Origin of the sequence: Geomonas diazotrophica, from assembly GCF_019063885.1 — a bacterium.
Taxonomy (GTDB): domain Bacteria; phylum Desulfobacterota; class Desulfuromonadia; order Geobacterales; family Geobacteraceae; genus Geomonas; species Geomonas diazotrophica.
Map to the genome: position 1 here is coordinate 4665047 of NZ_CP077684.1, position 57671 is coordinate 4722717.

The 57671-nt window shown below is 64.8% G+C and carries 41 protein-coding genes (1 of these 41 cut by a window edge); 34 read left to right on the forward strand and 7 right to left on the reverse strand.

Features of this window, described 5'->3' with window-relative positions:
• The first annotated feature begins 363 nt into the window (after positions 1 to 363).
• From KP003_RS20665 to priA, 5 genes are all read left to right on the forward strand, one after another.
• Positions 364 to 2853 (forward strand): penicillin-binding protein 1A, encoded by a 2490-nt coding sequence (locus KP003_RS20665; protein ID WP_216497017.1) that lies wholly within the window; start codon positions 364 to 366, stop codon positions 2851 to 2853.
• A gap of 218 nt (positions 2854 to 3071) precedes the next feature.
• On the forward strand, positions 3072 to 3356 hold the full coding sequence (locus KP003_RS20670; protein WP_015718556.1) for an HU family DNA-binding protein: 285 nt from the start codon (positions 3072 to 3074) through the stop codon (positions 3354 to 3356).
• 451 nt (positions 3357 to 3807) lie between these two features.
• Positions 3808 to 5130 (forward strand): DEAD/DEAH box helicase, encoded by a 1323-nt coding sequence (locus KP003_RS20675; protein WP_216497016.1) that lies wholly within the window; start codon positions 3808 to 3810, stop codon positions 5128 to 5130.
• Between the two features lie 140 nt (positions 5131 to 5270).
• Positions 5271 to 6458 carry an FprA family A-type flavoprotein gene (locus tag KP003_RS20680; protein ID WP_216497015.1) on the forward strand — a complete coding sequence of 396 codons (1188 nt, stop codon included), beginning with the start codon at positions 5271 to 5273 and terminating at the stop codon, positions 6456 to 6458.
• A gap of 130 nt (positions 6459 to 6588) precedes the next feature.
• The gene (gene priA / locus KP003_RS20685; RefSeq protein ID WP_216497014.1) at positions 6589 to 8847 is read left to right on the forward strand and encodes a replication restart helicase PriA; all 2259 of its coding nucleotides are present in this window, start codon (positions 6589 to 6591) and stop codon (positions 8845 to 8847) included.
• A gap of 213 nt (positions 8848 to 9060) precedes the next feature.
• Here priA and KP003_RS20690 read toward each other — a convergent pair whose 3' ends face one another.
• From KP003_RS20690 to KP003_RS20700, 3 genes are all read right to left on the reverse strand, one after another.
• Complete coding sequence (locus tag KP003_RS20690) at positions 9061 to 10911, reverse strand: cytochrome c3 family protein (protein ID WP_216497013.1); 1851 nt, start codon at positions 10909 to 10911, stop codon at positions 9061 to 9063.
• 393 nt (positions 10912 to 11304) lie between these two features.
• Positions 11305 to 13164 (reverse strand): B12-binding domain-containing radical SAM protein, encoded by a 1860-nt coding sequence (locus KP003_RS20695; protein WP_216497012.1) that lies wholly within the window; start codon positions 13162 to 13164, stop codon positions 11305 to 11307.
• Entirely contained in the window at positions 13161 to 13718 is a 558-nt protein-coding gene (locus KP003_RS20700) for an MXAN_5187 C-terminal domain-containing protein (protein WP_216497011.1), read from the reverse strand. The genes KP003_RS20695 and KP003_RS20700 overlap by 4 nt, the downstream gene beginning before the upstream one ends.
• A gap of 154 nt (positions 13719 to 13872) precedes the next feature.
• On the opposite strand from KP003_RS20700, the gene glmU reads away from it, so the two are divergent.
• The 3 genes from glmU (at position 13873) to dcd (ending at position 17907) form a co-directional block, all read left to right on the forward strand.
• Entirely contained in the window at positions 13873 to 15246 is a 1374-nt protein-coding gene (gene glmU, locus KP003_RS20705; RefSeq protein WP_216497010.1) for a bifunctional UDP-N-acetylglucosamine diphosphorylase/glucosamine-1-phosphate N-acetyltransferase GlmU, read from the forward strand.
• Between the two features lie 86 nt (positions 15247 to 15332).
• Entirely contained in the window at positions 15333 to 17162 is a 1830-nt protein-coding gene (gene glmS, locus KP003_RS20710) for a glutamine--fructose-6-phosphate transaminase (isomerizing) (RefSeq protein ID WP_216497009.1), read from the forward strand.
• Between the two features lie 226 nt (positions 17163 to 17388).
• Positions 17389 to 17907, forward strand: coding sequence for a dCTP deaminase (gene dcd, locus KP003_RS20715; RefSeq protein WP_216497008.1), 519 nt, complete (start codon positions 17389 to 17391; stop codon positions 17905 to 17907).
• A gap of 137 nt (positions 17908 to 18044) precedes the next feature.
• Here dcd and KP003_RS20720 read toward each other — a convergent pair whose 3' ends face one another.
• Positions 18045 to 18668 (reverse strand): efflux RND transporter periplasmic adaptor subunit, encoded by a 624-nt coding sequence (locus KP003_RS20720; RefSeq protein ID WP_217300197.1) that lies wholly within the window; start codon positions 18666 to 18668, stop codon positions 18045 to 18047.
• A 386-nt stretch (positions 18669 to 19054) separates the two neighbouring features.
• Here KP003_RS20720 and KP003_RS20725 point away from each other — a divergent pair, with 386 nt between their 5' ends.
• The 5 genes from KP003_RS20725 to KP003_RS20745 all read left to right on the forward strand — a co-directional run bounded on the left by KP003_RS20725 (position 19055) and on the right by KP003_RS20745 (position 27577).
• The gene (locus tag KP003_RS20725) at positions 19055 to 21055 is read left to right on the forward strand and encodes a matrixin family metalloprotease (protein ID WP_239027676.1); all 2001 of its coding nucleotides are present in this window, start codon (positions 19055 to 19057) and stop codon (positions 21053 to 21055) included.
• A 155-nt stretch (positions 21056 to 21210) separates the two neighbouring features.
• Positions 21211 to 21537 (forward strand): DUF3467 domain-containing protein, encoded by a 327-nt coding sequence (locus KP003_RS20730; RefSeq protein WP_216497005.1) that lies wholly within the window; start codon positions 21211 to 21213, stop codon positions 21535 to 21537.
• 4 nt (positions 21538 to 21541) lie between these two features.
• The gene (locus KP003_RS20735) at positions 21542 to 23440 is read left to right on the forward strand and encodes a GAF domain-containing protein (protein WP_216497004.1); all 1899 of its coding nucleotides are present in this window, start codon (positions 21542 to 21544) and stop codon (positions 23438 to 23440) included.
• Positions 23441 to 23448: 8 nt separating this feature from the next.
• Positions 23449 to 25596, forward strand: coding sequence for a peptidase M50 (locus KP003_RS20740; RefSeq protein ID WP_216497003.1), 2148 nt, complete (start codon positions 23449 to 23451; stop codon positions 25594 to 25596).
• Positions 25589 to 27577 carry a preprotein translocase subunit SecA gene (locus KP003_RS20745; RefSeq protein WP_216497002.1) on the forward strand — a complete coding sequence of 663 codons (1989 nt, stop codon included), beginning with the start codon at positions 25589 to 25591 and terminating at the stop codon, positions 27575 to 27577. Before KP003_RS20740 ends, KP003_RS20745 begins: the two co-directional genes overlap by 8 nt.
• Before the next feature lie 93 nt (positions 27578 to 27670).
• On the opposite strand, the gene KP003_RS20750 is transcribed toward KP003_RS20745, so the two are convergent.
• Complete coding sequence (locus KP003_RS20750) at positions 27671 to 29152, reverse strand: TolC family protein (RefSeq protein ID WP_216497001.1); 1482 nt, start codon at positions 29150 to 29152, stop codon at positions 27671 to 27673.
• 337 nt (positions 29153 to 29489) lie between these two features.
• Positions 29490 to 31217 (reverse strand): response regulator, encoded by a 1728-nt coding sequence (locus KP003_RS20755; protein WP_216497000.1) that lies wholly within the window; start codon positions 31215 to 31217, stop codon positions 29490 to 29492.
• A 343-nt stretch (positions 31218 to 31560) separates the two neighbouring features.
• Here KP003_RS20755 and KP003_RS20760 point away from each other — a divergent pair, with 343 nt between their 5' ends.
• From KP003_RS20760 to KP003_RS20850, 19 genes are all read left to right on the forward strand, one after another.
• Positions 31561 to 32241, forward strand: coding sequence for a response regulator transcription factor (locus KP003_RS20760; protein WP_216496999.1), 681 nt, complete (start codon positions 31561 to 31563; stop codon positions 32239 to 32241).
• Positions 32238 to 33596 (forward strand): sensor histidine kinase, encoded by a 1359-nt coding sequence (locus tag KP003_RS20765; RefSeq protein WP_216496998.1) that lies wholly within the window; start codon positions 32238 to 32240, stop codon positions 33594 to 33596. Before KP003_RS20760 ends, KP003_RS20765 begins: the two co-directional genes overlap by 4 nt.
• Positions 33597 to 33645: 49 nt before the next feature.
• Positions 33646 to 34878 (forward strand): hypothetical protein, encoded by a 1233-nt coding sequence (locus KP003_RS20770; RefSeq protein ID WP_216496997.1) that lies wholly within the window; start codon positions 33646 to 33648, stop codon positions 34876 to 34878.
• A gap of 158 nt (positions 34879 to 35036) precedes the next feature.
• The gene (locus tag KP003_RS20775; protein ID WP_216496996.1) at positions 35037 to 35771 is read left to right on the forward strand and encodes a LamG domain-containing protein; all 735 of its coding nucleotides are present in this window, start codon (positions 35037 to 35039) and stop codon (positions 35769 to 35771) included.
• Positions 35772 to 35900: 129 nt separating this feature from the next.
• Positions 35901 to 36560, forward strand: coding sequence for a Crp/Fnr family transcriptional regulator (locus KP003_RS20780; RefSeq protein WP_216496995.1), 660 nt, complete (start codon positions 35901 to 35903; stop codon positions 36558 to 36560).
• A 321-nt stretch (positions 36561 to 36881) separates the two neighbouring features.
• On the forward strand, positions 36882 to 37784 hold the full coding sequence (locus KP003_RS21745; protein ID WP_216496994.1) for an NADH-quinone oxidoreductase subunit B family protein: 903 nt from the start codon (positions 36882 to 36884) through the stop codon (positions 37782 to 37784).
• Positions 37781 to 38311 (forward strand): NADH-quinone oxidoreductase subunit C, encoded by a 531-nt coding sequence (locus KP003_RS20790; protein WP_216496993.1) that lies wholly within the window; start codon positions 37781 to 37783, stop codon positions 38309 to 38311. The genes KP003_RS21745 and KP003_RS20790 overlap by 4 nt, the downstream gene beginning before the upstream one ends.
• Positions 38308 to 39390, forward strand: coding sequence for a hydrogenase large subunit (locus KP003_RS20795; protein WP_216496992.1), 1083 nt, complete (start codon positions 38308 to 38310; stop codon positions 39388 to 39390). Before KP003_RS20790 ends, KP003_RS20795 begins: the two co-directional genes overlap by 4 nt.
• An 8-nt stretch (positions 39391 to 39398) precedes the next feature.
• Positions 39399 to 39803 (forward strand): hydrogenase maturation nickel metallochaperone HypA, encoded by a 405-nt coding sequence (gene hypA, locus KP003_RS20800; protein WP_216496991.1) that lies wholly within the window; start codon positions 39399 to 39401, stop codon positions 39801 to 39803.
• Positions 39804 to 39934: 131 nt separating this feature from the next.
• Entirely contained in the window at positions 39935 to 40501 is a 567-nt protein-coding gene (locus KP003_RS20805) for a 4Fe-4S dicluster domain-containing protein (RefSeq protein WP_216496990.1), read from the forward strand.
• Positions 40498 to 42405 carry an anaerobic carbon-monoxide dehydrogenase catalytic subunit gene (gene cooS, locus KP003_RS20810; RefSeq protein ID WP_216496989.1) on the forward strand — a complete coding sequence of 636 codons (1908 nt, stop codon included), beginning with the start codon at positions 40498 to 40500 and terminating at the stop codon, positions 42403 to 42405. Before KP003_RS20805 ends, cooS begins: the two co-directional genes overlap by 4 nt.
• Before the next feature lie 122 nt (positions 42406 to 42527).
• On the forward strand, positions 42528 to 43439 hold the full coding sequence (locus KP003_RS20815; protein ID WP_236026669.1) for an ATP-binding protein: 912 nt from the start codon (positions 42528 to 42530) through the stop codon (positions 43437 to 43439).
• Positions 43440 to 43669: 230 nt separating this feature from the next.
• A complete protein-coding gene (locus tag KP003_RS20820; RefSeq protein ID WP_216496988.1) occupies positions 43670 to 44347 on the forward strand; it encodes a response regulator in 678 nt (225 codons plus the stop codon).
• Between the two features lie 94 nt (positions 44348 to 44441).
• Complete coding sequence (locus KP003_RS20825; protein ID WP_216496987.1) at positions 44442 to 46649, forward strand: ATP-dependent helicase; 2208 nt, start codon at positions 44442 to 44444, stop codon at positions 46647 to 46649.
• A gap of 55 nt (positions 46650 to 46704) precedes the next feature.
• Entirely contained in the window at positions 46705 to 47439 is a 735-nt protein-coding gene (locus tag KP003_RS20830) for a glycine zipper family protein (protein ID WP_216496986.1), read from the forward strand.
• A gap of 306 nt (positions 47440 to 47745) precedes the next feature.
• Positions 47746 to 48726, forward strand: a complete 981-nt coding sequence (gene pdxA, locus KP003_RS20835) for a 4-hydroxythreonine-4-phosphate dehydrogenase PdxA (protein WP_216497195.1) — start codon at positions 47746 to 47748, stop codon at positions 48724 to 48726.
• A gap of 13 nt (positions 48727 to 48739) precedes the next feature.
• On the forward strand, positions 48740 to 49708 hold the full coding sequence (locus tag KP003_RS20840; protein WP_216496985.1) for a transglycosylase domain-containing protein: 969 nt from the start codon (positions 48740 to 48742) through the stop codon (positions 49706 to 49708).
• A gap of 419 nt (positions 49709 to 50127) precedes the next feature.
• Entirely contained in the window at positions 50128 to 51201 is a 1074-nt protein-coding gene (locus KP003_RS20845; protein ID WP_216496984.1) for a response regulator, read from the forward strand.
• A 13-nt stretch (positions 51202 to 51214) separates the two neighbouring features.
• Positions 51215 to 53650 carry a sensor domain-containing diguanylate cyclase gene (locus KP003_RS20850; RefSeq protein WP_217300198.1) on the forward strand — a complete coding sequence of 812 codons (2436 nt, stop codon included), beginning with the start codon at positions 51215 to 51217 and terminating at the stop codon, positions 53648 to 53650.
• Here the strand turns inward: KP003_RS20850 and KP003_RS20855 are convergent.
• Positions 53647 to 54651 carry a hypothetical protein gene (locus KP003_RS20855; RefSeq protein WP_216496982.1) on the reverse strand — a complete coding sequence of 335 codons (1005 nt, stop codon included), beginning with the start codon at positions 54649 to 54651 and terminating at the stop codon, positions 53647 to 53649. The genes KP003_RS20850 and KP003_RS20855 overlap by 4 nt on opposite strands.
• Positions 54652 to 55021: 370 nt before the next feature.
• Between KP003_RS20855 and KP003_RS20860 the strand changes: the two genes are divergently transcribed.
• Both KP003_RS20860 and KP003_RS20865 read left to right on the forward strand, forming a co-directional pair.
• A complete protein-coding gene (locus KP003_RS20860) occupies positions 55022 to 56680 on the forward strand; it encodes an ATPase, T2SS/T4P/T4SS family (protein ID WP_216496981.1) in 1659 nt (552 codons plus the stop codon).
• 12 nt (positions 56681 to 56692) lie between these two features.
• Positions 56693 to 57671 carry the 5' portion of a type IV pilus twitching motility protein PilT gene (locus KP003_RS20865; RefSeq protein WP_216496980.1) on the forward strand. The gene runs 95 nt beyond the window's last position, so the window shows 979 of its 1074 coding nt (coding positions 1-979); its start codon is at positions 56693 to 56695; its stop codon lies beyond the right edge, outside the window.

Consider the following 57671-nt stretch of genomic DNA (forward strand, 5'->3'; position numbering starts at 1 on the left):
TAATAGCATTTTTTCGCCGCAGAAGAGAATGTGTATACATTATAAAGGGATAAGGGCTCCGACCGGCGCGCCTCGAGGGGCACGGGCGACGCGGCGAAGGGTGGACGATGTCGGTCCTCGGGATGGCGCGCGACGGGCGGGCGAAGCATAATAACCTTGAATTACTGCGGCAATCTGGGATACTCTTCGTCTTGGCGCCCGGCTCCGGGTTCGGCATAACCAAGGTGCACCCGCAGATTCCCGACCAGCTCTACCCTTGCCGCAGGGGGGCAAGGAGCTTCCCGCCTCCCCGAACATCGGCCTTCCGGGTACGCCAGGCCATGATCCAGCGCACGCATCAACCCGATTGGAGACCCTCTCGACATGGAAATCTACAAGGCGCAGCCGCGACAGCAGCAGCGCAGGTTGAAAAAAGCACCCACGCCCACCCTGAAGTACCTGCTCTGGGTCGCCGCCGGCGGCTCCACCCTCATGCTGCTCGCCTTCCTGGGATATTTCTTCTACCTCCTGGGGGCGCTCCCCAAGGTCGATCGTCTGGCCGACTACCGCCCCCCCATCCTCTCGCAGGTCTACGGCCAGGACGGCACGCTCGTCGGCGAGTTCTACCTGGAGCGACGCACCGTGGTGCCGGTGGACAAGATGCCCAAACGGCTGATCCAGGCCTTCGTGTCCGCCGAGGACTCCAACTTCTACCAGCACAAGGGGATCGACTACGTGGGCGTCGCCCGCGCCGCCTTCAAGAACCTGATCTCCATGCGCAAGAAGGAAGGGGCCTCCACCATCACCCAGCAGGTGGCGAAGTCCATGCTGCTCACGCCGGAAAAAAAGTTCTCCAGGAAGCTCAAGGAGGCGATCCTCGCCACGAGGATGGAGGAGCGGCTCACCAAGGACGAGATCCTCTACATCTACCTGAACCAGATCTACCTCGGTGCGGGGGCCTACGGCGTGCAGCTCGCGGCCGAGACCTACTTCGGCAAAGAGGTGGACAAGCTGAACCTGGCCGAGATGGCGATGCTCGCGGGGCTCCCCAAGGCGCCCAACAGCTACTCACCCATCAAGCACCTGGAAAGGGCCAAGGAGCGCCAGGGGTACGTCCTGGAGCGGATGGTGAAGGAAGGGTACATCACCCAGGCCGAGGCGGAGTACGCCAAGGCGACCCCGATCGTGATCCAGCCCCTCAAGAAGGTGAACGCCGAGCAGTCGGCCTACTTCCTCGAGCAGGTCAGGCAGCAGCTGGTCGAGAAGTACGGTGAGGAACGCATCTACAAGGACGGCTTGAAGATCTACACCACCATGAACGCCGAGATGCAGAAGGCCGCCTACGATTCCGTGGTGAACGGCCTCAAGGCGGTCGACAAGCGCCAGGGTTTCCGCGGCGCGGCCAAATACCTCTCCGAGGCCGAGGTGGAGCCTTTCTGCAAGAAGGTCGAGGACGACATCGACGAGCTCTCCCTGAAGCAGGGGGCGGTCTACCAGGGGGTGGTGACCGGGGTCGACCCGGCGAAACACGAACTGACGGTCCGGGTGGGCGACCGCACCGGCACGCTCCCTAAAAAGAACATGGACTGGGCCGGCCGCGTCGAGCTGGTCAACAGCTACGGGAAGCCGCAGGCCAAGCGGGCCATCGGCCTCGGCGCGGTGCTCGAGCTGCAGGTGAAGGAGCCGGACAAGAACCGCTCCGGCGCCGTGTTCGCCCTGGACCAGTCCCCCGAGGCGCAGGCGGCGCTGATCGCCATCGACCCCATGACCGGCGGCGTGCGCGCCATGGTCGGCGGGTACGACTACAAGAAGAGCCAGTTCAACCGCGCCATGCAGGCCAAGAGGAACCCCGGCTCCGCCTTCAAGCCGGTCATCTACGCCGCGGCCCTCGAGCACGGCATGACCACCGCGAGCATCATCGACGACTCCCAGGTGGAGTACGAAAGCGGCGGCGACAAGGCCTGGAAACCAAAGAACCACGACAACGTCTACCGCGGCCCGGTCACCATGCGCGAGGCCCTCACCAACTCCATCAACGTGGTCAGCGTGAAGATCCTGGAGCAGATCGGGGTCGGTAGCGCCATCGATTACGCGAAGAAGCTGGGGATCACCTCGCCCCTGGCCAGCAACCTCACCCTCGCCCTGGGGTCGTCCAGCGTCACGCCGATGGAGCTCACCAGCGCCTACGCGGTGTTCGCCTCCGGCGGCTACCGCACCACCCCCTACTTCGTCACCAAGGTGCTGGACCGCGACGGCAACGTGCTGGAAGAGGTGCAGGAGCCGAAGGTCCCCGTGTTCGGCCAGATGTCGAGTGTACCGGCCGATGGACCGGCGGAAGGGGAGGAGGGGAAGGCCCCGCCGGCCGTGCCGCAGCCGGGGCAGCCGGTGCTCTCCGAGGCGACCGGCGGCGTAATCCCGGCGATCCCGCCCGAGACCGCCTTCATCATGACCAACCTCATGCAAAGCGTCGTCTCCAGCGGTACCGGCGGGCGCGCGCGCGCCCTGGGGCGCCCGGTGGCGGGAAAGACCGGTACCACCAACGACATGAAGGACGCCTGGTTCGTGGGGTACGTGCCGCAACTGGTGGCGGGGGTCTGGGTCGGCTATGATCAGGAGAGGAGTCTTGGAGCCGGCGGCTCGGGCGGCCAGGCTGCGGCGCCGATCTGGACCGAGTTCATGCAGCGGGCCCTGGCCGGGATGCCGGTGAAGTCCTTCCCGACCCCGGGCAACGTCACCTTCGCGCTCATCGACCCGCGCAACGGCCGCCTGGCCAAGGAGGGAACCCCGGGAGCGGTGCAGGAGTGCTTCGTCTCGGGGACGGAGCCTACCAGCTACAGTGCCGAACCCGCAGTTGACGCGGTTTCAGCGCCGTAAATGACCGGTATTACAGGGTTTATCGGTGTCGGGGGCGGTTGTTTCGCCGCCCCAAACGGGTTCCCGTAAACCCTTGCCAGGAGCGGATCGAGGGGTCAAAATCGGGCTAGAACCGCTCCTGTCGCGGATAAAATGGAAGCCGGCACAAGAAAACCCTTGCAAATTACGAATATATGATTATAGTGGCGTTAATTTAATCCAGCCAAGGAGGGTCTCACATGACTAAAGCAGAACTGGTCGAAGCAGTGGCGAAGTCCGCAAACATCCCCAAGGCCGCAGCCGAGAAGGCCGTCGGTGCATTCATCTCCACCGTGAGCGGTGCGCTGAAGAAGGGCGACAGGGTAACCCTGGTAGGTTTCGGCAGCTTTGAAGTCGCGAGCCGTCAGGCCCGTACCGGCAGGAACCCGCAGACCGGCAAGGAGATCAAGATCGCCGAAGCCAAGGTGCCCAAGTTCCGCCCGGGCAAGGCCCTGAAGGATGCCATCGCTGCCAAGAAGAAGTAGTCTCTGACCAGCCAGCGACGTGCCCCTCCACGACTGTTGCTACGTCTCCGGCACGCACAGGGAACCCCGCCTCCAAAGCGGGGTTTTTTCGTGTAAACGTATACGTTGAAAAGAAAACTTGCCTTTACTGGGTTACTGTAGTAAAGCTGTTCGTCTGACTGACATCAGTTCCACCGGGGTAATACCCCTCCCATCGATCCAACCCCTCGCATTCAGGTTAATCCCCACGAGAAATGCGGCAGCAGCTAATTGGTTGGCAACGATGTATGGTTTGCCGGTCATATGGCGTGTTGCCGATAATATTCAGCTAAGCCTGCGACAATCGTTGTCGCGGCAGGTTTGGCACGCCCCACATTTCACCGCCTTCCGGCGCAGCAGCCACCTTTTCCCGTGGGGATTCCCGGGATACAGCGTGGCCCGGCTTTGTCGCGAGGGTACGTAAAGGAAACACATGTCTTTTGAATCACTGAATCTCTCCGCCCCTCTCCTCAAAGCAATCAGCGCCTGCGGCTACACCGAGCCGACCCCGATCCAGGCCGAGTCGATCCCGCTGGCGCTCTCCGGCCGCGACCTGATCGGCAGCGCCCAGACCGGCACCGGCAAGACCGCGTCGTTCGTCCTGCCTGCGCTGGAGCGCCTGCTGGTCCCGTCGCCGCTGCGCGGCAAGGGTCCGCGCATCCTCGTGCTCACACCGACCCGCGAACTCGCCATCCAGGTGGTGGACGCGGTCAGGACCTACGGCAAGTTCATGCGGGTGCGCTGCGGCTCCATCCTCGGGGGGATGCCCTACCGCGACCAGATGATGCTCCTGTCCAGCCCGGTCGACATCATCGTGGCCACCCCGGGGCGCCTGATCGACCACCTGGACCGCCGTTCCATCAACTTCTCCCGCCTGGAGATGCTGGTCCTGGACGAGGCGGACCGCATGCTGGACATGGGCTTCTCCGAGGACGTGGACCGCATCGCGGCCGCGGCCCCGACCGAGCGCCAGACCCTGCTCTTCACCGCCACCATGGATGACGCCATGGCGAAGCTCGCCCAGCGCCTGCTGAAGGACCCGGTCCGCGTCGCGGTAGACGTCAAGCAGATCACGAGCCTCCAGATCGAGCAGCGCCTGCACGTCGCCGACGACATGCGCCACAAGAACCGCCTGCTGCAGCACCTGGTCTCCGACGCCAGCGTCACCAAGGCGATCATCTTCTCGGCCACCAAGAGGGATGCCGACCAGCTCGCCTTCGAGCTCTACTCGCAGGGGCACGCCGCCGCCGCGCTGCACGGCGACATGTCGCAGGGGGCCCGCAACAAGACCATCACCAACATGCGCCGCGGCAAGGTGCGCCTTCTGGTCGCCACCGACGTCGCCGCCCGCGGCCTCGACGTCTCCGGTATCAGCCACGTCATCAACTACGACCTCCCGAAGTTCGCCGAGGACTACGTGCACCGTATCGGCAGGACCGGCCGCGCCGGCGCCACCGGCATCGCCATCTCCTTCTGCTCCATGAACGAGGTCGCCTACCTGGACCGCATCGAGCGCCTGACCGGCAAGCCGCTGCCCCAGCACGTCATCGAAGGGCTGGAACCGACCCGTCCGCTCAGAAGGAGCAGCTCCGGCCCCGGCGCCCGCAAGGGGCGTCCTGGCTTCGACCCGCGCAAGAAAGGTTTCGCACCCAAGGGACGTCCTGCCCAGGGGGCGCGTCCGGGACAAGGGAACAGCCGGCGCGATCCCCAGCCGTTGGTGGAATACCGCCGCGGCAGGGGCGGGGCAGGAAACTAGCCTTTTCCTTGCTTTAAGTCGTTGGTTTTGGTATCGTTTGCATCTGTGTATACGGCCCCCCGGCATCCTGCCGCGGGGGCCGCTTGCGAATGAGCGCCGCCGGCTTCCGGCAGCCATGAGAGATACGAAGGGGGTAGCAGATGTCAGCAGCAGTCGAACTTGGAAAGGGTCTCCACTGGATCGGGGTCAAGGATCCCAGCCTCACCGTCTTCGACGACCTCTTTCCCACCCAGTACGGTACCACCTACAACTCCTACCTGGTGCAGGGGGAGTCCCATATCGCCATCATCGATACGGTGAAGGCCAAGCGCTTCGACGAGTACCTGGAGAAGATCCGCTCCATCATCGATCCGGCCGACGTCGACTACATCGTCGTGAACCATTCCGAGCCGGACCACTCCGGTTCCCTGTCGCAGCTTCTGAAGCACTGCCCCAAGGCGACCGTGGTCTCCAGCCAGGCCGCGCGCACCTTCCTCGGGAACCAGATCCACCTTCCTTTCGAGTCCCGCATCGTCAAGGACAACGACCAGATCGACCTGGGGGGGCGCACCCTGCGCTTCATCGCCGCCCCCTTCCTGCACTGGCCTGATACCATGTTCACCCTGCTGGAAGAGGACCAGGTGCTCTTCTCCTGCGACGCCTTCGGCTCGCACTTCTCCCCGGACGGGCTTTTCGCCGACGAGTGCCCCGACTTCTCGGGCGAGACCCGCTTCTACTTCGACTGCATCATGCGCCCGTTCAAGGAGCGCATCCTGCAGGCGGTGGCGAAGCTGGACGGGGTCGAGTTGAAGATGCTCTGCCCGAGCCACGGCCCGGTGTACCGAAGCGACGCCAGGAAGGCGGTGGAACTGTACCAGAAGTGGTCCCAGCCCAAGGCGGCCGGGCGCCGCGTTGCCATCTTCTACATCTCCCCGCACGGCAATACCGAGCAGATGGCCGAGGCCGTGGCCAAGGGGGCCGGCGATGCCGGCGTCCACGTTACCCTGTGCCATATCAACCACGCCTCCGTCGCCGACATCCGCGACCTCATGGAGGAGTGCGACGGGCTCATCTTCGGCACCCCGACCATCAACCGCGACATCCCCAAGCCGATGTGGGACGTGCTCGCCTACCTCTCCACGGTGAGCCTGAAGGGGAACGTCGGCGGCGTCTTCGGCAGCTACGGCTGGTCCGGCGAGGCCTGCCGCATGGCCGAGGAGAGGCTGAAGAGCATGAACTTCAAGCTCCCCGCCCCCTTCGTGCGCACCCCCTTCATGCCCAAGCCCGAGGCGATCGCCGACTGCGAGGCCCTGGGACGTGCCGTCGCCGAAGAGGTCCTGAAAAAGTAACACCCGCCTCAACCCCTCTCCCCCCCCCGGGGAGAGGGTGCCCGCAGGGCGGGCGAGGGCAGGGCGCAGCGTCCCGATTTCCCTTCTTCTCCCTCTCCCGACCTCTTACCGCAAGACCCATCTCTACCCCATGCAGACAGACCACCCCCACATCGTAGAGGTCGCCATCCCGCTCCCACTGGAGGGAAGCTTCCACTACCTGGTGCCCGAGCGTCTGTCCCCAGCGGTATCCCCCGGCAAGCGTGTCCTGGTCCCCTTCGGGAGGCGCAAGGTCACCGGGTACCTGCTCGGCGACGCCGATGCGCCGGCTGCCGGTGAGCTCAAGGAAGTGCTCGAGGTCCTCGACGAGGAGCCGCTGTTCACCGCGGCCGAACTCGATTTCTACCGCTGGATCGCCGGCTATTACCTGCACCCCTTGGGCGAGGTGATCAAGATGGCGCTCCCGGCGGGCATCAATCTGGTGAGCCGCTACCGCTGCGAACAATCCGAGGACGGCACCCCGGTGCTCAAGGAGTACCTGGCCGGTGGGAAGAGCGTGCGCACCGAGCGGGTCTACACCGCGGTCCCGGACTGCACGCTCCGCCCGCGGGGCAAGGGGCTGGAGATCCTGGAATACCTGCTGGAGGTCGGCGAATGTTCCGGCCCTCAGCTCAGGGAGCGCTTCGGCCCCTGCACTTCCCAACTGGGGCGCCTGGTGGAGCTGGGGGCGGCGCACCTTTCCCAGCGCGAGGTGTACCGCGACCCGTTCAAGGCGAAGGAGTATGGCCACGACGGCCCCCTCCCCTTGAATCCGGCCCAGGCCGAGGCCCTGGCCAAGGTCGCCGCGGCGCTGGAAACGGGCGAGTTCTCTCCGTTTCTCTTGCACGGCGTCACCGGCAGCGGCAAGACCGAGGTCTACCTGCAGTCCATCGCGGTGGCGCTCGCCGCCGGCAGGAGTGCGCTGGTGCTGGTGCCCGAGATCGCCCTCACCCCGCAGCTGGTCGGGCGCTTCAAGCGCCGCTTCGACTGCGGCATCGCGGTGCTGCACTCCGGGCTTTCCGACGGGGAGCGCTTCGACGAGTGGCGCCGCATCCGGCGCGGCGAGGCATCCATCGTGATCGGTGCCCGCTCCGCCCTGTTCGCGCCGCTTGAGCGGATCGGGGTGATCGTGGTCGACGAAGAGCACGAGGGAAGCTACAAGCAGTCCGAGGGGGTGCGCTACAACGCGCGGGACCTCGCCCTGGTGCGGGGTAAGCTTGCCAAGGCCGTGGTGGTCCTCGGCTCGGCGACGCCGCTGGTGACCAGCTACCACGCCGCCCAGACCGGTCGTCTCGGCTACCTGCAGCTCCCGGACCGCGTGCGCGATCTCCCCATGCCGGAGACGAGGATGCTGGACGCGCGCAACCACAGGGGGGAGATCTTCCTCCCCGAGCTCATCGAGGCCATGGGGGAGAACCTTGACGCCGGCGGCCAGACCCTGCTCTTTTTGAACCGGCGCGGCTTCGCCACCTACCTTGTCTGCGAGACCTGCGGCCACGTGCTGCGCTGCCCCAACTGCGCGGTGACCCTCACCTACCACCGCATCAAGGGAAAGCACGTCTGCCACTACTGCGACTTCACCATGCTCCCCCCGAGCACCTGCCCCGACTGCCAAAGCGGCGCCATCACGTTGCTCGGGCGCGGCACCGAGCGGGTCGAGGACGAGGTGCAGAAGCTCCTTCCCGACGCGCGGGTCTCCCGCATGGACCGGGACTCCACCCGGGGCAAGGGAGGGCACGCACGGGTCCTTAAGGAGCTGGAGGAAGGGACGGTGGATATCCTGATCGGCACCCAGATGATCGCCAAGGGGCATGACTTCCCCGGGGTGACCCTGGTGGGGGTACTCTCCGCCGATGCATCCCTGAACCTCCCCGATTTTCGCAGCGCCGAGCGCACCTTCCAGCTGGTGACCCAGGTGATGGGGCGGGCGGGGCGCGGCGACAAGCCGGGACGGGTGCTGGTGCAGACGCTGGCGCCCGAACATTACGCGCTCACCCACGCGGTGGCGCACGACTATCTCGGCTTTTACCGGGAGGAGATCGCGTTTCGCGAGGAGGTGGGGTACCCTCCCTTCGCGCACCTGGCGGCGCTGACCTTTTCAGCGGTGGCGGCGGGGCAGGGGGAGAGCGCTGCCGCAGAGGCCGCGGCGCTTCTGCGCCGTATCAAGCGCGAGGCACGGCTCAGGGTGGAGGTGCTCGGGCCGGTCACGGCGCCGCTGGGGAAGGTGCGGGGGCGGTTTCGCTGGCAGATACTGTTGAAGGGGGTGGAGCGGGCCGACCTGCACCGGCTCCTCTTCCACTTCCGGGGCGGCTTCAGCCACCCCTCCACGGTGCGCCTCACCATCGACGTCGACCCGGTGGACATGCTGTAACGCCTGGCGCCTTCTCGCCCTCTTGATCTCTCCCTCTCCCGGGAGAGGGCCGGGGTGACGGCGCTGCCACGAAGTAGACACGCCCGGGCTTCCAACCCCCTCACCCCTTCCCCTCTCCCAAAGGGCGAGGGGTTTTTACTGCCCGGCGCAAAAACGGAAAAAAGGGCCTCCCGAATCGGGAGGCCCTTTTTTGTTGCATGGTTCAGCAGCCGCTTAGTGGTGCGGGTGCATGAAGGCGTAGATCATCAGCATCAGCAGGGTGATGCCGATGAACAGCGCGGTGAAGCCGAAGGTCTTCAGGCAGAAGTCGTAGAAGATGCCGGAAGACTTCTTGGCAGCGAACTTCTCGGTAATCCCTTCCTTCTCGTAACGGGCCCACTGGTCGCCACGCTCTTCCACGAACTCATGTTTGGACATCTGGCCGTTGAAGATGACGAAGTCCATCGGGAACTTCTCCGGACGCCCGTGGGTGTTGAAGAAGTGGACCGAGAAGATGAAGCCGGTAGCCAGCAGCGCCTCGTCGGAGTGAACGATGGTGGCCACGTTGAAGGCCCAGCCCGGCAGGAACATGCCGAAGAACTCGGGGAACCAAAGCATCAGGCCGGAGCCGCCGATGGCGAACATACCCCAGAAGACCGCGATGAAGTCGAATTTCTCCCAGTAGGTCCACCTTTCGAAGGCCGGTTTCGGCCCTTTGAAGAAGAACCAGCGGACCATGCCGATGACGTCGCTGATGTCGCGCAGGTTCGGGCAGAGGGAGTCAGGTCCGAACAGCCTCTGGAAGAAATTGCCCTTGATGTCCTTCCTGATGAGCAGGAAGTGGACGCTCATGACCAGGGCCATCGAGAAGTAGATGAAGGTGATGCCGGCGCAGATCCTGTGGAAGAAACCCGCGTTCGGCGCGCCGCCGTACAGATCCATCAGGAACTTCGCCCAGATCTGGTCGCTGAACTTGAGCGGCAGGCCGGTGAGGGAGAGGCCGAGGAAGCTGATGATGACCAGCAGGTGCATGAACACGTGGACCCTTCTGAAGCGGCGGTACTGCTTGTGCCCCTCGGGTACGTGGTGCAGGATGATGCCTTCTTCGAGTGCTGCGGCCTTCTCGCGGTTCTCAACGAAGCCGCGGATCATCCAGAGCAGGGTGTGGATCCAGAACACGGTGAAGGTGCCGACCAGCAGGCCGGTCATCGCGATGAAGGTGTAGAACAGGATGGGGTACTTCTCGCGGTCGTTGTGCTCGCCGTGGGCATAGAACTTCGTGAAGAGCATGCTCCCCTTGCGGTGGCACTTGGAGCAGGTCTGGACCAGGTTCGCCGGGTTGACGGAGGACTTGGGATCCTTGGACGGCAGGATCGCGTGGGCGGTGTGGCAGTCGGCGCAGCCGGCGACCTTCTCCGGGTAACCCAGGCGGTAGTTCTTGCCGTGGTAGCTCTCCATGTAGCTCTTGACGGCGACTTCGGAGATGTGGTTGCGCTCGACCAGTTTCTGGTCTGCGTGGCAGCGGAGGCAGACCTTGGTGTGGAACTCACGGTTCTCCTTGGAGTTCGGATCGCCCAGCGCCTTGATTTCGTGCAGGTTGTGGCAGTCGTTGCAAGCCGCCGAATCCTGGTTCCCGGCGAGTACGCCCTTGCCGTGTACCGACTGGCTGAAGCCGCGCTCGTCCTTGTGGCACTGGGTGCACTTGACGATGACCCTGCGCTTGTCCTTGTTCCAGTAGGTGTGGCTGTGCATGTCGGTGTGGCACTGTGCGCACCCGATGCCCTTCTCGCTGTGGATACTCTTGGCGTGCTCGGCGGCTTCCTTCTTGTGGCAGCGGACGCACTGTACCTTGCCCACCTTGATCTCGCCCCTCATGTGCTTGGCGAGCTCGACAATCTCGATGTGGCAGCTGGTGCAGCCGTTTTTGCCGTGCACGGAGTTGGCCATCTGCTCGGCGGAAATCTTGTTGCCGTGGCAGCCCAGGCAGGTTGCCGGGTCGATGGCCAGGCCCTGTGCGGCGAAACCGGGCCGGGCTAATGCTAGGAGCAGTAGCAGCGGGATGAGGCGTGTGAAGACTTGAACCATTGTATTCTCCTGTATTTAGGATCGTTTTAGAACGCTTTAATCTATTGGGGCGCTCGCAACGGCGCCTACTTTAATACGCGCGGCTTCATAAATCAACTGAAAAAGCGTCAATTAATAAGCAGGATACAACTTTGCTAACGCTGTTTTGCCGGATTGTCTGTCACGAACGATAACGACACAGTAATTATTGTGTACTGCTAATAGAAATTGGTTAAATGCCCGGTTTGACGTTACTGTAAAAGACGAACGGCAACTGTTGGTGCTGAAATTTTTATTAAATCGACAGAATGAAGAGGCGGGTAAATGAGTGCCGGTTGAATATAGATATTGTGTATACGGATCCGGCGGCGGTGTGGGCGGGGCGGGAAATCAAAGCGGAGTAAAAGGATCCAATTAAACCTGGCGGGCGGAGGCCAGCTGCACGATGCCTTCAGCGAGGGCGAATTCCAGGAACTCGCGGGCCTCGTCCACGGAGAGGCGGATCCTGCGGCAGAGGGCCTGTGCGGTTTGCTTTCCGTCCAGTGCCTGCAGCAGCTCGAAATAGGGAGGGGAGACCGACTCGGTGCAAACCTCGCCGTGCGCGGGGTAAATGAGGGCGCAGGAACCCGTCGCGTTGAAGCAGGCGGAGAATTCGGCCAGGTCAGGCTCGCCCGCGTCCAGGATCTCGAGTACCTCGTAGCTGAAGCGCGCCAGGGTGGTGCTGGCGGCGAGCACCAGCGGCTGCTTGAGCGGGTCGAGCAGGCTAAGTTGTTTCGGTGAGGGGGGCTCCGGAGGGGTGGCCATCAGCGCCGCGGCGTAGTGGTGGTGGTAGTCCGCGAGGTCGAGCGCCAGCGGCAGCAGCTTGGCTTTCTTCCTTTGCTTGAAGATCCTCTCCAGGAAGCTTCTCTGCAGCCCCCAGATCTCCTCCTCGGCGATGTCCGCCTCCCCGCGCTCCCCCAAGAAGGCGGCGAAGGCGGACAGGAAGGCGCTCGGGGTCAGCTTGAGGGGGGCGACGACCGAGTTGAACCAGGCGACCGCCTTGCCCCGGCTGTAAAAGACGTCACAGGCGGCGGCGAGACGGCCGGTTTGGTCCAACTGCTCCAGGGTGTAGCCGGCGGTGGCGTAGACCGTGTACGGCGGGTCCGCCAGGTGCCGCAGCCCGAGCGTTTGCGCCTTGCCGTAGAGCCTCGTCCCGGGGAGCACGGCCAGGGGAAAGATGTCCAAGTGGTTCGGGTAGAGCGAGAGGGCGAAATCGAGCGAAGAGCGGAACAGCTCGGGCGTGTCGCCGGGGAGCCCGTAGATCAGGTCGAAGCCGAAGATGGCGCCGCTTTGGTTCAAAAGAAAAGCGCGGTTGACGAAGTCCTCCCGGTCGAAGCCGCGACCGACGGCGCGCAGGACGGCGGCGTCGGCACTCTGCAGGCCGATCTGCAGCGAGCAGGTGATCGAGGCGAATAGTTCCGCCATCTCGGCGTCGATGAACTCGCTGCGCACCTCGAAGTGGAAGTGGATCCCGGGGGCCGTCTTCCGGATCAGGCGCAGGATCTCCTTCGCCCTCTTGGGGTCCTTGTTGAAGGTCGAGTCGAGCACGAAGATCTGGGGGACCTGGAGCCGCGCGAACAGGCGGAGTTCAGCCTCGATGCGCTCCATGGAGAAGCGGCGCACCCCGCCGCTTCCCTTGTGGTCGAAGCAGAAGGAGCAGGCGAAGTCACAGCCGCGCGAGAGCTGCCAGAGCGCACCGCCGGGGATGGTCGGGTCGAGCCGTCCGGACAGGTACGGGGACGGGACCGAGTCGAGGTCCAGCGGCGGGGGAAGGGTCGCCGCCGGCTCTCCCGGCAGCACGATACCCGGAACCCCCGCAGGTGTCCCACCCGCGGACAGCAGCCGGACCGCCTGCACCAGTGCCCCTTCGCCCTCGCCTCGCACCAGGAAGTCGAAGACTCCCTCATTGAGCAGACCCGCCGGGTTGGCGGTCGGCTCGGCGCCTCCGGCGCAAAGGACGGCGCCGGGAAGAAGCGAGCGCAACTCCCTGGCCACGGCTACGGCGTGGTCGCGGCTCCAGACGTAGACGGAGAAGGCGACCAGGTCGGGCGCGTTCACGGCGATTCCCCGGGCGCAGGTGGCGGCGTCGTCGTGCAGGAAGAACTCGGCGATGGTGGTCTGGAGCGACCCCTTCAGCGTCTGGTCGGCGAGGAGCGCTTCCTGCAAATAAGCGCAGGCCAGCGGCACCGCTTGCGGGGAAGGGTGGGGATGGATGGCAATAAGGGCTATTTTCATGTAGTCTTGGGGCGGGCCTTCAGGGAGGGCTTGCCGCCCTCGATCACCACGACGAAATCGACGTCGCGGCAACCGTACTTCTGCATCAGGACGGGCTTTTGCCGGTTGATCGCCTCGGCGACTTTCTCCCTGGTGACATTGTCCACAGGGAGGTTGCAGGCCAGGCGCGCGTTGACGTACTGCTGGAAGACGGATTCCACCTGGGCTTCGGGGGAGGCGGGCGTGGGGGTGGACTTGCTTGGCTTCTCGGCCTTTTCGGCCTGGTGCAGAGACATCCTGAAGCGGTCCCTCTGGAACTTCCCCTCTTCGATCAGACGGTTGGTGCGGGTCCACTTCTGCTTGTGCACGCTCAGCGTGGCGACCAGTGAATCGTACTTGAACCTCTGGCTGGTGTTCGGGATGCTGACGTTCTGGTAGCGTCTGACGGCCCGTTCCACCGCGTCGAGCAGCCGCAACGGCTCCCTCTTCTCGATTCCGAAGAAGTACTGTTCGTACTTGATGACAAGTTCGCGCAGGTCAAGCTCCAGCTTGGCTATGTCCTCGGCGACACCCATTCAAACCTCCACTGCAGGACTATAACGGTAAGTTACGGTTTAGTAAACGATAAAAAGCACATAGGTTGCGCGAATAGCGGGAGTGAAACAGCTTGACCTCACCAGGCATTATTGTTAATAAAGAACAATTTGCTCAGCGGCAAGGGGGACTACGATGAACAAGATATCTGCAATAGTGCTGGCAGCCGGCATGGGAACCAGGATGAAGTCGGACCTGGTCAAGGTGATGCACCCGGTGGCCGGCCCGCCGATGATTGAATGGCCGGTCGCCGCCGCCTTCGCCGCAGGAGTGGAGCGTTGCGTCCTGGTGGTGGGGCACCAGCAGGAAAAGGTGCGGGATTACTTTGCCGGGCGCACCGAGGTTGGGTTCGCGCTGCAGGCCGAGCAGCTCGGCACCGGACATGCCGTGCGCTGCGCCATGCCCGAGATCGAAGAGGATGCCGAGACCGTGCTCATCCTCTGCGGCGACACCCCGCTGCTCACCGCGGACAGCCTGCGCGGCATGCTCGACGCCCACCAGCAGAGCAAGGCATGCGTGACGGTCATGACCGCGACGCTGGATGACCCCTTCGGCTACGGCCGGATCGTCAAGGATGCGGACGGCAAGGTGGTCGCCATCACCGAGCAGAAGGATGCGAGCGAAGCGGAGCGCCTGATCCGGGAGGTGAATGCCGGCGTTTACTGTGTCGACCGTGGCTTCCTCGCGGAGGCGGTTGCCCGGCTCGAGAACAACAACGCCCAGAAGGAGTACTACCTCACCGACGTTGTGTGCCAGGCCAACGCCCGTGGGCTTGCCTGCCGCAGCTACCAGGTTGCCGACCCCCTGGAGATCTCCGGCGTGAACGACCGCGTCCAGATGGCCGACGCGGCGGCGGTGCTGCGCCAGCGCATCAACCGGGAGCTGATGCTCTCCGGCGTGACCATGATCGATCCCTCCGTGGTCTACATCGACCGCGGGGTCAAGATCGGCCGCGACAGCGTGGTCTACCCGGGCGCCGTCATCAAGGGGAACACGGTGATCGGCGAGCGCTGCAAGATCGGCCAGAACGCGCTGATCGAGGGGTGCCGGATCGCCGACGACGTAGTGGTCAAGGCGGGGAGCGTGCTGGAGGATTCCCTGGTCGGCCCCGAGGCGGCCATCGGGCCGATGGCCCACCTGCGCCCCGGCACCGAGCTTTCGGCGCAGGTGAAGATCGGCAACTTCGTCGAGACCAAGAAGGCCTTCATGGGAGTGGGGTCCAAGGCCTCGCATCTCACCTACCTGGGTGACGCCACCATCGGCCGCGACGTCAACATCGGCTGCGGTACCATCACCTGCAACTACGACGGGGTCAGAAAGCACAAGACCGTCATCGAGGACGGCGTCTTCGTCGGGAGCGACGTGCAACTGGTGGCCCCGGTCACGGTGGGGAGGAATGCCCTGATCGCGGCAGGCACCACGGTCACCAAGGACGTCCCCGCCGATTCCCTGGCCATCGCCCGCTCCCCCCAGGTGAACAAGGAAGGGTGGACGCTCAGGAAAAAATAACTGTTGCGGACCTGGCCGAGATGCTATCCTGTACCGTCTGGGCCTGCCCCATTGTTAATTAACAAATAGATTAAACGGAGTCATACATGTGCGGTATCGTTGGATTCACCGGGCGGCAGGAAGCCACCTCCATCATTATTGAAGGGTTGAGAAAGCTCGAATATCGTGGCTACGATTCCGCCGGTATCTGCACCATGAGCGACGGCAAGGCGAGCATCCGTCGCAGCGAGGGAAAGCTTTCCAACCTGGAGAAGCTCCTCGCCTCCAGCCCCGTGCTCGGCACCGTCGGCATCGGACATACCCGGTGGGCCACCCACGGCCGTCCCTCAGAGATCAACGCCCACCCGCACCAGGCCGGCCCCATCGTCGTGGTGCACAACGGCATCATCGAGAACTACCTGCAGCTGCGTGAGGGGCTCAAGGCGCAGGGGCATGTCTTCAAGAGCGAGACCGACACCGAGGTCATCGCGCACCTGATCGACCAGAAGATGAAGGAATGCGGCAGCTTCGAGGCCGCGGTGCGCCAGGCGTTGAGCATCCTTAAAGGGGCCTACGCCATCTGCATCGTGAGCGAGAGCGAGCCGGACCAGCTGATCGCGGCCAAGCACGGCGCCCCCATGGTGGTCGGGCTCGGGGACGGCGAGTTCTACGTCGCCTCCGACATCCCCGCGATCCTGTCCCACACCCGCTCCATGATCTTCATGGAGGACGGCGAGATGGTGGTGTTCAAGGGGGGAAGCGCCGAGTTCAGCAACGTCAACGGCGAAAAGCTGGAGAAGACCCCGCGCCACATCGACTGGTCGCCGCACATGGCGGAGAAGGGGGGCTACAAGCACTTCATGCTCAAGGAGATCTTCGAGCAGCCCCGCGCCGTGCGCGACACCATCGCCGGACGGCTCCGGGAGGAGCAGGGGGACGTCTACCTCGAGGACCTTTCCCTCAGCGACGCGCAACTGCAGAAGGTTAACCGCATCTGCATCATCGCCTGCGGCACCTCCTGGCATGCGGCGCTGGTCGGGAAATTCCTGATCGAGGAGTACTGCCGCGTTCCGGTCGAAGTGGACATCGCCTCCGAGTTCCGCTACCGCAACCCCGTGGTGGACGAGAACACCCTGGTGATGCTGATCTCCCAGTCCGGTGAGACCGCCGACACCCTGGCCGCCATGCGCGAATCCAAGCGCCGCGGCGGTACCTGCGTCGCCATCTGCAACGTGGTCGACTCCTCCATCGCCCGCGAGGCCGACGGCGTCATCTATACCCACGCCGGTCCCGAAATCGGTGTCGCCTCCACCAAGGCCTTCGTGACGCAGTTGATCGCCCTCTACCTGTTCACCATCCGCCTGGGGCGCTCCCGCGGCAAGATGGACCAGGAGCAGGGGAGAAAGCTCATCTCCGCCATCGTGCGCGTTCCGGGACTCATGGAAGAGGCCCTCAAGCTGAACGAGCAGGTGGAAAAGGTTGCGAGAAATTACATCTCCGCCCGCGATTTCCTCTACCTTGGGCGCGGAATGAACTACCCCATCGCCCTTGAGGGCGCGCTGAAGCTGAAGGAAATCTCCTACATCCACGCCGAGGGGTACGCCGCCGGCGAGATGAAGCACGGTCCCATCGCCCTCATCGACGAGCACATGCCGGTCGTGGTGCTGGTGCCGAAGGGAGCGACCTACGACAAGGTCTTCTCCAACATGGAAGAAGTCATCGCCCGCGGCGGCCGCGTCATTGCGGTCTGCTCCAAGGGTGACGCCGAGGTCGCCGGCAAGGTCGAGGTCGCGCTGGAGATCCCGGAGGACGGCGAGGAAGTCATGCCGATCATCATCTCGATCCCAATGCAGCTTTTGGCCTATCACGTCGCCGTCCTGAAAGGGACCGACGTCGACCAGCCCCGCAACCTGGCCAAGAGCGTCACGGTCGAATAAACCGATTCGCACGCCGGGCCAGACGACATAGCCAATTTCACCTGACCAAAAGACCCCGGCCGCCGAAAGGCGCCGGGGTCTTCACGTTTCCACACTATCCACCCGGCTTGTCGGCAAAGAGATGGCCATAGAAATCGGCGCGAGCGTGAATCAACTTACCTAGTACACTATAAGAGCGGGACCAAAACCGATCTCAGCATCATCAAAAGACTAGCGAGGTGGAGATATGACCGTTCTGGTAGGTCGTGAAATATGGGATGCCATCAATCGAGGGGAGATAAGCATCGACCCTTTGCAGGATTCACAGGTAGGCCCGGGGTCGGTTGATCTCACCTTGGGCAACGAATTCAGGATCTTCAAGAAAGAGACGGGGGTGTGTCACGTACACAACGAATCTGACTTTGCCGATGTCACCGAAGCCGTGTCGGTCGCGGATGGAGACTACATAACCATAGCCCCCTGCGAGATGATCCTGGGCATCACCAGGGAGAGGATCACCCTGTCCGAGACCATGGCGGGGTGGCTGGAGGGGAGGAGCCGTTTCGCCCGCTTCGGGTTGGCGGTCCACGTCACCGCCGGCTTCATGCAGCCGGGCATTTCAAACCAGCAGGTGCTGGAAATCGTTAACCTGGGGCACAAGACCCTGGCGCTTTATCCCGGGACGAGAATCTGCCAGTTCGTCTTCGAGCGCTGCCTGGGAGCTGCGAAATATAAGGGACGGTTCGTCGACCAGGTCAAACCGTGACCAATGCGCGCCCGCGCAGTCGCAGGATCGAAACGGGAACCGGGTCTCGGGGCAAAAGAAGGGAATAATGGAAACAGCCGATTCTTTTTTCCCAGGTTTTTCAAGCTGTTAAGAGAATCGACACACACGGTTCCGGGTCACTTCCCGGCGAACCGGACCTGGCACTTAAGCCCCGCCGGTAGTTGGTGTTTCGGGTTTTTCACCTCCACCCGGACCCCGTACATCCCTCCCGCGTCGACCACCGGGTCGATGACCTTGACCACACCCCGGTATTCTCCCTTCCCCGGCGGCTCCGGGCGTATGAACGCCTTGTCACCCACCTTGATACTGCGCAGTTGCGCGGCCGGAACGTAGATCTCGGCGTTGATCGGGTCGATCTGTGCCAGCTTCATGATGGGTTTCTCCTCGACCCGCTCTCCCGGCGAAAGGAACCGCTGCACCACGACCCCGTCCACTGTGGTCCTGATGGTGCGCCGGGCCAGGAACTGGACCGCTTCGTCGTACTCGCGCTGCGCCACCTTCACGGCCGTCTCGGCCTCGTCGATCTCCTGCGAAGAGATGATCCCCTTCTTGAAAAGCTGCTTCTTGTGCTCCTGTTCCCGGGCCAGGTATTCGAGCCGCTCCCGCTTGAGCTCCTTGGTCTGCTGCTCCACCTTGGAGTCCAGGCGGGCGATGACCTCCCCCTTCTTGACGTAATCCCCGCGGTCGACCGGCACCTCGGCGAGCACGCCGATAACCTCGCTTCCCACGTTGACTGTCATGTAAGGGGCCAAGTAGCAGTCCAAATCCTGCGGCAGAGCGGTTGCGACAGTGGCCAGAACAATCACGACAGCAGGTAAAATGGGAAACAGTGTCATAGCCGTTCCTCGGTTTGGGATAGCAACGGACCCAGCAATTATGGGTGCAGTTGCAGTGCTGTCAACTGATGCTCATGGGCTCTCACTGATACTGTCGATATCCTTGCCATGTCTGTGTCGTTATTCTTTACAAGACAATGGGACATATTTGATCCAATTCAATTAAAACTCATGTGGTTTGAATCAGTTTTGGGCAGGTGCCCGGTCGACCAACCATTGGCACAGAAGATGCTCTATTACCAATTGGTGGAGTTCACCCTGAACTCATCCCGGGCTCCCCATTGCCTTTGGTGCCGTTCGCCCCCTTCGGCCTGGCGACGGTGAGCCGCACCCTGCAGCCGCAACTCCCCGAATACCTGCTGGCGCTCGCGAAGAGCGACGGTTTCGACCAGACCCTGGTCCAGGGCGTCAGCGATACCGCCCGCCAGGGCGAGCCCTACGCGGAACTGGGCATGGTACGGCAGCAGGATCCGGCCTGGCAGGACCAGACCGGCGCGCCGCGCGACATCCAGGCCGGCAACATCCCGGGCGGCAAGCGCGACGTGATCAGGAGCTCCGACTTCAACAACGGCAGCACCCAGGCCTTCTTCGCCGACAGCGGCAAGTGGAGCGTGGTCAACGGCAGCCTCAGGGTCGAGGCGACCAGCAGCGCCACCGACGCGGTGGCGGTCTACGATGTCGGCCAGTACCTCCCCAACTACTACGAGGTGCTCGCGACCCTCAAGGCGGACAAACCGACCGCCGGTTGGAAGGCGAACGCCTACATCATCTTCGACTACGTGAGCCCGACCGACTACAAGTTTGCCGGCGTGAACATCTCGACCAACAAGTTCGAGATGGGGCACCGCACCTCCTCCGGTTGGGTGGTGGACGCCCAGACCCCGCTGCAGGTGAAGCCGAACAGCACCTACAACCTCATGGTGGCGGTGAACGGCACCACGGCGACGCTGCTTCTGGACAACACCAAGCTGTTCAGCTACGCCTTCGCGGCCCGCGTCGTCGACGGCATGAGCTTCGGCCTCAACTACGGCATGATCGGCATGGGGAGCGTGGGGGCCAAGGGGTACTTCGACAACGTCGCGGTGCAGAAACTGGCGCCGGTCTTCACCTACACCGGTATGGAAAACTTTGACGCCGCCCCGAGCCTCTTCACCGAACAGCGGACCGGGAGCTGGACCACTTCCGGCGGCTACTTTACGGCCACCCCGACCACAGCCCCGGCGGTGAACTTCATCGACCTGAGCCAGGCGGCGGGTGTCCCGGCCGGCACCTTCTCCATCAGCCCCTCCTCGGTGCTGGTCCTTGAAACCAAGCTCCATTCCACCGGCACGGCGGGTGTGGTGTTCGATGCCTACGGCACGGACAACTATAAGTTCGCCGCCTACAACGCGACCACCAAGGAAGTGGTTATCGGCCACGTGCAGAAGGGGAACCTGGTCATCGATACCAGGATCTCCCGGACCCTGACCGCCGGCGACCATACCCTGGGCGTCACCATCAAGGGGACCACGGTGAGCGTCACCGTCGACACCCAGGCGGTGCTCGGCTACACCTTCAATGCCCTCTCCGTCGACGGTAAGATGGGGCTCTTCGCCCAAGGCGCCGCCGGCTACTTCGACAGCTTCACCGTCAAGACCGACGACCCGGCCTTCACCAAGGTCCAGGCCATGATGGCGGCGGCACCTGCCGATGCGGCACAGGTGGGTGGCGGCGACGTTCTCACCGCCGATAGCTTGGCGCCCATCATCCCGGTGGCGATCGAGTACTGGAAAATCGCCCTGCAGTTGGACGAGCAGGCGGTTGCCGGGCTGCAGAACCTGAAGTTCGTGGTGGCGGACCTGGACGGCCTCACCCTGGCCCAGCGGGTGGGCGACACCATCTGCCTCGACCGTGATGCGGCAGGCTACGGCTGGTTCGTGGACGGCACCCCCGAGGAGAGCGCCGAGTTCGTCAGAAACGACAGTGGCGACTTGGTGGCCCGGAGCGACAGCGCGGCCGCCGGCAACATGGACCTCTTGACCGTTGTGGTCCACGAGGTGGGGCACGTCCTGGGCGTCCCGCATCTGCTCACCGGTGACGATGCCGTGATGGCCCCGACCCTGGACGCCGGCGAACGCGAGACGGCGTCGGTGGCGGGTTACCAGTACGAGGCGCTCCTCTATGACGAGAACAGCGGCAGGTTCGTCCCGGCGGCGGAACTCACCGGGAAGCATGCGGGCGCGCCGGTGGTCGACTGGACCCGGAGCCCGAAACATCCGGCGGGGCTGCCGGGTTGGGTGGTCAACCTGTAGGTCTAACCGGGAATCCGGGGAACAGAGCTTTTAGAAGCTTTCTGCTTGGAAACTGATTGGGCATCATCTTCCGCCGCGTCCACCATCCCCTCTCCCACAGGGAGAGGGGACCAGAGGGAGATTGTCGCCGATCAGAAATTTGAATAGGAGGGGTTATGGCTGACAAGGACAAGAAGGACGAAACCGCCGGAACCGGAACCAACGTCCCGGTCGTCAAGTGGGATGACAGCGCCATGGGGACGAGCTACGCCAACGTCTGCAACGTGACCAGCACCCGCGAGGAGGTGACCCTGCTGTTCGGGACCAACCAGACCCTCTACGCGGGGCAGCAGGAGGTCACCGTGAAACTCGGCAACCGGATCATCCTCAGCCCCTACGCGGCGAAGCGGCTCTGCAAGCTCCTGGAACACGTGGTCGGCCAGTACGAGGCGCGCTTCGGCGAGCTGAGCCTCGGCCACGCGGTCCAGACCACGGAGAAATAGTGCCATGCCCGACACACCTTTTCCTTCAGTGCATCCCGCCCGTCCTCACGGCGACGAGAGCTGGGCCGCCTACAGCGACCCGTCGCTTTGGTCCTACCTCGTGGACGAGGCATCCGACATCGAGTTCTGCAGCGCGTGGCTGCAGCTCATGTCGAAGATCATCTCCGGCGTGAGGACCGGGGTCGTGGTCCTCTCCCAGGGGGAAGACGCCCCCTTCGTCCCGGTCGCCGTCTGGCCCGCCAGCGGCGCCGAAACCATGAAGCACACCGCCGTCATCGAGCGAGCGGCCAAGGAGCGCAAGGGGGTGGTGATCCGCGACGGCGGCGAGGCGGTCGGGCCGCTCAACACCGAGCCCCTGCTCTGCATCGCCTTCCCGGTGCTGAGCGCGGAGCGCATCTTCGGGGTCATGGCGCTGCGCGTCACGCAGCGCAGCGGTGACGCGCTCCAGGTTGCCATGCGCCAGCTGCAGTGGGGCACCTCCTGGATCGAGAGCCGGATGCTCAAGCGCGAGATACAACTGGCCCGTCAAGCCAACGAGCGCGTATCCGGCGCCCTCGAGTTCGTGGCGGGGGTGCTGGAGGAACCCCGCTTCAGCGCGGCCGCCTCTTCCTTCGCCACCCTCCTCGCCACTCGCCTTACGGCCGACCGGGTGAGTGTCGGCTTCGTCAAGGGGCGCCACGTCAAGGTGCGGGCGCTCTCCCACAGCGCCCAGTTCAAGGAGCGCATGAACCAGGTGCGTGCCGTCGCCTCCGCCATGGACGAGAGCCTGGACCAGGAACGCTCCGTCGCCCTTCCCGCGCCAAACGGGGGAGGCCCCGTGGTCTGCCGGGTGCACGGGGAACTTTCCGCAGGCGAGGGTGAGCGCGCCATCTGCACCGTCCCCTTCTTCGATTCCCAGGGGAGGGGACTGGGTGCCATCACGTTGGAGCGTCCGCTGTCATCTCCCTTCACACCCCACGAGATCGAGTTCTGCGAGGTGGTGGCAGCGGTGGTGGGGCCGATCCTTGAGGAGAAGTTGCGGCTGGACCGTCCGGTCCTCGTGCATGCGGCGATCGCCGCCGGCGACCAGTTGGGGAAGCTGTTCGGGCGGGGGCACCTGGTCTACAAGACCGCCTTCGTGCTGCTCCTTGCGCTGGTCGCCTTTTTCTGCGTAGCCAAAGGCGACTACCGGATTTCGGCGCGTACCACGATGGAAGGATCGCTGGTGCGCGCCATTACCGCACCCTACGACGGGTTTATCGCCGAGGCGCCGGCCCGGCCGGGCGACGTCGTGCGCAAGGGAGCGCCCCTGGCCCGCCTGGACGACCGCGAGAAACGCCTGGAACGCCTGAAGACCTACAGCCTTTCCGAACAGTACTCCCGCCAGTACCGCGAGGCGCTGGCCAACGGCGACACGGTGCAGATGCGGGTGTTGAAGCAGCAACTGGAACAGGCGCGGACCCAGCTGAAGCTCCTGGACGAGCAGCTCGGCCGCTCGCGCCTCACCGCCCCCTTCGACGCGGTCGTCTTGTCGGGTGATCTCAGCCAGTCGCTGGGCGCGCCGGTCGACCGGAACAAGGTCCTCTTCGAGGTGGCGCCGCTGCAGGATTACCGGGTCAGGCTGTACGTGGACGAGCAGCGCGTCTCCGACCTGAAGCTGGGACAGCGGGGCATGCTGGTGCTCAATTCCCTTCCCGACAGCGATTTCCCGATCACGGTCAGGAAGATCACCCCCATCGCCATGACCGTGGAAGGGAAGAACCAGTTCCTGGTCGAGGCGTCCCTGGACCGCCTGAGCGCCAGGATCAGGCCGGGCATGGAAGGGGTGGGCAAGATCTTCGTGGAGAGGCGCCTGCTCTTCTGGATCTGGACCCATGAGATGGTCGACTGGCTGCGCCTTTGGGCGTGGTCCTGGCTCCCGTAGGTGACGAGATGACCCAACAGCTTTTCAGCTCATCGTGGTACCGCATCTGCCGGCTGCAGCCCCGCCTGCGCCGCCATGCCCAGTTGCATCGGCACGAGTACCGGGGCGAGGTGTGGTTCGTACTGCAGAACCACGTCACCGGCCAGCTCTACCGTTTCAGCCCGGTGGTCTACCACGTCATCGGGCTCATGGATGGCAAGCGGAGCGTCGAGGACCTCTGGAAGTTCTCCGTCGATTCCTTCGGGGACGATGCGCCCACCCAGGACGACCTGCTCCGGCTGCTGGCGCAGCTCCACTCGGCGGACGTACTCTTGTGCGACATACAGCCCGACACCCGGGAGCTGTTCCAGCGCGGCGAGAACCTGCGCCAGGGGAAGCTGCGCCAGACGCTCCTGTCGCCCCTTTCCTGGCGCTTCCCGATCTTCGACCCGGACCGGCTCCTGAACCTGCTGCAGCCGCTCTCCCGCGCCATCTTCAGCCCGGTGAGCGGCGTCATCTGGCTTGCCGTCGTGCTCGCGGGGGCGGCGCTCGCCTTCGGGCACCGGGCCGAACTCTCGCACGACGTGCTGGACCGGGTGCTCTCCATGCACAACATCGCGCTCCTCTGGGCGGTGTACCCCCTGGTCAAGTTCTGCCACGAGATCGGGCACGCGCTCGCCGTGAAGAGATGGGGTGGCGAGGTGCACGAGGTGGGGATCATGCTCCTCGTGCTGATCCCGGTCCCCTACGTCGACGCCTCGGCCGCCTCGGCCTTCCCGCAGCGGGGGCGGCGCGCCATGGTGAGCGCCGCGGGGATCATGGCAGAGCTCTTCATAGCCTCGCTGGCGCTCATGCTCTGGCTCTGCGTCGAGCCGGGGTTGTTGCGCTCCGCCTTGTTCAACGCCATGTTCATCGGCGGCGTATCCACCATCTTCTTCAACGGCAACCCCCTTCTACGCTACGACGGCTACTACATCCTCTCCGACCTGCTGGCCATCCCGAACCTCGGGCAGCGCGGGCAGCGCTACGCGGCGTACCTGGTGCAGCATCACCTGTTCGGCCTGAAGAAGCTGGAGGCGCCGCACCTGGCCCCCGGAGAACCGTTCTGGCTCCTCGCCTACTTCGGGACATCGTTTGTCTACCGCATCTTCGTCTACCTCGGCATCGTCCTCTTCATCTCGCAGAAGTTCTTCTTCATCGGGGTGATCCTGGGGGGGTGGGCGCTCGTTTCCATGGTGGCCCTCCCGCTGGGGAAGGCGATCTACTTCATCTGCTTCAACCCCGCCCTGTACGAGCGGCGCCTGCGCGCGGCGTGCACCGCCGCGGCCCCGGTCGCCCTCCTCGTCGCGCTTTTCTGCGCCCTTCCTTTCCCCTGCTGGAGCCGGGCGCAGGGGGTGGTCTGGGTCCCCGAGGAGTCGGTGCTCCGGGCCGGTGCCGGCGGGCTGATCCGGAAGGTGAGCGTGCTGCCGGGAAGCGTGGTGCGACGGGGCGAGACGCTTTTGGAGAGCGACGATCCCGAACTGGAGGCGGAACGCAAGGTCCTGGCGGCGCAGCTCGCCCTGCTCAAGGCGCGACGCGACTCCGAGCTCTTCACCGACCGGCTCAAGGCCCGCATCACCGCCGAGGAGATGGTCCCGGTGCGCGAGCGGATAGCCTGGGTCGACGAGCAGTTGGCGCGGCTCAAGGTGGTGAGCCCGGTGGCGGGTAAGCTGGTCCTGCAGCGCGACAGCGACCTCCCGGGGCGCCACCTGCAAAAGGGGGAGGTGGTCGGCTTCGTGCTGCAGGGGGACCGCCCGACGGTGCGGGTGGTGGTGACCCAGGCGGACCTCGACCTGATCCACACCCGCAGCCTCTCCATCGAGGTGCGCCTGTCGCGCCGGCTGGACCGGAGCATCCCGGCGACGCTGCTGCGCGAGACCCCGGCGGGGCTGGAGCGTCTCCCTTCCACCTCCCTGGGGAGCGCCGGGGGGGGGCGGCTCCCCACCGATCCCAGCGACCGCGACCAGGTGAAGACCTTCGAGAGGACCTTCCAGCTCGACCTCCGGCTCCCGCTGGCGCTCAACGAGGTGAGCGTGAACGAGCGGGTCTATGTCCGCTTCAACTTCCAGCCCGAGCCGCTGGCAAGCCAGTGCTACCGGTCGGTACGGCGGCTGTTCATGAGGCGCTTCGATGTTTGACCTGAGCCTTTTCCCACCCGCGCGCCTGCACGGCCGCTACCCGGAGAACCTCCTGACCGAGTCACGCCTGGAACACGCCCTCCGCGCCGGCCTTGGGAGGCTTCCCCTGGCGGCGACGGTGCGCCCCTCACTCTTGCGGCGCCTGGCCGGGCGGGTGGAGCAGGCCGGCGAGTCCATGCGCCTTCTGGATGATCGCGAACTTGCCGCCGTCGCCCGGACCTTGAAGCCGCAGCTGCGCCGTGCGGGGTTGCGCCGCGACCTCGTGGTCCGCGCCTTCGCCCTGGTGCGCGAGGTGGCGTCCCGGCGCGTGGGCATGCGGCATTACCCGGTGCAGGTAATGGGAGGCTTCGTGCTTTTGCTCGGCATGGTGGCCGAGATGGAGACCGGCGAGGGGAAGACACTCACCGCCACCCTCGCCGCATGCACCGCGGCGCTGGCCGGGATCCCGGTGCACGTCATCACCGTGAACGACTACCTGGCCCGGCGAGACGCGGGGATCACCCGCCCCATCTACGATTTCCTCGGCCTGTCCGTCGGCACCATCGTCTCCGGGATGAGCCCGGCGGCGCGCCGCGAGACTTACGCCTGCGACATCGCCTATTGCACCAACAAGGAAGTGGTTTTCGACTACCTGAAGGACCGCATTGCGCTCGGGAGCCGCCCCGGAGCGATCCAGCTTTCGGTGCGGCGGCTGTGCGGCAAGGGGGGGCAGGCGTCGCTGCTCATGCGCGGGCTTCCCTTCGCCATCGTGGACGAGGCGGACAGCGTGCTGATCGACGAGGCGAGAACGCCGCTGATCATCTCCGGTCCCGGGGCCGAGGTCTCGGACGGCGAGGAGCTCTACCACAACGCCATCGAGACCGCCGCCCGGTTCGAGGAGGGGGCGCACTTCACCATCGACCACGGCAAGAGGACCCTGGAGCTGACCGAGGACGGCAAGGGGCTGATCGCCCTTCTCGCCGCCGTCTTGGGGAGCGCGTGGCAGGGGGCGCGTCGCCGCGAGCAGCTGATCACCCAGGCGCTCTCGGCGTTGCACCTTTTCAAGCTGGACCGCGACTACCTGGTGCACGACGGCAAGGTGAAGATCATCGACGAGTACACCGGCCGGGTCATGGCGGACCGCTCCTGGGAGCTCGGGCTGCACCAGCTGATCGAGGCGAAGGAGGGATTGGCCATCTCGCCGCGCAACGAGACCATCGCCAAGATCAGTTACCAGCGCTTCTTCCGCCGCTACTGCTTTCTCGCCGGCATGACCGGGACCGCCCGCGAGGTTGCCGGCGAACTCTGGTCCGTGTACAGGCTCAACGTGGTCAGGGTAGGCACCAACAAGCCGCTGATCAGGACGGCGCTCCCCTTCCGCTACTACAAGAGCCTCGAGGAGAAGTGGCGAGCCCTGGGTGAGCGGGTGCGGGAGCTGCACCAAAGCGGGAGGCCGGTGCTGATCGGGACCAAGACCGTGGCGGCCTCGGAGGAAGTGAGTCGCAGGCTCTGGCGGGCGGGTGTGCAGCACGTGGTGCTGAACGCGAGGCAGGACGAAAACGAGGCGCAGATCATCGCCGAGGCGGGGAACGCCGGGAAGGTGACCGTCGCCACCAACATGGCCGGGCGCGGCACCGACATCCATCTGGGGCCGGGAGTGAAGGAGCTGGGGGGGCTGCACGTAATAGCGACGGAGTTGCACGATGCCAAGAGGATAGACCGCCAGCTTTTCGGCCGCTGCGGCAGGCAGGGGGATCCGGGGAGTTACGAGGCGCTGGTTTCCTTCGAGGACGAGATTTTCTCCAGGAGGAGCAAGACCCTGGTGGGTGTGGTGGCCTGTCGTTGCGGGGGCGAAGGCGTGTTGGGGCGGGTGGTGGCCCGGCTTTTCTCCGACGAAGTGCAGCGCTGGATGCAGAACGCCCACTTCCACCTGAGAAGCGAGCTGCTCCGGTTCGACGAGCAGAGCGAGAAGAGCATGGCGTTTTCGGGCAAAGGGGAATAAAACCCGTTCTACGTTCTACGTTCTACGTTCTACGTTCTACGTTCTACGTTCCCATTATTCCCATCGCTCCCTCTTCCTTGACGGGAGAGGGACTCAGTGTTTGCCCGCCAACAGCTCTTCGACCGTCCTCCCGTTCACCGTTATCCCCTCCCGCTCCAGCAGCTCGCCGGTTGCCTGCAGATACTGCGTCACGGCGGTGACGTAGTTCACCTGCGCCTTGATCTGGTTGCTGCGCGCCCGCGCCAGGTCGTTCTCCACGTCCAGGACGTCGCGGGCGGTCGCCAGGCCAACCTCGGACTTGGAGATGTAGGCGGAGAGCCGCTCCTCGGCGAACTCCTTCTCCCTGGCCGTCACATCGAGCTGCTTGAAACTGGCATCCATGGCCCGCAGCGCGGAACGCACGTCGGTCACCACCAGCGAATTCAGGTTGTTCAACTGGGTCTTCGACTGGTCCAGCCGCAGCCTGCTCTTCACGTACTCCGCCTCGGCGGCATCGTTGCCCAACGGGTACTCGAACTGCAGCCCGGCGGTCCAGACCGGAGTGTCAGCGCGAACCAGCCGGTTCATATCCTGGTTGTACTGCTCCCCCATGCCGCCGTAGGTCCAGGTACCGTACAGGTTCAGGCCGGGCAGGGTCTTGTTCCTCGCCCCCCGGCGCTGCGTCTCGGCGCTCTCGATCTGCAGCTTCGCCTCGTCCAGTTCCGGCCGCAGGGCAAGCGCCCGCCGGATCCCTTCGGCCTCGTCCGCCGTGACCCTGGTCAGGTCGGGAGCGTCGACCGCGTTGATCTCGCCGGGAGGCATCTGCAGGATCTGACGCAGGAGGTCGACCTGGTCCCGCAGCGCCTTGTCCGCGTCGATGACCTCCTTCTCGCGCGCAGCCACCCCGTACTTCGCGTTCAGGATCTCCATCGGCGGGAGCACGCCGGCCTTGACCCGTTCCTCGATCTCCCCGAGCACCCTGCGGGACAGCCCCAGCGACACCTCCCGCGACCGCAGGTCCTCGCGCAGGCTGTGCAGCTTGAAATACTCGATGCGGATCTGCGCCACCAGGTTCTGGATCCTGCCGGCCACGCGTTTCACCGCCCCTTCCCGCGCCTGCTCAGCGACCACGATATTCAGGTTGGTCACCTGCGGTCCCAGGTTTCTCAATAGCGGCTGATTAAGGGCGAAGGTGACCTCGCTCTGCCAGTAACGGGGATAGGTGGAGGAGCTGTAGTCGGTCTCGTTGTAGTAGTTGTTGAACTGAAAACCGAAGGTGCCGCCGGTGGGGACCAGCCGATTGATGCCGGTGAGGAGCTTCAGGGTCTTTTGCCTGCTGGGCCCGCCGGTGCTGACGGGAAAGGTGTCCGAATCCTGCCACGACGCGCCCAGGGTGAGCCCGGTATTGTAGATGCCGCGGGTCTTGCGCACCTCTGCCTGCGCTATGGCGGCGTTGTACAGTTCCGCCTTCAGGGCCAGGTTCTGTTCGACCCCCAGCCTGACCGCCTGTTTCAACGTGAGATCGACAACCTCCGCCCACGCCTCGCACGGGATCAGCGCGAGGGCTGCTGCAGTCACCAGGGCCGGCACATTCATGCAGATGCTCCTTCTGCCCCGGACGCGTAGAGGAGAGGATGGGCAACTACGAGATATAAGGAGCGTATCACATAACTACTGAATCTGAAGCGGATGTAACTGACATAGCAAAATAATCAACTGTATCAGGGCCGCCTCTGAGTCAGACCATAGATGGATATAAATTACGGCAAGATGGTGAGTAGTCAGAGAACTGTTTTCTTAAAGGGTCTGGCTGGAGACCCCGAGGGGGGGCGGCGTGCCGGGAGATCAGGGTAAAGCCAATACGTTCCCCCCTTTGCGAAGGGGGGACAGGGGGGATTTGTCTTTGAGGTGTGGCGCTTCGTGGGGAAACTGCTTACGTCGTGGTCCACCTTTCGATCAGTTCCTGGAGCTGTGCCAGGTTGAAGGGCTTGCTGAGAAAGTCGTCCATGCCGGCGCTCAGGCAGCATTCACGCGATCCGGCCATGGCATGGGCGGTGAGCGCGATGATAGGCGTGTGCCTGCCGGAGCCGCGCTCCTGCTCCCTGATGGCGCGGGTGGCCTCGTAGCCGTCCAGCTCCGGCATCTGGCAGTCCATGAAAACCAGGTCGTAGGCCTTGCGCGCCAGGGCCGATACCGCCTGGCTCCCGTTCTGGGCCACGTCCACCTGGCAGCCCAGGGCGGTCATCATGGCGTGGGCCACCTCGCAGTTGACCGGGTTATCCTCGGCCAGGAGCACGCGCGCGTCGAACCGCGCTTGGCAGGGGGGATCCTCCAACGGGTTCTCCAGCTCTATAGGAAGGTCCTCGTCCTCGGTCGCGGCCTCGGGGGGGGCGTGCAGGTAGACGATGAAGGTGAACACGGAACCGCGCCCCGGCTCGCTTTCCACCCCGATTTCTCCCCCCATCAATTCCACCAGTTGCTTGGCTATGGCCAACCCGAGACCGGTTCCCCCGTACTTGCGGGTCGTCGAACCGTCGACCTGGGTGAACAGTTCGAAGATGGTCGGCATGGCCTCGGGGGGGATGCCGATGCCGGTGTCCCTCACCTCGAAGCCGACGTAGTGGCCGTTGCCGCTTTTCTCGACCAGGGAAGCCCTGACCTGAACGGAACCCTTCTCGGTGAACTTCAGGCCGTTGTTGACGATGTTGAGCAGCACCTGGCGCAGGCGGTTCGGGTCACCCAGGGCGCGGCGGGGGACGTCGGCGGCGATATGCAGCTCCACCGCCACCCCCTTGCGGCGCCCCACCTCGTGGTACAGCTCCACGGCCCCCCGCACCGTCTCGTGCAGGTCGAAGGGGATTTTCTCGATCTCCAGCTTCCCCGCCTCGATCTTGGAGATGTTGAGGATGTCGTTGATGATGCCCAAAAGCGACTCGCCCGACTGGTGCAGCATCTCGACGTAGCCACGCTGTTTCTGGTTCAGCTCGGTGTGCAGCAGCAGTTCAGCCATCCCCAGCACGCCGTTCATCGGGGTGCGGATCTCGTGGCTCATGTTGGCGAGAAACTGCGACTTCGCGCGGTTGGCCGCCTCGGCCGCCTCCTTGGCCTCCCTGAGTTCGGCGATGATCGCCTTTTGCTGCAGGTTCGCCTTGGAGATCTCCGCGGTGCGCTGGGCGACCTTTTCCTCCAGGTCGCTGTTCGCCGAGCGCAGTTCCGCCATGATGCGGGTGTTTTCGATGGCGAGCTCGGTCAGAGTGCGCACCAGGTGGTCGTGCGCCTCCAGCAGGCGGCGGCGCTCCAGGGCCCTGTTCACCGTGGCCACTACCATCTCGAGGTCGTCGAAGGGCTTGAACAGGTAGTCCTGGGCTCCCAGCCGCAGGGCCTGGACCGCGGTCTCCAGCGACACGTGACTGGTCATGATGATCACATCGGTCCAGGGATGGTCGTCCGCGATGGCGCGCAGGACCTCTATGCCGCCGATGCCCGGGAGGCGCACGTCCAGCATGACCAGCTTGTAGCCTGCCCGGCGCAGCTCTTCCAGGCATTCCTCGCCGCTGGCGACACCTGCGCTGTCGTACCCTTCCTTGCGGAACAGGTCGACCAGGACATCGGTCACCACCTCGTTGTCGTCGACGATCAGTATGTCTCGTCCCGCGCCCATGCAGATCTCCCGGTCAAGAAAGCACATTGGTGGATATTAACAAAAATGGCGACTGCCACAAGCAACTGATTGGATGGAATCAGCCCTGTTTCCTGCCCGCAGCGGCGGCGCAGGTGCAAAAGGAGCCGTCATGGTGCATCAGTTTCTCTTTTCCGGCCGTTCAATCCTCGTGGCGGCCGTTGCATATTGCGTTTGGGGTGCTTAACTTCTGCTGTTGCCTCACGGGCAGACGAGCTCATTGTGGGGAGAACTCTGACAGCAATTCTGACTTCTTTGTCAGAACAACTTCAGTTGAGCGCGACACAGGATTTGGCAGATACTGCAAACACTTCAAGAGGTGCACATGCACGTGTTGGTGATAGAGGACGAGAAGAAGGTGGCCGATGCCCTCAAGGCCGGGCTGGAGGCCGAGCAGTACCGGGTCAGCGTGGCCTACAGCGGTGAAGAAGGTTTCTTCCAGCTGAGCGCCGGTGCCTTCGACCTGGTGCTCCTCGACCTGATGCTCCCCGGGCGCGACGGGCTGGAGATCCTCACCACCATGAGAAAGCGCGGCTTCGATACGCCGGTGCTGATCCTGACCGCACGCGACTCGATCGAGGACCGCGTGCTGGGGTTGGATAGCGGCGCGGACGAGTACCTGGTGAAGCCGTTTGCCTTTCCGGAGCTCCTGGCCCGCATCCGGCTCATACTGCGCCGGGAAAAGAAGGAGGCCCAGGTGCAGCTTTCGCTGGGGGGGCTGGAGATGGACTTGGTGGGGCGGAAGGTGAAACGCGACGGCGAGGGGATCGATCTGACCGTGAAGGAATTCCAGCTTCTTGAGTACCTTCTGCGCAACCGGGGCAACGTGGTGACCCGGGAGATGCTGTCGCGGGACGTCTGGCAGGTGAAGGAGCGTTCGACCCCGCTCGACAACGTGATCGACGTGCACATCGCGCGGCTCAGGCGCAAGGTGGACGGCCCGTTCGAGCGCAAGCTGCTCAAGACGGTCCGAGGACTCGGTTTCACCATGGAGGAAGGGGAATGACCCTCAGGCCGCGCAGCATACGGGTGCGCTTGGCCATCTGGTACGCCGCGGCACTTGCCGCCATCGTCGTTGCCTTCGCGCTGGGTATCTATCTCTTCGTCCGCTCCAGCCTGCTGCGCGAGGTGGATGCGCAACTGGAACGCGACCTCGCGACGGTGAGCCGGGTGCTGCGCGAGGAACCCTTTGAAATCAACGAGCTGGCGCAGCACGGCTCAGTGGAATTTTTCCAGGTAAGCCAGGGAAACGAGGTGGTCGCGGAGACCCCGGGCTGGAGCCGGGAGGTGCTGGAAAAGGCGCTGGCGGGGCTGCCGCACGGCCCGGGACGCTCCTGGCGCTCGCACAGCGGGCAGGCCTTCCGGATCAGGAGCGTCGTCTTGCCGGGGGCGGGGCAGAGTCGGGTGGTCGCCGTAGCCGAGAGCGAACAGACACTGAGAACGAGCCTGGAAAGCATCGGGATGATCCTGCTCTTCGGCATTCCCATAGCCGTGGTGCTGGCGGTAGCGGGCGGCTACTTCCTGGCGGGTCGGGTGCTCAACCCGATTGAGGAGATCACGGCGCTGGCGGGCGCCATCACGGCGGAGCGGCTGTCCGAGCGGCTCCCCGTGGACAATCCCGGCGACGAGTTCGGCCGCCTGGCGCAGATGCTGAACGGCACCTTCGCGCGGCTGGAGGATTCCTTCGAGAGGTTACGACGCTTTAGCGCTGATGCTTCCCACGAACTGCGCACGCCGCTCACCGCCCTCAGGAGCGTGGGGGAGGTTGGGCTGCAGCGGGAACTGGACGCCGCCGGCTGTCGCGAGGTGATCGCCAGCATGCTGGAGGAGACCGACCGGCTCACCAAGCTGGTAGACTGCCTGCTGACCTTGAGCCGCGGCGACGCGGGGGGGCTCACGGTGACACGGGTGCGGGTGGACCTCGCCGAGATGGCGGCGGATGCCGTGGACATGATCGGCGTACTGGCGGAGGAAAAGGGGCAGGTGATCGAGCTGGAGGCAGGAGCTGGGGTCTGCGCCATGGTGAACCCGGAGATGCTGCGCCAGGCGCTGATCAACCTGCTGGACAACGCGGTGAAGTACTCGCCGCCGGGACGCATCGACCTGCGCGTGTACCGGACGGAGCGGGGCGAAGCCGCCCTCGAGGTGCAGGATCAGGGGCCGGGGATAGCGAGGGAGCACCAGGAGCTGATCTTCGACCGCTTCTACCGTGCCGACCCCGGACGATCGCGCGAGCAGGGGGGGGCGGGGCTCGGCCTTGCCATCACGCGGCAGGCGGTGGAGCTCAACGGCGGCAGGATCCAATTGGAGAGCGAGGCGGGGCAGGGCTGCAGGTTCACCATTCTGTTCCCGCTGGTATAAATCACCCTGGACGGGGTAAAAAAGGCGGCGCAGCCGCTACGGAGGAAAAATGAAGAGAGCCATCGTATCAGGATGCACGGGAGCCATTGTCATGCTGTTGGCCGGTGCGGCGCTGGCCGCTGCCGCGGGGGGGATGGACTTCCCGCAGGGAACCGCCACGCCCTCCGAGACCTGCGGCGGTTGCCACAAGGCCATTTACCGCGAGTTCGCCTTCGGTTTTGGCAGCGACCTGCACTACCAGCCGACCACCATCCCTCAGAAGGAAGGGGAGGCGATACCGATGCCGGCAGGGGTTTCGGCAACGGCTACCGCCCACGCCTTCGCCGGGGCCGAACGGTACCCGGTGCATGCCCGGGAGGCAGAGGAGGAGGGACGCTCCTGCAACGCTTGCCACTACCCGGAGCCATTTGCCATCCCCGACATCAACGTGGTCGAGATGACCAAGCCCAAGGCGCGCGGCAAGGAGAAGGAGGCAGTCGGCATCACCTGTGCGAGCTGCCACCTCACACCGGAAGGGAAGATCCGTTCCGCCCATGCCGTCACCGCACCGCACCAGACGGTGGCCGATCCCGCCATTCAGACCTCGGCCATGTGCGCCTACTGCCACAGCATGGGCAAGCGGGCGGTCGGCAAGCAGACCCAGACCTTCCTTGAGTGGCGCGAGGACTTCTTCAAGCCGGGGCTGGGCAAGCAGCAGTGCCAGGACTGCCACATGCCGCGTACCATGCGTAAGGTTGCCGAGGAGTTCGACAACCCCGAGCGCCCCGTGGCGCGGCACCTGTGGACCGGCGGGCGTTCCCAGCAGCGTCTGGCGAGCGCGCTCAGCATGGTGATCAGCCAGCCGACCGAGGGTAAACCTGATCTCGCCTTCCACCTGATCAACATCGGCGCCGGGCACTCGGTTCCGACCGGCTCCAACCGTCGCGCCGTGTACCTGAACATCACGGTCCTGGACCCGATGGGCAAGCCGGTGGCGACCAGGGAATGGATGTTCGCCCCCTCCTACGGTCCCCGGCCGGACGACAGGAAGTTCCTGGAAGAGGACAAGAAGCGGCCCGATGCGGTGGCGGCGAGCCAGGCCGATGCGCAGGGGCCGCACGAGGCGATCATCAGGGCCGGCGAGGAGCGCATCCTCACCTGGACACCCGCACTCCCTTCCGGCGATTACACCGTGAAAGCGCGTCTGATCTACGACCTGAACCGTTACAACAACCGCTCCTTCACCGACGATCAGACCGACATGAACGGGGCCACCCTGGTATTGAAGATCAAGAAGAGCTGACGAGCTGAGGAGCAATACCCGCTGTAAACGGTCGATTGTCAGCGACGCCGCGCGTGTTCCACCGCCCCTCCCCCCTCCGGGGGGAGGACGCCTGGGCAGGTTGCTGGGCGCGCCGAAAAACGACGGCAACGCATGAGTGCCGGCAGGAGTGCTGAAAGATGAGCCAGGTAAAGAGAAGCGGCAGGAAGATCGTGATGTGTGTGGTGGCGGCGCTGGCAATGGTCGCGGCGGCGTTACCGGCCCTGGCCAAGGGGGCGCAGCAGATCGGTTTTGCCAGGGAGGCACCGGGAGCCGAGGCGCGGAGTTTCAGCGCACTGGTCGGGACGTGGCACGTTGACCGGGACGGCTCCCGCCCCGTCTACGCGGTGGATGGTCGGAACTGGGAGCAGGGTGTAATGGCTCCGGGGGGCGCAGGCAAGGCGAAGGCGCTCTACGGAGCGGGTTCCGCGGAATTCCTGGCCGGGCTGGAGCGCTACCGTTACTTTCCGCTGTCGGTCTGCAACGACGTGAAAAGCTTCCGTGGCGGGAGCATCGAGGTGGCCTTCAAGGGGGTGAGCGGCAGGATAGACCAGGCCGCGGGGATTGCCTTCGATATCAAGCCCAACGGCGATTACCTGTTGTTGCGCGCCAACGCGCTGGAGGACAACCTGGTCCTGTTCCGGATGGAGCAGGGACGGCGCGCCACGGTGCAGTGGGCCGGCAAGGTGCCGGTCCCGTCCGGCCAGTGGCACGATCTCAAACTGGTGCTGGAAGGGAAAAGGATCCTGGGATACCTGGACGGGGTCAAGTATGTGGACCAGGCCTGGACCGAACCGGTCAACGGCCGCATCGGTCTATGGTCGAAGGCCGATTCCTACGTTTTCTTCGACAAGTTCACCGTCTCGGAAAAATGACCTGCCGCATGGCTGTTGGAAGGCTGAGGTGGCGGCGCCGGTGTATACGCATCGCCGGCGCTGCCCACCTTGCCTTTTGCGCACCACCTGCTTCATAATGCGCCGGTAACTCTCCTGGAGGAGATATCGATGCCGAACAAGATGAAGCTTTCCGACGCAGACCTCCTCGCACTATTCCACGCCGACCCCGACTTCCAGGCCAACTTTACCCCGCGCCACTACGCCAAAAAGACCCTCGTCTATTCCCCCTTCGAGGAGAAGAACCTCGTGTTCGTGGTGAGAAGCGGCCGGCTCCGCATCTACCTCGCCTACGAGGACAAGGAATTCACGCTCGCGCTGCTGGAAAGGGGCGATGTCTTCAGCACCCATACCCCCGCTTTCGTGCAGGCCCTGGAGGGGACGGAGATCCTGGTCTGCAGCACCGCGACTTTCGGGCGGGCGCTCGCCCGCCGCCCGGAGCTTTCGCTCACCATGGTCAAGGTGCTCGGCGAGCTGCTGCAGAACTCCATCCAGACCATCGAGGGGCTCGCCTTCAAGGACGTCCGGCTGCGCCTGGTGGACTTCCTGCTCGGGGCGGCGGCCGACAGGGGACGGATGACCCCGGAAGGGACCGTGGTGCAGTTGGGCCTCGGTACCGAAGATATCGCCCTCCTGGTCGGCACCACGCGCCAGACCATCTCGCAGATCATCAACGACTTCATCAAGACCGACCTCCTTGTGAAGATCGACCGCAAGACCCTCCTCATCAAGGACCTCGCCGCGTTTAAGACGTTGAAGGAAACCCCGTAACGCCGCGGCTGCGGCCGTCTTTTCTCCAGCCGCTTTCCCCAGACAAACAGCCCCTTTGCAGCAGAACTTCTCCGGGCATCCAATATCCCCCTCTCCCCCCGGGAGAGAGCCGGGGTGAGGGCGTTGCAATCTGTGATGCTTCCGCTTCGCGACACCTCTCCACCCACCGTCCGCCCCCCTCCCCCTCCGGGAGAGGGGACTGGCGGGAGGTCATAATTAATCCCGAAAAAAACATAACTGTCGGCTGCCCGACAGACCGCCACCCGTTTTTCACCTACATTGCCGCCCATGCTGCAACTTGTCTGCAACGGGGAGAGCGCGATGCACATCGAGGTAGAAGAAACGGCAGTCGGGCCGGTGCGGCTGTTCCGCATCAACACCGGGTCCTGCAACGGCTGCGACGTGGAACTGGCGGTGACCTCGGCGGTGACCGAATTCGACGTGGAGCAACTGGGCTGCCGCTACACAGAATCGGCGCACGAGGCGGACATCGTCCTCATCACCGGCCCACTCACCATCCGCGCCAGGGACGAAGTGCTGCGGCTCTACGCGCAGGCGCCACGGGACAAGGTAACCGTCGCTGTGGGCGTTTGCCCGGTGTCCGGTGGCGTCTTCCGCGACAGCTACGCGGTGGACGGTCCGATCGAGCGTCACCTGCCGGTGGACGTGAACATCCCGGGCTGCCCGCCGCGCCCCCAGGCCTTGTTGGCGGGAATCGGCGCAGCGCTGGAGATCCGACGGGCCCGGCGCGATGGCGAGGAGCCGGCCCGAAACCCCGATCACCGGAAGCATCATGGAACCGATAACTTCCCCGCCCGCGGCAGGATGAGCTACGACGCCAAGGCCTGCGTGGACTGCCGCATGTGCCGCCACGTCTGCGCGGCGGGAGCTATCCGCTTCGAGGCGGGAGACGGTGGCGTCCGCCTGACCCTCTGGCACAACAGCTGCGTCTTCTGCGGCCTGTGCAGCCACTACTGCCCCACCGGCGCCCTTTCCGTCACCGGCGACTGGCGCCTCGACCACCGCGCTGCCGATGCTTTCACCCAGATCGAGCGGGGCGAGGTTCCTTACGCACCCTGCACCGGCTGCGGCGAGGCCATCATCCCCACCGCCCCGCAGCTCCTGCACGCCGCCTTCCGCCGCCCCAACCCCGAGATCGAGAAGCTCAAAAACCTCTGCCCGGCCTGCCGGCAGTTGATGAGCATAGGAGTGCCCAGACGATGACTGATTTGACGACCAACGTTGCCGCCGCGCTGGCGATGGCAGCGGGCGAAGAAATAAACGTGCTGTGGCGCCGGGACCGCAAGGGCGTCCTGACCGGCTGGTGCCGCCTCCCCTGCGGCGAGGCGCTGCTCCCGGCGGCCCGCGCCGTGGCGGAACTGGAGGGGCGCCTTGCGATGGTCACCCCCTACCTCCCGGAACGGGCCAAGGAGAAGGGAGAGCGCGAAATCGCCTACCACTTCGACCTGGACGGCGCCACCCTCACCCTCACCGTGGTGCTCCCCCTGGAGTGGGCGCGCGTTCCCTCCCTCACCCCGATCTTTCGCAACTGCGACTGGCAGGAGCGGGAGCTGATGGAACTCTATGACGTCCAGGTGGTGGGGCACCCCGACCCGAGGCGCCTGTTCCTCGACCACACCCTGCCCCACGCCCCCTTCGAGCGCCTGGTCCCCTATTCGACTTTCACCAACGCGGCGACCGGCAAGGCCCTCTGGGACAAGGTGCTGGCGGGCGAACGGGAGGACGCATGACCACGAAAATCATCGAACTGGGGGCGCACCAGTTGGCCCTCGAAGAGCCCATGTATTTCCGGGTGAAGCTGGAAGGGGACCGGGTGGCCGACCTGGACGTCCTGCCGGGACAGGTGCACCGCGGCATGGAGCACCTGGTGATGCGCCGAAACCTCTACCAGAACATCACCCTCCTGGAGCGGCTCTGCTCGCTTTGTTCCAACAGCCACCCGAGCACCTTCTGCGCGGCCGTCGAGGAGGTGGCGGGCATCGCCATTCCGGAGCGGGCCGAGTACCTGCGCGCCGTGGCCGACGAGATCAAGCGCATCGCCTCGCATCTTTTCTGCTGCGCGGTGCAGGCCAACGCGATCGGCGAGACCCCCCTCTTCAGGCGCATCATGGAGGTTCGCGAGATCATGCAGCGCGCCAAGGAGGCGATCTACGGCAACCGGATGGACCTGGCCGCGAACGTGATCGGCGGCGTGCGCTACGATCTCACCCCCGAGGCCGCAGCCTACCTCGCCGGGGCGATGGAGGAGATGAAAAGGCCGCTGGACGAGCTCTACCTGCAGTTCGGCAACAACCCGGCGCTCATGGCCCGCATGGCGTGGGTGGGGGTGCTGCCGCGCGAGGCGGCGGTCGAGTGCGCCGTGGTGGGGCCGGTGGCCAGGGCCTGCGGCATCGACTACGACGTGCGCAAGAAGAGCCCCTACGGTGCCTACGACCGGCTCAAGTTCGAGGTGCCTTCGCAAACGGCAGGGGACGTCCGGGCGCGCAACCTGGTGCGGCTAGCTGAGGCGCGGCAGTCGGTCTCCCTCATCGAGCAGTGCCTGGCGCAACTCCCCGCGGGCCCGCTCTGCGCCGACAACCTCCCCGAGATCCCGGCCGGGGAGGCCATCGCCAAATCAGAGGCGCCGCGCGGCGAGCTCATGTACTACCTGAGGACCGATGGCTCGGACTTCCCGGTGCGGCTCAAGTGGCGCGTCCCCTCCTACATGAACTGGGACGCCCTCAAGGTGATGCTCAAGGGTGAGCCGGTCGGGAACATCCCGCTCATCGTGAACAGCATCGATCCCTGCATCGCCTGCACGGACCGCTAGGGGGCGCCATGCACGAGATCACCCTGGTGACGGGGCTTTTCGAAATCATCAACGAGCAGGTGGCAGTGCGCGGCATCGAGTCCATCTCCAAGGTGCGCCTGAAGGTGGGGGAGCTGGCGGCGGTGGAGCCGATGACCCTTGCCGCCTGCTTCGAGGTGGTGGCACAGGGGACCGTGGCCGAAGGGGCAGAGCTGGAGATCGAGGAGGTGCCCCTTGCCGGCCGCTGCCGTGGCTGCGGGGAACGCTTCAGGATCGTAAATTTCAACTTTATCTGTCCCTGCTGCGCCGGAGGCGACGTCGAGATGACCGGCGGCAGGGAACTGTACCTGGAGAGCCTGGAGGCGAACATTAATCCGGATCGGCCGATGGTTTCTCCCTCGCCCTCCGGGAGAGGGTGGCCGCAGGCCGGGTGAGGGGGGCGCCACGAAGTGAGGAGAGTGCTACTGCAGGCGCCCTCACCCTGGCCCTCTCCCGGAGGGAGAGGGGATGTGGACGAGAGCGGGCGGAAGAGCTTGTGTAATAAGGACATGCAAAGGAGATCACAATGAAGCGACAACGTGAAAATGCCATCGTATTTGCCGACCCCGAGCGCTGTCTCGGCTGTCACGGCTGCGAGTTGGCCTGCGCCGTGGCCCATTCCGGGAGCGGGCTGCACCAGGCGGCGCTCTCGGGGCTCACCCTGAGGCCGCGCAACAAGGTGGTGGCGGCGGGGGGTGTCATGATGCCGGTGCAGTGCCGCCAGTGCGAGGACGCCCCCTGCGCCGCGGCCTGCCCCACCGGCGCCATGCTCCAGGAAAGCGGGCAGGTCGGTGTACGCGAGAAGAACTGCGTCGGGTGCAAGGTCTGCGTCATGGTCTGCCCATTCGGCGCGATAAGCGTGAAGCACGAGGGGAGCGATCCGGAGAGCTTCCGCACCAACGGTGGTATCGCGCGTAAGTGCGATCTCTGCGCCGGCACCGGGCGCGACGTACCGGCCTGTGTCGAGGGTTGCCCGACCAAGGCGCTCTCGCTCATCGACCTGGAAGAGTACCGTCAGACCCTCATCGAGGCGCGGGCCGCCGAGCTGGCCCAGTCGCTACAACATCTCAAATCAAGGAAGGCAAGGATATGACCATGAAGCTCAGCACCGATCCGTCCGCGGCGACCCTGTTGCCCATCGCCAAGAAAGAAGGGATTGCCACCGTCTGGGACCGCCACCGCGCCATGCAGCCGCAGTGCGGCTTCGGCCAACTCGGGGTCTGTTGCCGCATCTGCTGGAAGGGCCCCTGCCGCATCGACCCGTTCGGGGACGGCCCCCAGCGCGGCATCTGCGGCGCCGACGCCGACACCATCGTGGCCAGGAACGTGATCCGCATGATCGCGGCCGGTGCGGCGGGACACTCCGAGCACGGCCGCCACGTGGCGCTCGCCCTGCAGGGTGTCGCCGAGGGAAGGCTCCCTGCCTACCAGATCCGTGACGAGGCGAAGCTGCGCGCGGTTGCGGCGAAGCTCGGCATCTGCACCGAAGGGCAGGACGTACCTGCCATCGCGGCTGCGGTGGCCAAGGCGACCCTGGAGGACTTCCAGAACCAGGACCACGACGCCCCCTGCAACTGGATCGAGGCGACGCTCACGAAGAAACGCCTGGAGCGCCTGCAGGCCCTGCACGTCTTGCCGCACAACATCGACGCCGTGATCACCCAGATCATGGGGCGTACCCTGGTGGGATGCGACGCCGACCCGGTCAACCTGATCCTGGGGGGCATCAAGGGGGCGCTCGCCGACTTCGACGGCATGTGCCTTGCGACCGAGCTCTCCGACGCCCTCTTCGGCTCACCGACCCCGGTGGTCACCGCCGCCAACCTCGGCGTGATCAAGCCGGACGCGGTCAACATCGCGGTGCACGGCCACAACCCCCTTCTGAGCGAGGTGGTCTGCGAGGTCGCGGGGCAGATGGACGAGGAGGCACGCAAGGCGGGCGCCAAGGACGGCATCAACATCGTCGGCATCTGCTGCACCGGCAACGAGGTCATGGTGCGACACGGCATCCCGCTGGCCGCGAACTACCTCTCCCAGGAGCTGGCGCTGGTCACCGGCGCGGTGGACGCCATGGTGGTCGACGTGCAGTGCATCATGCCCTCGGTGAGCGAGATCGGCGCCTGTTTCCACACCGCCGTGATCACCACCATGGCGGAGAACAAGATTCCCGGGGCCACCCACGTGGACTTCAAGGAGGAGGCCGCCCTGGAGAGCGCCCGTCGCATCGTGGCTACCGCGATCGAGGCCTACAAGCGCCGCGACCCGCGCCGGGTGAACATCCCGGACGTGAAACAGACCGCCATCGTCGGCTTCGGCGTGGAGTCCGTGGTGGGTGCGCTGGCGACCTTGAACGCCGCCGACCCGCTCCAACCGCTCATCGAGAACATCGCCAACGGCAACATCCGCGGCATCGCCCTCTTTGCAGGGTGCAACTCGACCCAGGTGGCGCAGGACAGCAGCTTCGTGACCATGGCCAAGAAGCTCGCGGCGAACAACGTGTTGATGCTCGCCACCGGCTGCGGCGCCGGCTCCTTCGCGAAGCACGGGCTGATGACCCAGGAGGCGACGCTGGAGTACGCCGGGGAATCGCTCAAGGGGGTCATGACCGCCATCGGCACCTCGGCGGGGCTGAACGGGCCGCTGCCGCTCGTGCTGCACATGGGCTCCTGTGTGGACAACAGCCGCGCCGTACAGGTGGCGGTGGCCGTGGCCGACAAGCTCGGCGTCGACCTCGACCAGCTCCCGCTGGTGGCCTCCGCGCCCGAGGCGATGTCGGAGAAGGCGGTCGCCATCGGCACCTGGAGCGTGGCGCTGGGCATTCCGACTCACCTGGGCACCATGCCGCAGGTGACCGGCTCGGCCAAGGTGACCGAGCTCCTGACGCAGACCGCTAAGGATCTGCTCGGAGGGTATTTCCTCGTGGAGCTCGACCCGAACCTCGCCGCGGACAAGCTCCTGGAGGTGATCGAGGAGCGCAGGAAGGGACTGGGGATTTAACGGGGCAGGGCGTCGGCGTCCACACCCCCTCTCCCCCCCGCGGACCATAGCCCTTCGGAGGGCGAAGGCCGGGAGGGTGAGGGGATGACCAGCAAGTTTGCATGAAAGAGGGAGAAGGAACTATGTGCGACCATCACAACCACGCGCATGACCACGACCATGAGCATGATCACGATCACGAGCATGATCACCATCACGACCACAGTCACGACCATCACCATCCCCGCCTCCACGCGGTGCCGCAGCGCGGAGCGGGACTGAAGATCGCCATCACCGGCAAGGGGGGCGTGGGGAAGACCACATTCGCGAGCCTCCTTTGCCGCGCCTTTACGGCCGACGGCGCCAGGGTGCTCGCCGTCGACGCCGACCCGGACGCCAACCTGGCCGCGGCGCTCGGCATCCCAGCCGATCGCGCCGAAAGCCTGCAGCCGGTGGCGCGCATGAAGGAACTCGCGGAGGAGCGCACCGGGGCCAGCGGGGGCTACGGCTCCTTCTTCAAACTGAATCCCAAGGTGAGCGACCTGCCGGAGCAGTTCTGCCTGGAGCACGACGGCGTCCGTTTCCTCTGGATGGGGACCCTGGAACAGGGGGGGAGCGGATGCGCCTGCCCGGAAAGCACCCTGGTCAAGCGCCTGATGGGGCACCTGCTCCTGGAGCGTGACGAGGTGGTGATCATGGACATGGAGGCTGGACTCGAGCACCTGGGACGTCGGACGGCCGAATCGGTGGACGCCCTGGTGGTCGTTGTGGAACCGGGGCAGCGCAGCCTGCAGACTGCCCGCCAGATCGAACGGTTGGCGGGCGACCTCGGTATCGAGGAGGTCTTCGTGGTGGGAAGCAAGGTGCGCGACGACGAGGACCGGCGGCTTATCGAAGGGGAGATCCCTTCGCGGCAGCTGCTCGGGACCATCTCCTTCTGCGAGGAGGTGCGCCGCGCCGACCGCGAGAACTGCGCGCCGGACCGGCTCAGCGCACAGGCGCTCAGTGAGGTCCGGAAGATCAAGGAACGCCTGCTCTCGTTGCGGGGGAAGTGACGGCAGGGGAGTCCCCCGCCCCCTTCCCCCTCCCGCAAGGGAACGGGGACTGCAGGAAGAAAAATATTGGGGCAACCTGAAGGGCCGCGCAGCGATGCGCGGCTTTTTTTCAGTTTCTGCCCAAACCTGCCGAAGAGTTGGTGGTCAACCAGCGGCTTGACTTGCCCGGCCCCACAGCGTATTTTATTCGAAAAAATCTATATTCGAAACTGGAAGAAGGGAGGTGCGCCTTGCAACCCACCATACTGCTCGTGGATGACCTGCAGATGTTCCTCGAAATCGAGAGGGATTTCTTCAAGCATACCGATGTGAACATCGTCACGGCGCGCGACGGCGTGGAGGCTCTCGAGGTGGTCAAGAGCGAGAAGCCGTCCCTGGTCTTCATGGACCTGCAGATGCCCAACATGGACGGGGCCGCCTGCTGCCGGGCCATCCGCTCTCATCCGGATCACGCCGACGTCCCGGTGGTGATCATCTCCTCCACGTCGGTGCAGCAGGACAAGGACGACTGCCTTGCCGCCGGCTGCAACTATTTCCTCACCAAGCCTGCCGGGCGGGACCGCTTCCTGGAGATCGCCCGGGAGTTCATTCCCGGCATCGACCGGCGCGAGAGGCGCCGCCCCTGCAGCCTGTCCGGGACCCTGCAGCTCAACGGCGAGGCATCTTCCTGCACCCTGTACGACCTCGGTGTGGACGGGACTTACGTGGTCACCGACCTCCCCGCCAAGTCCGGCAACGTGGTGAATCTCTCCTTTACCCTTCCCGATGGCACCCTGGTGGATTCTCCCTGCAAGGTGATCTGGTCCGGCGAGAAGACGGCGCTGCGGCCCAAGGGGCTTGGACTGAAGTTCGCCCTGCTCCCCAAGCCGATCCGTTCCGCCCTGGCCCGGTCGCTGGAAAGGCTCTAGCGACATTCCCTTTTGACCTGGCTGGGGCTAAGTGGTATAAATAGGCGCTCGGCACCCCGCGGCGCCTAAGCCCCGGCAGGTCTTAAGGAAAATCATGAAACTGCTCCACAATCTGAACCCTCCCCAGCAGGAGGCGGTGCTGCACGGCGAGGGACCGATGCTGGTCCTTGCCGGCGCCGGCTCCGGCAAGACGCGCGTCATCGTGCACCGCATCGCCTACCTCATCCACGAGCGGGGAGTCCCACCCTGGCAGATCCTGGCCGTAACCTTCACCAACAAGGCCGCCGGCGAGATGCGCGAGCGCATCAAGCACATGCTGGGGGAGGGGGACGCTCCTCTCGTCTCCACCTTCCATTCCACCTGCGCCCGCATCCTGAGAAGCGACATCAAGAGCCTCGGTTACGACTCGAACTTCGCCATCTACGACGACAAGGACTGCGAGCGCCTTTTGAAGGACTGCGCCGCCGAGCTGAACCTTGACGAGAAGCGCTACCCGGTGAAGCTCTTGGGGAGCGCGATCGACGAGTTCAAGAATCAGGGGATGAGCCCCTTCGACGTCCCGGCGGATTCCCCCTACCAGGCGACCCTGGCCCGGGTCTACCGCTGCTACCAGGAACGCCTGAAGCGCTGCAACGCGGCCGACTTCGGGGACCTGCTCCTTTTGACCGTGCAGCTCTTCGAGGAGCACCCGGAGGTGCTGGACAAGTACCTGCAGCGCTGGCGCTGGATCATGGTGGACGAGTACCAGGACACCAACCCCGTGCAGTACCGCCTGGTCCAGCTTCTGGCCGGCGCCCGCCAGAACCTTTGCGTGGTGGGTGACGACGATCAGTCCATCTACGGCTGGCGCGGGGCGGATATCCGCAACATCCTGGAATTCGAGAAGGATTTCCCCGGGGTCAAGGTGGTGAAGCTGGAGCAGAACTACCGCTCCACCAAGACCATCCTGGACGGCGCCTGGCACGTGGTGCAGAAGAACAGGGGGAGAAAGCCCAAGCGCCTCTGGACCGACAACCCCGAGGGCGAGCGCATCGTGTACCGGACCCTCCCCAACGAGTGGGAGGAGGGGCGCACCGTCTGCCGGGAGGTCGAACGTTTCCTCGCCGAAGGGGGCGATCTCTCCGAGGTTGCTGTCTTTTACCGGACCAACGCCCAGTCCCGCGTCATCGAGGAGGCCCTGGTCGGGGCCCAGATCCCGCACCACATGGTCGGAGGCGTGCGCTTCTATGCGAGGCTCGAGGTGAAGGACATCCTCGCCTACCTGAAGGTGCTGGACAACCCTTCCGACGACGTGGCGGTGAAGAGGATCATCAATACGCCGCCGCGCGGCATCGGCAACACCACGGTCCAGAAGATCTCCGATTTCGCCAACGAAAAGGGGCTCCCTTTCTACGACGCCATGCTGGAAGGGGCCTACGGGCCGCTGCTCCCCGCCGCCGCCCGGGGCAAGGTCGCCGCCTTCGTCAACGAGTTGGAGGGGTACAAGAGCCTGAGCGAGAAGCTCCCGTTGTCCGAGCTCACCGCCGCCGTCATCAACGATTCCGGCTACTACGCCCGCCTGAAGACCCAGCGGACCGACGAGGCCCAGGAGCGGATCGACAACCTGCAGGAGTTGGTGACCGCCATGCAGACCTACGAGAGTGGGCCGGGCGAGCACGGGCTGGCCGATTTCCTGGAGCGGGTCGCGCTGGTCTCCGACCTGGAGCACGAGGGGGAGGGGAAGAAATCCTCCGCCACGCTGATGACCCTGCACTCGGCCAAGGGGCTGGAATTCCAGCTGGTCTTCATGATCGGCATGGAGGAGAAGCTCTTCCCCCACGTGCGCGCCCTGGAGAACCCGGAGCAGATGGAGGAGGAAAGAAGGCTCTGCTACGTGGGGATGACCCGCGCCAAGAAGCGCCTGTTCCTTCTGAACGTGCGCCGCCGCCACATCTTCGGGCAGGAGCAGATGAACGCCCCCGCCCGCTTCATCGCCGACATCCCCAGGGAACTCCTGGACAGCGGCGACCTTTGGCAGCGCCCCGAGCCCTCCCGCGACTTTTCTGCCTCCTCCCACAACCTCGCCGCCCTGTTCGAGGACGAGATCGAGCCGGAGTTCGAGGACAACGAGGTGCGCATGGTCCCCGACGATGAGGACGACAGCATCTGGGTCGGCATGAAGGTGCGCCACGCCCAGTTCGGGCCGGGGACCATCAGGAAGATAGAAGGGGAGGGGGACAACCAGAAGGTGATCGTCTGGTTCAATTCCCTGGGGGGGCCGAAGAAGCTCCTGGTGCGCTTCGCCGGGCTTGAGCGGGCCTGAAAACCGGTATATAGTTTAGTATCCGTCACTAATGAGAATAACAAGGAGACAACCCATGAGAAAACTAGCCGTCTTCATGATAGCCATGCTGCTATTCTCCGGATGCACCCACTACAAGAGCCAGTACGTTTCCTTCAGGCCGCCCGAGGCGTACCAGAACCACCTGGAACAGTCGGGCGTTTCGCTGGGCGGTGAGGCGTATGCGACGCCGGACGCGGCGGAGAAGGCCTTCGGCTTCGACATCAAGGGAGCGGGGCTGTTGCCGGTCATGCTGGTCATGGACAACAAGAGCGGCAAGACCCTGGAGCTCATGGCCGGGCAGACCTTCCTGGTGGACGAGGGGGGGAACTACTGGCCCATGGTCACCAACAAGGTGGCCTTCGACCGGCTGGAGAGCTCGACCCAGTTCGCCTCCTTCTTCGGCAAGGGGGCCGGCAAGGGTGCCCTGCTCGGGGCCGCGGCAGGCACGGTCCTCGGGGCGGCGTTGGGGATCGTTTCCGGCAGGAGCGTGGCCGGGTCGCTCGGCAAGGGTGCCGCACTCGGTGCGGCAGGGGGCGCCGTCATCGGCGGCACCCAGGAGGGGACCTCCAACGACCGCGAGAACCGTATCTCGGACGACCTGAGGAGCAAGGGGTTGGAGGGTAAGCCCATCCCGGCCGACAGCCTCTCCAACGGTTTCGTTTTCTTCCCGGGCGAGGCCCCGAGCGCCAAGGAGCTGAGGCTGCAGTGGCGCGAGCGGGAGACCGGCTTGGTGCAGAAGCTGATCCTGCCGCTCAACGTGCGCAAATAGGTGCCTGGGGCGCAGGTGGGGCTGGCTCCGCCGGCTGCCTGCCCCCTTGGCTGAAACGCGGATAGGGGCTCACCGGCCCCTATTCGTTTGTGCGGTATCCCTCACCCCTGCCCCTCTCCCGGAGGGCGAGGGGGGGACGGGCGCGCCGCTGTGGGCAAGTGCCCTGATGGTTCTTTACCCTCGCCACCGAGGGTCTATGGTCCGGGGGCGGGAGAGGGTGGCCGAAGGCCGGGTGAGGGCGCTGGCCCGGGCCGTGGAGCTGCTGGAAGGAGACCAAGTTTGGAAAAACCGATCATAGCCGTCACCATGGGCGACCCGAGCGGCATCGGCCCTGAGATCATCGCGGCGGCGCTCGCCGACCCCGCCGTCACCAAACTGTGCCGCCCCCTGGTGCTGGGCGACCGCGCCGCCATAGAGCGCGGCATAGCCGTGGCCGGGGTCGACCTCACGGTGGTCTCGGCGCCGGACCTGGTACCCCCGGCCGATCCGCTGCCCGGAACCCTCTACCTGCGCGAGCTCTCTACCCTTGCCCCCGAGGAAATGGTCTTTGGCAAGCCCGGCCCGGCCGGTGGCGACGCCTGCTACCGCTACATCTGCGAGGCGGCCACGCTCTGCATGGACGGGGTTGCCGCGGCCATGGCGACTGCTCCCATCAACAAGGAGTCGCTGAACAGCGCCGGGCACCGCTTTCCGGGGCACACGGAGCTGCTGGCCGAACTGACCGGCGGACAGGAGGTGGTGATGATGCTGGCGGGGGACCGCCTCAGGGTCACCCTGGTCACCATCCACGAGGCGCTTTCCCGCGTCCCCGAGCTGGTCACCTTCGAACGGGTCCTCTCCACCATCAGGATCACCCACGACTCGCTCTCCCGCTGGTTCTGCAAGTCTCCCCGCCTGGCCGTGCTGGCGCTCAACCCGCACTGCGGCGAGGGGGGGATGTTCGGCGACGAGGAGAGCAGCATCATCGCACCGGCCGTGGCCGCGGCCCGGGAAGAGGGGATCGACGCGGTGGGACCGCTCTCGGCGGACACCCTGTTCCACTTCGCGGCCCAGGGTGGCTACGACGCGGTGGTCTGCATGTACCACGACCAGGGGCTCATCCCGCTCAAGCTTCTGCACTTCGACGACGGGGTGAACGTCACCCTCGGCCTCCCCATCATCCGCACCTCGGTCGACCACGGCACCGCCTACGACCTCGCCGGGACCGGCAAGGCGAGCCCCGCCAGCATGAAGGCCGCCCTGGTCATGGCTTCCCAGATGGCGCAGACGGGGCAGGAAAACCAGTAAAGGAACCGCTGCTATGAAATGGAAGAAATACCTCATCTGGGGCGCCGGTCTCTGCGCCGTGTACGCGGTCTACGTCTCCGTCTCGCTCTTTTTCCTCCCGCCGGTCACCGCGCTCAAGGACAAGAAGACCAACCTGACCATCCAGGTCAAGGACTGGCAGGGGAACTACCACCCGTTGGTGGTCGGCCCCAAGAACCGCTACTGGGCCCCCCTGTCGCAGATCCCTTCCGAGATGAAGTGGGCGGTGATCCTGGCCGAGGACGCCTCCTTCTACAAGCACGAGGGGATCGACGTCAAGGCGATCAAAGAGGCGATCAAGTACGACCTTGAGAAGCAGAGCTTCGCCCGCGGCGCCTCCACCATCACCCAGCAGGTGGCCAAGAACCTGTTCCTCTCCCGTGAAAAGACCCTGACCCGCAAGGCCAAGGAGCTCTACCTGGCCAAGCGGATGGAGCAGGAGCTCACCAAGGGGCGCATCATCGAACTCTACCTGAACGTGATCGAACTGGGCCCCATGGTGCACGGCATCGGCCACGGTGCGCGCTACTACTTCGGCAAGTCACCGGCCGCGCTCACCCCGCGCGAGTGCGCCTTCCTGGCCGCCATGCTCCCGGGGCCGCGCGTCGCCTACAACCCGTACAAGAACCTGGACAAGGTGCTCAAGCGCTCCAACATGATCCTCAAGCTCCTGGCCAACAAGGGGGTGCTCTCCTCCGGCGAGTACCAGGCGGCCCTGGCCGAGATGCCCAACGTCGGGCGGATGCAGAGGAAGGTCGACGAGAGCATCAAGCAGGTCGAGGTCATGGCCAACCGCACCAGCGCGACCGTCCCGCAGGGGCTTGTCTCCGAACCGGACAAGGGGCAGGGCGAGCCCGCCGGCGCCCCGGCCGAGCAGCATCCGGCGGCAACGGAACCTGCACCGGAGAAGCCGCAGGACGGTGCCGCCCCGGCGAAGGAAGGGGCGCCCCAGGAGAAGCAGTAGGACCGTGCCGCCGGACCGGTCAACCCGGCTCCAGAAGCCCAGGCAACCGCCCACTACAAGGCTCCGCCCCAACCCACACCAATCTACTTCCGCCCCCGGCCCTCTCCCCCCGGGAGAGGGCCGGGGGGAGGGTGCAGCGATCAGCCACGGCAGCATTTCTGGCAACAACCCTCACCCCTACCCCTCTCCCAGGGGGCGAGGGGACAGGCCTGCCTGCCTCTCACAGCTCTCACAGCTCCCACAGCTCCCACAGCTCCCATAGCTCCCATAGCTCCCATAGCTCCCATAGCTCCCCCCACGCGGACTTTTCCGCCACCTCGCTTAGACTTATCTTAGAATTCTCCCCCTCAAGTTCCCATTAAATTTGCCGAAAACTAACAAGAAGACGATTCAGCGTCCCCAGCTATTGGAGAACTGTGATGGAAACAGCTATATCAGGCCGCGTCATCTTGGTAGATGACGACCCATATGTCTTGGAAAGCGTTGCCCTGCTCCTTTCTGTGAGCGGCTTCGAGGTGCACCCTTGCTCAAACGGCATGGATGCGCTGGAACTGCTGCGCCAATCCCCTCCCGATGTCGTGCTCACCGACGTGAACATGCCGCAGATGTCGGGGATCGAGCTCCTGGAACAGATCCACGAACTCGACAAAGACATCCCGGTGATCCTGATGACGGCGTACGCGGAGCTGGAGATGGCGGTATCGGCCATCAAGAAGGGCGCCTTCGACTTCATCATCAAGCCTTTCAAGACTCCCTACCTGATCTACGCGGTGGAAAAAGGGATCAACTACCAGAGGCTGTTGCTGGTGGAGAAAAACTATAAGGCGGAGCTGGAGCGCCAGGTGCTGGACCGGACCCGGGAACTGGGCGAGGCGCTGGTGCAGATGCGCAGCATGAGCCGCGAGACCATCGAGAGGCTGACTGCCGCGGCCGAACTGAGGGACGAGGATACCGGCAAGCACATCGCCCGCATCGGGCTCTACGCCAAGCGGCTGGCCGAACAGCTGGCGATGCCGCGCGAGTTCGTGGACGGCATCGCCATGGCCTCGCCCATGCACGACGTCGGCAAGATCGGCATCCCGGATGCCATCCTCCTGAAGGCCGGTCCGCTCACCACGGAGGAGTTCGGCATCATGAAGAGCCACACCACCATCGGGGGTAAGATCCTCGCCGGCTCCAACCACCTGGTGCTGCAGATGGCTGCCTCCATCGCCAACACACACCACGAGCGCTGGGACGGCGGCGGCTACCCGCGAGGCCTCGTGGGGGACGCGATCCCCATGGAGGGGCGCATCGTCATGCTGGTGGACCAGTACGATGCCCTCAGGAGCAAGCGGGTCTACAAGCCCGCCCTGGATCACGAGAGGACCGTGGAGATCATCACCAAGGGGGATGGCAGGACCATGCCCCATCATTTCGACCCCCAGGTCCTGGAGGCATTCGAGGCGACGGCCGCCGATTTCGCGGCCATCTACGCCACCCACAACGACTAAAAACCGAGAAACGATGGCTAGGTTCAGCCTGAAAATAAAACTGGCCCTGGTGGTCTTCCTCCTGATCGTGATCGTGAGCACGGGGGTCGCCGGACTGGGCCTCATGTTCTTCATCAAGGAGTTCAAGGCCAGCATGGCCAGCCGCCAGTATTCCGTGGTGACCGCCATGGCCGCGGACCTGGACGACCGCATCGCATCCGCGCAGCGGGAACTGGTCGCGGTGGCCATGAGCATCCCCCCCTCCCTGGCGACCGATCCGGAGCGCCTGCAGCACTTCCTCGACTCACGCCTCGACCTGCACCAGGTCTTCAGCGACGGCACCGGCTTCTATTCCCCCAAGGGGATCCTGCTCGCCTCGGCCCCGGGGCAAACCCTCTTCATCGGCAAGGATTTCTCCAGCCGCGAATACTTCATCCGCACCGTCGGCTCAGCGAAGCCCTTCATATCCGAGCCGCTGATCTCGGCGCGGGGAAGGCTCCTGGTGGTATTCACCGCGCCGGTACTGGGTACCGACGGCAACGTCATCGGGGTGCTCGGGGGGAGGGTGGAGCTCGCGGAGGAGAACTTCCTGAGCCGGTTGGGGCGGCTGCGGGTCGGTGATGGCGGCAACTTCTTCCTCTTCAACGAGCAACGGCGGATGATCGTGCACCCCAATCGGGATCGGCTCCCGCTTCCGCTTCCCCCCCCGGGGAAGGATGACCTCCTGGACCGGGTGATCGGCGGCTACGAGGGGAGCGGGGAGATGGTCGGTCCCTCCGGCGTCGACGGGATCTATTCCTTCAAGAGGCTGCAGACAACCAGGTGGATCCTGGCGGCGGAGCGGCCGCTCACGGAGGCGTACGAGCCTATCTACCGGGCCCGTGCCCTGGTGCTCTACAGCCTTTCGGCACTCCTTCCCGTCGCCCTGGCCTTCGTCTGGGTCTTCGTCGGGCGCCTGACCACCCCGTTGCTGGCCTTCGCCGCCAGGGTGCGCAGCATGGGGGAGGGGACCTCCTTCGAACCGATGCCGCCGCCAAGCCGGGACGAGTTCGGAGAGCTGGTGCAGGCCTTCAACACGATGATGCAGGAACTGACCAGCCAAAGGCGCCGGCTGGAGCACGAGAAGAGCTTCGCCGTGCAGCTGCTGCAGCACAGCGCGCTCCCCTGCTTCGTCATCGACGCGGAGCACCGGGTCATCATCTGGAACAAGGCGATGGAGGAGCTGACCGGGGTTGCCGCAGAGAGCCAGGTGGGGAGGGCGGAGGTATGGCGCGCCTTCTACCCGGAAAAGCGCCGGGTGCTGGCCGACGTCGTGGTGGACGGCGCCCTGCACGAGATGGCGGACCTGTACCAATGTTACGCGGATTCCGAGCTGATACCGGAAGGGTTGCGGGCCGAAAGCTGGTTCCGGCTCAAGGGGAAGCAGCGCTACCTCTGCTTCGACGCCGCCCCGATCAGGGACAGCGAGGGGAACGTGGTGGCCGCCATCGAGACCCTGCAGGACGTGACCGTCAAGGCGAAGACCGAGGAGCGGCTCACCAACATGGTGGCGGCCATCGGAGAGAGCGAGGAGCGCTTCCGGCGCCTGGTGGAGCTGTCGCTGGACGGCATCGCCATCCTGGTCGGGCGTCGCTTCGTCTTCATCAACCCCGCCGGGAGCGAGCTGCTGGGTTGCCAGTCACCGGACCAGCTCGTGGGGCGGGAGATGGTGGAGTTCATCGAGCGGGAGTCGGCGGAACTCTTTCTGGAACAGGTGCTGTACGCTGAGCAGGGGGACAGCAGCGCCCCCTGGATCGAGGAGCGGCTGTTGCGCAACGACTCGACCAGCATCGAGGTGGAGCTGGGGGTGGGGCCGTTCGTCTATCGCGGCGAGCGGGCGCTGCAGGTGATCTTCCGCGACATCACCGAGCGCAAGCTGGCCAAGGCGAGGCTGGAGACCCTGGCCCACTACGACTCGCTCACCTCGCTACCGAACCGGGTGCTCTTCTTCGACCGGCTGAGGCACGCGCTCTCCGAGGCGAAACGCTACCACCACCCGATGGCGCTCATGTACCTCGACCTGGACTGCTTCAAGGAGATCAACGACCGCTTCGGCCATGCCGCCGGGGACGCCGTGCTCCTGGAGGCCGGTCAGCGGCTCAAGGACTGCGTGCGTGCCTGCGACATGGTGGCGCGCATGGGGGGGGACGAGTTCACCATCATCCTTACCAAGATGGCGGAGCCGCAGGATGCGACGGTGGTGGCGGAGAGGATCCTCGACGCCTTTGCCCGCCCCTTCCTGGTGGAAGGGGCGGAGGCGGGTGTCGGCGTGAGCATCGGGGTCTGCATCTATCCGAGCTGCAGCGAGGACCCCGACAGCATTGTGCGCTGCGCGGACAGCGCGATGTACCGCGCCAAGCAGGAGGGGAAGAACGTGTACCGGATCAGCCAGCAGGAGCCGGGGGCGTGTTGCGGCGGGAGCGGGGCCTAAAGCCGGACGCTCTCCACGGCCGCCTCGTCCATGGCGTTGGTAGTGGCGAATTCGGTTTCCGCGCCGTCGCAGGTGACGGCGATGGTGGCCGCGGCTCCCGGCTCCGCCTTGGTGTAGCGCAAAAGGATCTGGGCGGCGCGCTCCAAAAGTTCCGGCGAGCTCTCGCCCATGAGCGCCGCCAGGGGGCTCTTGCCCTCCTTCCAGCGCAGTGCCGCCTCGCCGGGCTGGATGGCCCGCTCCAGAAGCTCGTTCTCGGCCTCGTTTCTCCCCATGACCACCTTGGTGCGGCGCCCGATCCTGAAGTGCCTGCCGAGCTTCAGCATCCGGAAGTCCCTGAGGTTCAACTGGTCCGAGTGGTCGAAGACGTCGCGGATCTTGCCGACGAAGGAAAGCTCGGTCAGGAGGCAGCCGCCGGCCGGGCAGGGGTAGTTCTTCACGTCCAGTTCCTCGGCCAGTTCGAACTGCTCCTTGCGGGAGCGTCCCGAGATGGAGAGGAGCTTCTCGCGGTCCACCCACCCTTCCTGCTCGGGGATGGTGGGCTGGAAGTGTTTCGCTGAGAGGGGGCGCAAAAGGAGCCCTTCCAGGCCGCTCTCCCGCTCGATGATGCGCAGGGTGTCGCGGCGCTGGCTCATCGGGCGCTGTCCCAGCACCTCGCCGGTGATCACGAAGTCGGCACCGGATTCCTTCATGTACTCCTTGGCCTTTTGCAGCAGGTAGATGCGGCAGTCGATGCAGGGGTTCATCCCCTTGCCATAGCCGTGCTTGGGATTCCTGATGATCTCCAGGTAGTCGGCACCCTTGTGCATCACCTTGATGGGGATCTTGAATTCCTCGGCCACCCGCACCGCCTCGGACTTGCAGCCGGCGTTCTTGCCGGTGCAGGTGCAGAAGGGGGAGGTGAAGTTGAGCGCCTCGACGGCGATCCCCTGTTCCAGGAGCACCTTGACGGCGAGGGTGGAATCGAGGCCGCCCGAGAGCAGGGCGATGGCTTTTCTTTGCATGCAAACTCCTTATTCAATTGACAATTGATAATTGGCAATTGACAATGTGTGGTCTTTTTCTGTAATGATGGCAGTGACTTGCAACGCGACTGACAGATAAGCGGGAAAGGGATCTGCGTTGAGGTTCTGCTTGGCCGAGGTAGTGCATCCGGGGTATTGGTGCCATCTGGCAGCGCGGGCCTTGTCACTGGCCCTGCCGCGTCGGCATCGTTCAATTGTCAACCGTACATGTCAATTGAGTCCGGCCATTGTCAATTGTCCACTGTCAATTGTCAATTGATTTGTCTGCTCCATTGTCATTGTCAGTTGATTTGTTTTCGGGTACATTTGCCCCTGGCACCGCCACCTGCAGCATCCTGGAGGTTATGCAATGAACGGGCTTGTCAAGGAAGGGTCCATCGGTGAGGTACTCTTCAAATCCCAGATCATCACCGAGCACGAGTTGAGGGCCGCCCTCGAGGCGCAGAAGGTCTCGGGATGCCGGGTCGGCGAGGCGCTGGTCCGGATGGGGGTCGTCACCCAGGAGGACATCGACTGGGCGCTCGCCAACCAGCTGAACATCCCCTACGTACGGCTCAAGAAGGAAAACATCGACCCCGCCGCCGTTGAGAAGGTCCCGGGCCAGCTGGCCAGGCGCCACAGCCTCTGCCCGGTGGTCCTCTCCGGCAGCGAGCTGTCGGTGGCCATGGCCGACCCGCTCGACAAGGAGGCGATCGAGGAGCTCTCCCGCGTCTCCGGTTGCCACGTCAACATCTCGGTAGGCCTCATCCGTGAAATCCGGGAGATGCACGAGACCCTGTACGGGCCGGACGTCACCCAGCCGGAGCTGGGCTTTTCCTCCGGGCACTTCAGCGCCAGCGTCCTCGGGGCGATCAACGCCGACCTTACCGGCGCCATGCTCCTGAATCACCTGCTGCTGCGCGTGGTGCAGAAGAAGCTGACCGGCATCGCCCTGCAGCCCCTGGGGGACCAGGTCCGCGTGCTGGCGCGCAGCGGCCACAAGAGCGCAGAGCTTGGCCGGATCGCCATCACCCACTACGCCCGCCTGACCGAGCGGATCCGGCGCCTCTCCAACCTTCCCTCCGAGGGAGAGGGGGCGGCCAGCGGCGTGCTGAAGTTCCTCTGGCAGGGGAAGAAGATCCCCTTCCAGGCCCTGCTGATGGCCGGCGACGGCGGCGACTACGTGACCCTCAGGCTGCACGCCGTCGCGCCCCAGCTGAGCACCATGGACGACCTGGGGCTCACGCCGCGCCAGCGCGACGACCTCGGGGCCCTCACCGCCGCCAGGGAGGGGCTCATCCTCTTTGCCGGCCGCTCCGCCGAGGAGCGCAGCCGGTTGATCGACCTCTTCATCGATTCCTGTGACCATGCCGGCCGCACCGTGCTGCTGATCGGCGACCGGCTTGGCCGCGGCAGGACCCGCTTCCCCCGCCTTTCCAGCGTCCGCTGCTGCGTGGATGACAGCGCCGCGGTGATCGGGGCGGCCCTGGAGCACGACCCGGACACCCTGGTGATCGAGGACGTGACCGACCTTCCCACCTTCATCGCGGCGAGCAAGGCGGTCATGCGCGGCAAGCTGGTGGTGGCGGGGATGTCGCAGGCGAGCAAGACTGAGGTGCTGAAGCAGCTCATCTACCTGATCCAGAAGAACTTCCTTATTCCGACCCACATCAGGGGAGTGGTATCCAGCCGTTGCGCGCTGCTTTTGTGCCCCGAGTGCAAGGAGCGCTACGTCCCGGCGCCCGAGGAGCTGGCGGCGCTCAGGCTGGGGGGCGGCGACCGCAACTACTACCGCCCCGCCGGCTGCCCGGCCTGTGACCAGACCGGCTACCGCGGCAAGAAGTACCTCCTGGACGTGATCCGGTTCGACAAGGACCTCCTGGAGGCGTTGGAGATGATCCGCAACAGCGACGAAGTGGTTCGCTACCTGAGGGACACCGGCTTCCGCGGCATCGCGGAGGAGGGGGCGGAACTCCTGGAGCGGGGCGAGATCGCCCCCGGCGAATACGTCGCTTCAATAATACTGTGACGGAGATAAGACATGGCAAGGATTGATGCGCTGTTCAAGCTGCTAAACGACGCGGGAGCATCCGATTTGCACCTTTCCGCAGGCTCCCCGCCGATCTTTCGTTTGCGCGGCGAGATGGAGCGCCAGAACTTCAAGACCCTCTCGCACGAGGAGCTGAAGGCGATCCTGTACGAGATACTGACCCCGAAGCAACGCGAGCACTTCGAGGAGAAGCACGACCTCGACTTCGCCTACTCGGTTCCGGGGCTGGCGCGTTTCCGCGGCAACTACATGATGCAGCATCGCGGCATCGCGGCGGTGTTCCGCATCATCCCGAGCAAGATCCTCTCCGCCGACGACCTCGGTCTTCCCGAGGGGGTCCGCAACATGACCAAGCTCAGGAAGGGGATGGTGCTGGTGACAGGCCCGACGGGGAGCGGCAAGTCGACCACGCTGGCCGCCATGATCGACCTGATCAACAGCACGCGGCGCGAGCACATCCTCACCCTCGAAGACCCGCTGGAGTTCATCCACGAGAACAAGATGTCGCTGTTCAACCAGCGCCAGATCGGCGAGCACTCCGAGAGCTTCGCCAGCGCCCTCAGGGCGGCGTTGAGGGAGGATCCGGACGTCATCCTGGTGGGTGAGATGCGCGACCTGGAGACCATCAGCCTCGCCATGAGCGCCGCCGAGACCGGCCACCTGGTCTTCGGCACGCTGCATACGAGCTCCGCCGCCAAGACCGTGGACCGCATCATCGACGTCTTCCCCAAGGACGCCCAGGAGCAGGTGCGCGCGATCCTCTCCGAATCGCTCAAGGGGGTGGTCTGCCAGCAGCTTCTCAAGACGGCGGACGGCAAGGGGCGCGCCGCGGCCCAGGAGATCATGGTCTGGAATCCCGCCATCGGCAACCTGATCCGCGAAGGGAAGACCTTCCAGATCCCCTCCATCATGCAGACCGGCCGGAAGGACGGCATGCAGCTCATGGACCAGCACATCCTGGACCTTTTGA

Bases quoted from the DNA above. Each gene is read 5' to 3' on its own strand.
- KP003_RS20750 (WP_216497001.1), bottom strand. From the start codon at position 29,152: ATGAATGTGCCGGCCCTGGTGACTGCAGCAGCCCTCGCGCTGATCCCG.
- KP003_RS20770 (WP_216496997.1), top strand. From the start codon at position 33,646: ATGAAGAGAGCCATCGTATCAGGATGCACGGGAGCCATTGTCATGCTG.
- KP003_RS20795 (WP_216496992.1), top strand. From the start codon at position 38,308: ATGACCACGAAAATCATCGAACTGGGGGCGCACCAGTTGGCCCTCGAA.
- glmS (WP_216497009.1), top strand. From the start codon at position 15,333: ATGTGCGGTATCGTTGGATTCACCGGGCGGCAGGAAGCCACCTCCATC.
- KP003_RS20775 (WP_216496996.1), top strand. From the start codon at position 35,037: ATGAGCCAGGTAAAGAGAAGCGGCAGGAAGATCGTGATGTGTGTGGTG.
- KP003_RS20720 (WP_217300197.1), bottom strand. From the start codon at position 18,668: ATGACAGTCAACGTGGGAAGCGAGGTTATCGGCGTGCTCGCCGAGGTG.
- KP003_RS20700 (WP_216497011.1), bottom strand. From the start codon at position 13,718: ATGGGTGTCGCCGAGGACATAGCCAAGCTGGAGCTTGACCTGCGCGAA.
- KP003_RS20745 (WP_216497002.1), top strand. From the start codon at position 25,589: ATGTTTGACCTGAGCCTTTTCCCACCCGCGCGCCTGCACGGCCGCTAC.
- cooS (WP_216496989.1), top strand. From the start codon at position 40,498: ATGACCATGAAGCTCAGCACCGATCCGTCCGCGGCGACCCTGTTGCCC.
- KP003_RS20740 (WP_216497003.1), top strand. From the start codon at position 23,449: ATGACCCAACAGCTTTTCAGCTCATCGTGGTACCGCATCTGCCGGCTG.
- KP003_RS20780 (WP_216496995.1), top strand. From the start codon at position 35,901: ATGCCGAACAAGATGAAGCTTTCCGACGCAGACCTCCTCGCACTATTC.
- KP003_RS20730 (WP_216497005.1), top strand. From the start codon at position 21,211: ATGGCTGACAAGGACAAGAAGGACGAAACCGCCGGAACCGGAACCAAC.
- KP003_RS20845 (WP_216496984.1), top strand. From the start codon at position 50,128: ATGGAAACAGCTATATCAGGCCGCGTCATCTTGGTAGATGACGACCCA.
- KP003_RS20665 (WP_216497017.1), top strand. From the start codon at position 364: ATGGAAATCTACAAGGCGCAGCCGCGACAGCAGCAGCGCAGGTTGAAA.
- KP003_RS20675 (WP_216497016.1), top strand. From the start codon at position 3,808: ATGTCTTTTGAATCACTGAATCTCTCCGCCCCTCTCCTCAAAGCAATC.
- glmU (WP_216497010.1), top strand. From the start codon at position 13,873: ATGAACAAGATATCTGCAATAGTGCTGGCAGCCGGCATGGGAACCAGG.
- KP003_RS20830 (WP_216496986.1), top strand. From the start codon at position 46,705: ATGAGAAAACTAGCCGTCTTCATGATAGCCATGCTGCTATTCTCCGGA.
- KP003_RS20760 (WP_216496999.1), top strand. From the start codon at position 31,561: ATGCACGTGTTGGTGATAGAGGACGAGAAGAAGGTGGCCGATGCCCTC.
- hypA (WP_216496991.1), top strand. From the start codon at position 39,399: ATGCACGAGATCACCCTGGTGACGGGGCTTTTCGAAATCATCAACGAG.
- KP003_RS20735 (WP_216497004.1), top strand. From the start codon at position 21,542: ATGCCCGACACACCTTTTCCTTCAGTGCATCCCGCCCGTCCTCACGGC.
- KP003_RS20765 (WP_216496998.1), top strand. From the start codon at position 32,238: ATGACCCTCAGGCCGCGCAGCATACGGGTGCGCTTGGCCATCTGGTAC.
- KP003_RS20825 (WP_216496987.1), top strand. From the start codon at position 44,442: ATGAAACTGCTCCACAATCTGAACCCTCCCCAGCAGGAGGCGGTGCTG.
- KP003_RS20690 (WP_216497013.1), bottom strand. From the start codon at position 10,911: ATGGTTCAAGTCTTCACACGCCTCATCCCGCTGCTACTGCTCCTAGCA.
- KP003_RS20670 (WP_015718556.1), top strand. From the start codon at position 3,072: ATGACTAAAGCAGAACTGGTCGAAGCAGTGGCGAAGTCCGCAAACATC.
- KP003_RS20840 (WP_216496985.1), top strand. From the start codon at position 48,740: ATGAAATGGAAGAAATACCTCATCTGGGGCGCCGGTCTCTGCGCCGTG.
- KP003_RS20695 (WP_216497012.1), bottom strand. From the start codon at position 13,164: ATGAAAATAGCCCTTATTGCCATCCATCCCCACCCTTCCCCGCAAGCG.
- KP003_RS20805 (WP_216496990.1), top strand. From the start codon at position 39,935: ATGAAGCGACAACGTGAAAATGCCATCGTATTTGCCGACCCCGAGCGC.
- KP003_RS20815 (WP_236026669.1), top strand. From the start codon at position 42,528: ATGTGCGACCATCACAACCACGCGCATGACCACGACCATGAGCATGAT.
- pdxA (WP_216497195.1), top strand. From the start codon at position 47,746: ATGGGCGACCCGAGCGGCATCGGCCCTGAGATCATCGCGGCGGCGCTC.
- priA (WP_216497014.1), top strand. From the start codon at position 6,589: ATGCAGACAGACCACCCCCACATCGTAGAGGTCGCCATCCCGCTCCCA.
- KP003_RS20755 (WP_216497000.1), bottom strand. From the start codon at position 31,217: ATGGGCGCGGGACGAGACATACTGATCGTCGACGACAACGAGGTGGTG.
- KP003_RS21745 (WP_216496994.1), top strand. From the start codon at position 36,882: ATGCACATCGAGGTAGAAGAAACGGCAGTCGGGCCGGTGCGGCTGTTC.
- KP003_RS20860 (WP_216496981.1), top strand. From the start codon at position 55,022: ATGAACGGGCTTGTCAAGGAAGGGTCCATCGGTGAGGTACTCTTCAAA.
- KP003_RS20790 (WP_216496993.1), top strand. From the start codon at position 37,781: ATGACTGATTTGACGACCAACGTTGCCGCCGCGCTGGCGATGGCAGCG.
- dcd (WP_216497008.1), top strand. From the start codon at position 17,389: ATGACCGTTCTGGTAGGTCGTGAAATATGGGATGCCATCAATCGAGGG.
- KP003_RS20850 (WP_217300198.1), top strand. From the start codon at position 51,215: ATGGCTAGGTTCAGCCTGAAAATAAAACTGGCCCTGGTGGTCTTCCTC.
- KP003_RS20855 (WP_216496982.1), bottom strand. From the start codon at position 54,651: ATGCAAAGAAAAGCCATCGCCCTGCTCTCGGGCGGCCTCGATTCCACC.
- KP003_RS20680 (WP_216497015.1), top strand. From the start codon at position 5,271: ATGTCAGCAGCAGTCGAACTTGGAAAGGGTCTCCACTGGATCGGGGTC.